The sequence below is a fragment of the Mesorhizobium sp. P3_A10 genome (assembly GCF_056403175.1).
The window spans coordinates 109,504-156,941 of the sequence record NZ_JBFUFZ010000011.1 but is presented as its reverse complement, the minus strand read 5'-3'; the positions used below and the strand labels follow the sequence as shown (position 1 = coordinate 156,941).

The 47,438-nt window shown below is 60.9% G+C and carries 51 protein-coding genes, 1 tRNA gene and 1 pseudogene (1 of these 53 running past the window's edge); 23 read left to right on the top strand and 30 right to left on the bottom strand.

Annotated features, from left to right (window positions below; all coding sequences use genetic code 11):
* The 4 genes from hemA to AC1DXU_RS29435 all read right to left on the bottom strand — a co-directional run.
* On the bottom strand, positions 1-749 hold a 749-nt coding region (hemA, locus tag AC1DXU_RS29450; protein ID WP_477374605.1), incomplete at its 3' end, for a 5-aminolevulinate synthase.
* A gap of 134 nt (positions 750-883) precedes the next feature.
* Positions 884-1,708 (bottom strand): universal stress protein, encoded by an 825-nt coding sequence (locus AC1DXU_RS29445; protein ID WP_477374603.1) that lies wholly within the window; start codon positions 1,706-1,708, stop codon positions 884-886.
* A gap of 445 nt (positions 1,709-2,153) precedes the next feature.
* Positions 2,154-2,768 carry a response regulator FixJ gene (gene fixJ, locus AC1DXU_RS29440; protein ID WP_477374601.1) on the bottom strand — a complete coding sequence of 205 codons (615 nt, stop codon included), beginning with the start codon at positions 2,766-2,768 and terminating at the stop codon, positions 2,154-2,156.
* A complete protein-coding gene (locus tag AC1DXU_RS29435; RefSeq protein ID WP_477374610.1) occupies positions 2,758-4,245 on the bottom strand; it encodes a PAS domain S-box protein in 1,488 nt (495 codons plus the stop codon). The genes fixJ and AC1DXU_RS29435 overlap by 11 nt, the downstream gene beginning before the upstream one ends.
* 258 nt (positions 4,246-4,503) lie before the next feature.
* Here AC1DXU_RS29435 and AC1DXU_RS29430 point away from each other — a divergent pair, with 258 nt between their 5' ends.
* The 5 genes from AC1DXU_RS29430 to AC1DXU_RS29410 all read left to right on the top strand — a co-directional run bounded on the left by AC1DXU_RS29430 (position 4,504) and on the right by AC1DXU_RS29410 (position 9,436).
* The gene (locus AC1DXU_RS29430; RefSeq protein ID WP_477374608.1) at positions 4,504-5,316 is read left to right on the top strand and encodes a universal stress protein; all 813 of its coding nucleotides are present in this window, start codon (positions 4,504-4,506) and stop codon (positions 5,314-5,316) included.
* Positions 5,316-7,943 carry a magnesium-translocating P-type ATPase gene (gene mgtA / locus AC1DXU_RS29425; protein WP_477374599.1) on the top strand — a complete coding sequence of 876 codons (2,628 nt, stop codon included), beginning with the start codon at positions 5,316-5,318 and terminating at the stop codon, positions 7,941-7,943. The genes AC1DXU_RS29430 and mgtA overlap by 1 nt, the downstream gene beginning before the upstream one ends.
* Before the next feature lie 21 nt (positions 7,944-7,964).
* A complete protein-coding gene (locus tag AC1DXU_RS29420) occupies positions 7,965-8,438 on the top strand; it encodes an NUDIX hydrolase (protein ID WP_477374597.1) in 474 nt (157 codons plus the stop codon).
* Between the two features lie 63 nt (positions 8,439-8,501).
* Positions 8,502-8,771: a DUF6455 family protein gene (locus AC1DXU_RS29415; RefSeq protein ID WP_477374595.1), complete on the top strand. Its 270-nt coding sequence runs from the start codon at positions 8,502-8,504 to the stop codon at positions 8,769-8,771.
* A 56-nt stretch (positions 8,772-8,827) separates the two neighbouring features.
* Positions 8,828-9,436, top strand: a complete 609-nt coding sequence (locus tag AC1DXU_RS29410) for a LysE family transporter (protein ID WP_477374593.1) — start codon at positions 8,828-8,830, stop codon at positions 9,434-9,436.
* A gap of 156 nt (positions 9,437-9,592) precedes the next feature.
* On the opposite strand, the gene AC1DXU_RS29405 is transcribed toward AC1DXU_RS29410, so the two are convergent.
* The 3 genes from AC1DXU_RS29405 to AC1DXU_RS29395 all read right to left on the bottom strand — a co-directional run bounded on the left by AC1DXU_RS29405 (position 9,593) and on the right by AC1DXU_RS29395 (position 11,240).
* Positions 9,593-10,291, bottom strand: a complete 699-nt coding sequence (locus AC1DXU_RS29405) for a CBS domain-containing protein (RefSeq protein WP_477374591.1) — start codon at positions 10,289-10,291, stop codon at positions 9,593-9,595.
* A gap of 131 nt (positions 10,292-10,422) precedes the next feature.
* Positions 10,423-10,890, bottom strand: coding sequence for a DUF2231 domain-containing protein (locus AC1DXU_RS29400; protein WP_477374589.1), 468 nt, complete (start codon positions 10,888-10,890; stop codon positions 10,423-10,425).
* Between the two features lie 116 nt (positions 10,891-11,006).
* On the bottom strand, positions 11,007-11,240 hold the full coding sequence (locus AC1DXU_RS29395; protein WP_477374587.1) for a hypothetical protein: 234 nt from the start codon (positions 11,238-11,240) through the stop codon (positions 11,007-11,009).
* A 140-nt stretch (positions 11,241-11,380) separates the two neighbouring features.
* Here AC1DXU_RS29395 and AC1DXU_RS29390 point away from each other — a divergent pair, with 140 nt between their 5' ends.
* Genes AC1DXU_RS29390 through AC1DXU_RS29380 form a run of 3 tightly spaced genes read left to right on the top strand, consistent with a single transcriptional unit; the run spans position 11,381 to position 13,703 of the window.
* Positions 11,381-11,695, top strand: coding sequence for a PepSY domain-containing protein (locus tag AC1DXU_RS29390; protein WP_477374585.1), 315 nt, complete (start codon positions 11,381-11,383; stop codon positions 11,693-11,695).
* Positions 11,695-12,360 carry a response regulator transcription factor gene (locus AC1DXU_RS29385; RefSeq protein ID WP_477374583.1) on the top strand — a complete coding sequence of 222 codons (666 nt, stop codon included), beginning with the start codon at positions 11,695-11,697 and terminating at the stop codon, positions 12,358-12,360. The genes AC1DXU_RS29390 and AC1DXU_RS29385 overlap by 1 nt, the downstream gene beginning before the upstream one ends.
* Positions 12,360-13,703 carry a sensor histidine kinase gene (locus AC1DXU_RS29380; protein ID WP_477374581.1) on the top strand — a complete coding sequence of 448 codons (1,344 nt, stop codon included), beginning with the start codon at positions 12,360-12,362 and terminating at the stop codon, positions 13,701-13,703. The genes AC1DXU_RS29385 and AC1DXU_RS29380 overlap by 1 nt, the downstream gene beginning before the upstream one ends.
* A gap of 7 nt (positions 13,704-13,710) precedes the next feature.
* On the opposite strand, the gene AC1DXU_RS29375 is transcribed toward AC1DXU_RS29380, so the two are convergent.
* From AC1DXU_RS29375 to AC1DXU_RS29365, 3 genes are read right to left on the bottom strand one after another with little or no spacing between them, the layout of a single operon-like run.
* Positions 13,711-15,222 carry an RnfABCDGE type electron transport complex subunit D gene (locus AC1DXU_RS29375; RefSeq protein ID WP_477374580.1) on the bottom strand — a complete coding sequence of 504 codons (1,512 nt, stop codon included), beginning with the start codon at positions 15,220-15,222 and terminating at the stop codon, positions 13,711-13,713.
* Entirely contained in the window at positions 15,219-15,941 is a 723-nt protein-coding gene (locus AC1DXU_RS29370) for an FAD:protein FMN transferase (RefSeq protein ID WP_477374578.1), read from the bottom strand. The genes AC1DXU_RS29375 and AC1DXU_RS29370 overlap by 4 nt, the downstream gene beginning before the upstream one ends.
* Before the next feature lie 25 nt (positions 15,942-15,966).
* Positions 15,967-16,710 (bottom strand): FMN-binding protein, encoded by a 744-nt coding sequence (locus tag AC1DXU_RS29365; protein WP_477374576.1) that lies wholly within the window; start codon positions 16,708-16,710, stop codon positions 15,967-15,969.
* Positions 16,711-16,920: 210 nt separating this feature from the next.
* Here AC1DXU_RS29365 and AC1DXU_RS29360 point away from each other — a divergent pair, with 210 nt between their 5' ends.
* From AC1DXU_RS29360 to AC1DXU_RS29350, 3 genes are all read left to right on the top strand, one after another.
* On the top strand, positions 16,921-17,439 hold the full coding sequence (locus tag AC1DXU_RS29360; RefSeq protein WP_477374574.1) for a cytochrome b: 519 nt from the start codon (positions 16,921-16,923) through the stop codon (positions 17,437-17,439).
* Positions 17,440-17,443: 4 nt separating this feature from the next.
* A complete protein-coding gene (locus tag AC1DXU_RS29355; protein ID WP_477374606.1) occupies positions 17,444-18,139 on the top strand; it encodes a VIT1/CCC1 transporter family protein in 696 nt (231 codons plus the stop codon).
* A 161-nt stretch (positions 18,140-18,300) separates the two neighbouring features.
* Positions 18,301-18,516: a DUF1858 domain-containing protein gene (locus AC1DXU_RS29350; protein ID WP_477374572.1), complete on the top strand. Its 216-nt coding sequence runs from the start codon at positions 18,301-18,303 to the stop codon at positions 18,514-18,516.
* Positions 18,517-18,519: 3 nt separating this feature from the next.
* Here the strand turns inward: AC1DXU_RS29350 and AC1DXU_RS29345 are convergent, their stop codons facing one another.
* Entirely contained in the window at positions 18,520-19,221 is a 702-nt protein-coding gene (locus AC1DXU_RS29345) for a Crp/Fnr family transcriptional regulator (protein WP_477374570.1), read from the bottom strand.
* A gap of 151 nt (positions 19,222-19,372) precedes the next feature.
* Between AC1DXU_RS29345 and AC1DXU_RS29340 the strand changes: the two genes are divergently transcribed.
* On the top strand, positions 19,373-19,810 hold the full coding sequence (locus AC1DXU_RS29340; protein WP_477314723.1) for a pseudoazurin: 438 nt from the start codon (positions 19,373-19,375) through the stop codon (positions 19,808-19,810).
* 104 nt (positions 19,811-19,914) lie between these two features.
* A complete protein-coding gene (locus AC1DXU_RS29335) occupies positions 19,915-21,090 on the top strand; it encodes an NnrS family protein (RefSeq protein WP_477374568.1) in 1,176 nt (391 codons plus the stop codon).
* A gap of 55 nt (positions 21,091-21,145) precedes the next feature.
* Here the strand turns inward: AC1DXU_RS29335 and AC1DXU_RS29330 are convergent, their stop codons facing one another.
* From AC1DXU_RS29330 to ccoN, 10 genes are all read right to left on the bottom strand, one after another.
* Positions 21,146-22,009 (bottom strand): SUMF1/EgtB/PvdO family nonheme iron enzyme, encoded by an 864-nt coding sequence (locus AC1DXU_RS29330; protein WP_477374566.1) that lies wholly within the window; start codon positions 22,007-22,009, stop codon positions 21,146-21,148.
* 54 nt (positions 22,010-22,063) lie between these two features.
* Positions 22,064-23,170: a copper-containing nitrite reductase gene (gene nirK, locus AC1DXU_RS29325; RefSeq protein ID WP_477374564.1), complete on the bottom strand. Its 1,107-nt coding sequence runs from the start codon at positions 23,168-23,170 to the stop codon at positions 22,064-22,066.
* A 197-nt stretch (positions 23,171-23,367) separates the two neighbouring features.
* Positions 23,368-23,523, bottom strand: coding sequence for a cbb3-type cytochrome oxidase assembly protein CcoS (gene ccoS / locus AC1DXU_RS29320; protein WP_477374562.1), 156 nt, complete (start codon positions 23,521-23,523; stop codon positions 23,368-23,370).
* The gene (locus AC1DXU_RS29315; RefSeq protein ID WP_477374560.1) at positions 23,520-25,808 is read right to left on the bottom strand and encodes a cation-translocating P-type ATPase; all 2,289 of its coding nucleotides are present in this window, start codon (positions 25,806-25,808) and stop codon (positions 23,520-23,522) included. Before AC1DXU_RS29315 ends, ccoS begins: the two co-directional genes overlap by 4 nt.
* Entirely contained in the window at positions 25,805-26,302 is a 498-nt protein-coding gene (locus AC1DXU_RS29310) for a FixH family protein (RefSeq protein WP_477374558.1), read from the bottom strand. Before AC1DXU_RS29310 ends, AC1DXU_RS29315 begins: the two co-directional genes overlap by 4 nt.
* Positions 26,299-27,864, bottom strand: coding sequence for a cytochrome c oxidase accessory protein CcoG (gene ccoG, locus AC1DXU_RS29305; RefSeq protein ID WP_477374557.1), 1,566 nt, complete (start codon positions 27,862-27,864; stop codon positions 26,299-26,301). The genes AC1DXU_RS29310 and ccoG overlap by 4 nt, the downstream gene beginning before the upstream one ends.
* A 211-nt stretch (positions 27,865-28,075) precedes the next feature.
* Positions 28,076-28,939 (bottom strand): cytochrome-c oxidase, cbb3-type subunit III, encoded by an 864-nt coding sequence (gene ccoP, locus AC1DXU_RS29300; RefSeq protein WP_477374555.1) that lies wholly within the window; start codon positions 28,937-28,939, stop codon positions 28,076-28,078.
* A gap of 2 nt (positions 28,940-28,941) precedes the next feature.
* Entirely contained in the window at positions 28,942-29,091 is a 150-nt protein-coding gene (locus AC1DXU_RS29295) for a cbb3-type cytochrome c oxidase subunit 3 (protein WP_477374553.1), read from the bottom strand.
* A gap of 12 nt (positions 29,092-29,103) precedes the next feature.
* On the bottom strand, positions 29,104-29,835 hold the full coding sequence (gene ccoO, locus AC1DXU_RS29290; protein WP_477374551.1) for a cytochrome-c oxidase, cbb3-type subunit II: 732 nt from the start codon (positions 29,833-29,835) through the stop codon (positions 29,104-29,106).
* Between the two features lie 11 nt (positions 29,836-29,846).
* Complete coding sequence (gene ccoN, locus AC1DXU_RS29285; RefSeq protein ID WP_477374549.1) at positions 29,847-31,457, bottom strand: cytochrome-c oxidase, cbb3-type subunit I; 1,611 nt, start codon at positions 31,455-31,457, stop codon at positions 29,847-29,849.
* 253 nt (positions 31,458-31,710) lie between these two features.
* Between ccoN and AC1DXU_RS29280 the strand changes: the two genes are divergently transcribed.
* Entirely contained in the window at positions 31,711-32,118 is a 408-nt protein-coding gene (locus tag AC1DXU_RS29280; RefSeq protein WP_477315123.1) for a hemerythrin domain-containing protein, read from the top strand.
* Between the two features lies 1 nt (position 32,119).
* Here AC1DXU_RS29280 and AC1DXU_RS29275 read toward each other — a convergent pair whose 3' ends face one another.
* Complete coding sequence (locus AC1DXU_RS29275) at positions 32,120-32,848, bottom strand: Crp/Fnr family transcriptional regulator (RefSeq protein WP_477315121.1); 729 nt, start codon at positions 32,846-32,848, stop codon at positions 32,120-32,122.
* Positions 32,849-33,003: 155 nt separating this feature from the next.
* On the opposite strand from AC1DXU_RS29275, the gene hemN reads away from it, so the two are divergent.
* Positions 33,004-34,353 (top strand): oxygen-independent coproporphyrinogen III oxidase, encoded by a 1,350-nt coding sequence (gene hemN, locus AC1DXU_RS29270; protein WP_477374547.1) that lies wholly within the window; start codon positions 33,004-33,006, stop codon positions 34,351-34,353.
* A gap of 11 nt (positions 34,354-34,364) precedes the next feature.
* Here the strand turns inward: hemN and AC1DXU_RS29265 are convergent, their stop codons facing one another.
* The 3 genes from AC1DXU_RS29265 to AC1DXU_RS29255 form a co-directional block, all read right to left on the bottom strand.
* Positions 34,365-34,796 (bottom strand): potassium channel family protein, encoded by a 432-nt coding sequence (locus AC1DXU_RS29265; RefSeq protein ID WP_477314699.1) that lies wholly within the window; start codon positions 34,794-34,796, stop codon positions 34,365-34,367.
* Positions 34,797-35,104: 308 nt separating this feature from the next.
* Positions 35,105-35,194: transfer RNA gene (locus AC1DXU_RS29260), tRNA-Ser, on the bottom strand.
* 516 nt (positions 35,195-35,710) lie between these two features.
* On the bottom strand, positions 35,711-35,965 hold the full coding sequence (locus AC1DXU_RS29255) for a phage baseplate assembly protein V (protein ID WP_477315119.1): 255 nt from the start codon (positions 35,963-35,965) through the stop codon (positions 35,711-35,713).
* Between the two features lie 257 nt (positions 35,966-36,222).
* Between AC1DXU_RS29255 and AC1DXU_RS29250 the strand changes: the two genes are divergently transcribed.
* The 7 genes from AC1DXU_RS29250 (at position 36,223) to AC1DXU_RS29220 (ending at position 43,760) form a co-directional block, all read left to right on the top strand.
* Positions 36,223-37,452 carry a septal ring lytic transglycosylase RlpA family protein gene (locus AC1DXU_RS29250; RefSeq protein WP_477374545.1) on the top strand — a complete coding sequence of 410 codons (1,230 nt, stop codon included), beginning with the start codon at positions 36,223-36,225 and terminating at the stop codon, positions 37,450-37,452.
* 102 nt (positions 37,453-37,554) lie between these two features.
* Positions 37,555-38,721: a D-alanyl-D-alanine carboxypeptidase family protein gene (locus AC1DXU_RS29245; RefSeq protein ID WP_477374543.1), complete on the top strand. Its 1,167-nt coding sequence runs from the start codon at positions 37,555-37,557 to the stop codon at positions 38,719-38,721.
* A gap of 71 nt (positions 38,722-38,792) precedes the next feature.
* Positions 38,793-39,467, top strand: a complete 675-nt coding sequence (tmk, locus tag AC1DXU_RS29240; protein WP_477315117.1) for a dTMP kinase — start codon at positions 38,793-38,795, stop codon at positions 39,465-39,467.
* Complete coding sequence (locus AC1DXU_RS29235; RefSeq protein WP_477314691.1) at positions 39,464-40,519, top strand: DNA polymerase III subunit delta'; 1,056 nt, start codon at positions 39,464-39,466, stop codon at positions 40,517-40,519. Before tmk ends, AC1DXU_RS29235 begins: the two co-directional genes overlap by 4 nt.
* Before the next feature lie 80 nt (positions 40,520-40,599).
* Entirely contained in the window at positions 40,600-42,150 is a 1,551-nt protein-coding gene (metG, locus tag AC1DXU_RS29230; RefSeq protein WP_477374541.1) for a methionine--tRNA ligase, read from the top strand.
* The gene (locus tag AC1DXU_RS29225) at positions 42,150-42,938 is read left to right on the top strand and encodes a TatD family hydrolase (RefSeq protein ID WP_477314687.1); all 789 of its coding nucleotides are present in this window, start codon (positions 42,150-42,152) and stop codon (positions 42,936-42,938) included. The genes metG and AC1DXU_RS29225 overlap by 1 nt, the downstream gene beginning before the upstream one ends.
* Before the next feature lie 3 nt (positions 42,939-42,941).
* Complete coding sequence (locus AC1DXU_RS29220) at positions 42,942-43,760, top strand: MBL fold metallo-hydrolase (RefSeq protein WP_477374539.1); 819 nt, start codon at positions 42,942-42,944, stop codon at positions 43,758-43,760.
* Between the two features lie 13 nt (positions 43,761-43,773).
* Here AC1DXU_RS29220 and AC1DXU_RS29215 read toward each other — a convergent pair whose 3' ends face one another.
* From AC1DXU_RS29215 to AC1DXU_RS29200, 4 genes are all read right to left on the bottom strand, one after another.
* Positions 43,774-44,535 (bottom strand): GNAT family N-acetyltransferase, encoded by a 762-nt coding sequence (locus AC1DXU_RS29215; protein ID WP_477374537.1) that lies wholly within the window; start codon positions 44,533-44,535, stop codon positions 43,774-43,776.
* Between the two features lie 295 nt (positions 44,536-44,830).
* Positions 44,831-45,388, bottom strand: coding sequence for a dihydrofolate reductase family protein (locus tag AC1DXU_RS29210; RefSeq protein ID WP_477374535.1), 558 nt, complete (start codon positions 45,386-45,388; stop codon positions 44,831-44,833).
* 18 nt (positions 45,389-45,406) lie between these two features.
* Positions 45,407-45,895 (bottom strand): SRPBCC domain-containing protein, encoded by a 489-nt coding sequence (locus AC1DXU_RS29205; RefSeq protein WP_477314677.1) that lies wholly within the window; start codon positions 45,893-45,895, stop codon positions 45,407-45,409.
* Positions 45,892-46,257 carry an ArsR/SmtB family transcription factor gene (locus tag AC1DXU_RS29200; protein WP_477314676.1) on the bottom strand — a complete coding sequence of 122 codons (366 nt, stop codon included), beginning with the start codon at positions 46,255-46,257 and terminating at the stop codon, positions 45,892-45,894. The genes AC1DXU_RS29205 and AC1DXU_RS29200 overlap by 4 nt, the downstream gene beginning before the upstream one ends.
* Before the next feature lie 280 nt (positions 46,258-46,537).
* On the opposite strand from AC1DXU_RS29200, the pseudogene AC1DXU_RS29195 reads away from it, so the two are divergent.
* Positions 46,538-46,929, top strand: a pseudogene (locus AC1DXU_RS29195) (GFA family protein).
* Between the two features lie 34 nt (positions 46,930-46,963).
* Here the strand turns inward: AC1DXU_RS29195 and AC1DXU_RS29190 are convergent.
* On the bottom strand, positions 46,964-47,438 hold the final stretch of the coding sequence (locus AC1DXU_RS29190; RefSeq protein WP_477374533.1) for a winged helix-turn-helix domain-containing tetratricopeptide repeat protein. 1,040 nt of this gene lie beyond the right edge of the window; only the last 475 of its 1,515 coding nucleotides appear in the window; its start codon lies off the right edge, out of view — the gene reads right to left on this strand; its stop codon occupies positions 46,964-46,966.

The window sequence follows — 47,438 nt, the reverse complement described above, 5'->3', positions numbered from 1 at the left end:
CCGAACGCCTTGGCCAGCGTGCCTTCGATGATGTCGATGCGGTCGGCCAGGCCTTCGCGCTCGGTGATGCCGCCGCCGCGCGGTCCGTACATGCCGACGGCGTGAACCTCGTCGATATAGGTCATGGCGTTGTAGCGCTCGGCCAGCTCGACGATCTGCCGGATCGGCGCGATGTCGCCATCCATCGAATAGACGCTCTCGAAGACGATCAGCTTGGCGCGTTCGCGGCCGGCCGCCTGCAGCAGGCTTTCGAGATGGGCGACGTCGTTGTGGCGGAAAATCTTCTTCTCGGCGCCCGAGCGCCGCACGCCTTCGATCATCGAAGCGTGGTTCAGCTCGTCCGAGATGATCAGGCAGTTCGGCAAAAGCCGCGCAATGGTCGAGATCGAGGCTTCGTTGGAGACGAAGCCCGAGGTGAAGACCAGGGCGGCTTCCTTGTCGTGCAGGTCGGCCAGTTCCAGCTCGAGCTCGACCAGCGGGTTGCTGGTGCCCGAAATGTTGCGGGTGCCGCCGGCGCCGGAGCCCATCTTGCCGGCTGCGGCCTGGAACGCGGCGATGACGTCAGGGTGCTGGCCCATGCCGAGATAGTCGTTGGAGCACCAGACGGTGATTTCCTCGGCGCGGCCGTTGGAGCGCCAGATGGCACGGGGAAATTTTCCGACGATCCGCTCGAGGTCGGCGAAGACGCGGTAGCGACGCTCTGCATGGAGCTGGTCGATCGCTTCTTCGAAGAACCGCTGATAATTCATGTCGACTTACCTTTGCCTATTGAGCATTCACTGATACCGCCGCGCCGCCCCCGCTGCCTGGACTGTGTAGCGGTTTGCGCGAAAAGCCGACCTTGATTCATATCAATATCAGGGGGCCTGAGATGTCTTTTGGCTCAGTTCGATATGAACCGATGCAGTGATCCGCTGCGCAGGACAGAACGCGTCACGCCGCCAAAGGTCATTTCCCGCACGCGGCTGTGGCCATAGCCACCCAGAACAATCAGATCGGCCGAAATCTCCTGGCCGATCCGGAGGAGCAGGTCCGCCGGTTCGGAGCGCCGTGCATCCAAGACTTCCGATCGCGCCTTTACGCCGTGTCGTGTCAGGAAGAGCTCGACGTCCGCAAGATCTTCGGCAGGTGTGGTGTCCCCGTTGTTCACGGTGGCGAGAACGACATCCGTGGCGGCGATCAGGAAGGGCAAGGCGTCGGCGACGGCGCGTCGCGCTTCCCGCGTGTCGTTCCATGCAATCAAGATGCTATCGGCCTTGATCGAGGCACGGGTCTCCGACGCCACAAGTATCGGGCGGCCGGCTGCCAGGATGAGACTTGCCGTGTCCAGGGTGCGGCGATGGTCGCTCACCAGGTCGATCGAAGGCGAGCCGGTTATGATCAGGTCGGCGGCACGTGCGTTGAGCGCAAGCTGGGCCGTCGGGTTCCCAATTTCGCCACGCCACGAGGCACGATTGCTGCCGCTGACGGTAGTAAGAAATTCTTCTTTCAAGCAGTCGAGGCGGCCTTCAATCTGCTCCACTTGAGCCCACATCGCCCTAGCCGAGGCCTGATTGTCGACGCCAGTTGGGATGACGAAATGAGGCTCGGCCGCACAGAAGCCGATCAGATCGGCATCATGCCGTTGAGCAAGATTCCACGCCATCGCGATACATGGCGCGGCGATGCCGTCCACGTCCAGCTGAACCATGATCGTTTTGAAAGCCATCGCGGCAACCCTTTTGCGTCGAAGCGAGCTAGCCACAACGGAAGGGCAAGGACCTTGATGCGTGTCAAACGCGGAGATGTCGTCCGACGGCGCCCAACTGATACGAAACGACGATCCGGCCGGTGCCGCAATGACTGACATCCGTCTTGCAGAAAATCGTATCGCGCAATTTCGGAAATGATCCAGATCAAAGCGCCCACCTTCGCTTTTGAGATCATTGCCCGATGTGGAACCCAATCCTAAGCGCACCGTCTGGTCGCGACCTCGAACTGGCCGTCTTCGACGAAGAGGGGGAGCACGCGCTCGTATTTCCTTGCATAAAGGATCGCGAAGGGTGGAGGAATGCCACCACCGGCGCTCGTGTTGACATTCGGCCGACCCACTGGCGCGACTGGGAGCCGGAACAGGCGAAGGCCCGATTTGACAAACCTCTCGAAGGCTCTCCCTAGGATCTGGATTCCACGATCAGCGCCATGCGCACAAGGTGTGACAGGCTGCCCGCGCCCATCTTGCTCATGACGTTGGCACGATGGATCTCGACGGTGCGCGGGCTGATTCCGAGGTCATAAGCGATCGTCTTGTTTGGCAGACCCGACACCAGCCCGTCTAGCACCTGCCGCTCGCGCTCTGACAAGGTCGACAGACGCCCGCTAATTTCCGCAGACTGCGGGTGCGCAGCATTGACCTGGTTGCGGTTGGCCAGCGCGGAGCGAATCGCGCCAATGAGCACCTCGTCGTCGAACGGTTTTTCGATGAAGTCGGAAGCGCCTTCCTTCATCGCCTGTACGGCAAGCGCCACATCGGCATGGCCCGTCATGACAATCACCGGAATTGTATGTCCACTTGTTCTGAGCTGGCGCAGGAACTCGATGCCGTCTATGCCCGGCATGCGCACGTCGGTGACAATGCAGCCGTCGAGATTGCTCTGTGCCGTCGAGAGAAAAGCTGTGGCCGATTCGTGCAAGCGCACAGCGAAGTCTGCTGTGGCCAGGAGAAAACCGAGCGACTTGCGAACATCGACGTCGTCGTCGACCACATGTACCAGATCGCTATCGGCCATTGGAGACCTCTTCTTTTCCCACGATGCGCAAGGTGAACCGAAAGGCGGTGCCCCCAGCCGGCACTGCCTCGGCCCATATGTGACCACCGTGCGATTCAACGATCGTGCGGCAAATGGAAAGGCCAACTCCCATGCCTTGCTTCTTGGTGGTTACAAACGGCTGGAAAAGTTGCGCCGCAACCTCCGGGGCGAGGCCTGGGCCGGTATCGATCACGCTCACCTCGGCCATCCCATCATCCCGGGCAACGGTTGTGACTTTCAATTCGCGGCGCGGCTCGCCCTGCATGGCCTCCACCGCGTTGCGCATCAGGTTGAGCAGAACCTGCTGAATCTGGATGCGATCGGTCAAGACCAGTTCGGCGGCGGGGTCAAGCTTGTAGCTGACGAGGACATTTATCTCCCTTGCGCCGACCAGCGCGAGCGACGAGGCTTCCTCGATCAGAGCCGGCAGTCGTTCAACCTGACGTTCACTTTCGCCCCTTGCAACAAAATCTCTCAGATGACGGATGACGTCGCCTGCGCGTAGCGCCTGCTCAGCTGCCTTGTCGACGGCATCCCGCAGCATGGGCGCGTTCTCTTCCGTGCTCTTCTCGAGCAGCCGACGGCTGCCCTTGAGGTAATTCGTGATCGCCGTCAGTGGCTGGTTGATCTCGTGAGCAAGCGTCGAAGCCATTTCGCCAAGCGCGGTAAACCGCGCCATGTGAAGGAGCTCCTGCTGCTGCTCCTGGATTCTCGCTTCTGCCCGGTGGCGTTCGGTCAGGTCGCGGCAAAAGCCGGTAAAGAAGCGGCCCGTTCCAGGATGCATCTCACCGACGGAAAGCTCCATCGGAAAAGTGGTACCATCCTTGCGCGCCCCGGTAACAGTGCGGCCGAGCCCGATGATCCGGCGTTCTCCCGTCGTCAGGTAGCGCAGCAGATAGGCATCATGCTCGTCGCGATAGGGCGAAGGCATTAGCATGTTGACGTTTTTACCAATGACCTCGCTTGACTGATATCCGAACAGCGTTTCGGCAGCCGTGCTGAAGGACTGGATCCGGCCTTGTTCGTCGATAACCACCATAGCGTCCGGCACTGTGGCCAGGATCGATCGCAAATGGTCCTCACGCAACCGAAGTGCGGCGTTTGCAAAGGACAGGTCGCTGACATCTGTGCCTTCAACAAAGATCGCGGTGATACGGCCATCGTCGGCCTTGATCGGCTGATAGACGAAATCCAGGATGCGTTCTTCGACCGGCTCGTCGACTTTGTTGCGAAGGCCGACCTTTACGCCCTGGCCCCTGTATGGCTCGCCGGTCGTGTACACGTGGTCCAGATGTTCGAAAAACTCATGTCCTTCGAGCTCGGGAAAGGCCTCCCGCACCGACTTTCCAATCACTTGCCTGTTGCCGATCAATCGCTGGTAGGCTGCATTGGTCAGGTCGAAAATGTGACCTGGCTCGCGGATGAGCGCAATAAAGCCCGGAGCCTGATCGAACATTCGTGACAAAAGTGATTTCAGCGTCGTCCCGCCGGGCGACAGACTGAGCTCTTCGTCTTTGATCACCTGAAGTTCCTAGGTTCGAGACGGTGCTACCAGGGCTAACTATCACTTCTCGCCGCACACGCAAAACGGATCGAAACCGGCGCTTTTTCAAACACAGATGCAATTGGCGGGTCCTTGATACGCATCAAGGCATCGGGCGCCGGCGAATGCGATTCATCATGCACTGCACCGTTTCAGCGAAAGGCACCCGCAATGTCCTACAAGTCAATCATCGTGAACCTCGCCATCGATGCGACTCCCGCACCCGTTGTGCGGGTAGGGGTCGAACTTGCCGAACGATTTGGAGCCCATCTTATTGGCTTGGCGGCAGCTGATGTCCCGCCGCTGGTCGCGACGGGCGATGGCATGGTCTACGAAGGCGAGGTCATGCAGATCCAGCGAACGGAAATCGAAATGCGGCTTGCGGAATTGCGTGCCGAGTTCGAGGATCTGGTGCCAGCTTCGATTACCAGTGAATGGGGGCAAGCGGTCTGCAGTCCGACCCGGTTCCTCAGCGTTTCGGCCAGAGCGGCCGACCTCATCGTCACCGGCGGCGTGGATGGAGACAACGTCTTTCGCGCCGTGGATATCGGCAGCCTCGCGCTCGGTGCAGGACGGCCAGTCCTGGTCACCGCGGGCAATATCGAGCATATCCGTGCAAAAACCGTACTGGTTGCCTGGAAGGACACCAGGGAGGCGCGGCGTGCCGTAACAGATGCACTGCCATTTCTGGCCAAGGCCAACGAAGTTGTCGTCGCCACGATAGACACCAACCGCGGCGAGGCCAGTCGTGACAGCCTCGACGACGTCACCACGTTTCTTGAACATCATGGTATCAAGGCGCGAACCGAACTGATCGCCGGCGAGGCCGACGGCGACCGGCTGCTGACATTCGCCCGCTCGATCCACGCGGACCTGATCGTCTCTGGCGCCTATGGCCATAGCCGCTTGCGGGAATGGGCGTTTGGCGGCGTCACCCGCACGCTGATCGAAGAGAGCAGCATCAATCGCTTCATGTCGTATTGATGATAGGCGAAGCTGACCAGCTATCCGTCCCGCCAGACGGTGCCTATTGGTCGATCGAGACCAATGAGCTCCTGCGCCGCCTCGAGGCATCTGCCTCGGGCCTGGCTGGTTCCGAGGCGGCATCGAGGCTCGCAAAATTCGGCCGAAACACACCGGTGTCGAGGTCAAGCACGTCGGCCCTGATCGTGTTTGCCCGCCAGTTCCGTAGCCCGCTGGTCCTGATCCTCATTTTCGCGGCCAGCGTGTCAGCCTTCGTTGGAGAGGGCCAGGAGGCTACGATCATCGGTGCGATCGTGCTGGCAAGCTGCATCCTGAGTTTCACTCAGGAGTATGGTGCGTCCCGGGCAACCGAAGCACTGAAACAGCGCATCTCGCGCAGGGCAATAGTGTTGCGTGATAGTGCCGAGTGTTCGATTGCTGCCGAAGATATCGTGCCGGGCGACTTGATCCGCCTCTCTGCCGGAAACCTCATTCCTGCGGACGGTATTATTCTGGATGCGCGCGATTTCAATGTCAGCGAGGCCGTGCTGACCGGCGAAACCTTTCCCGTTGTGAAGGCACCGGGACGGTCGGCGCCCGACGCCTCCGTCGCACAGCGTAGCAATGCCGTTTTCACCGGCACTTCGGTCCGCAGCGGCACTGCAACCGTGCTTGCGGCAGCGACCGGCGCCAGCACTGAATTCGCATCGATCGCTGCGGCCCTGGAGCGCCAAATCCCCGAAACCGGGTTTGCCCGGGGCATAAGACATTTCGGCTATCTGATGACCGAGATCATGCTGGCGATTGTCATCCTGGTGTTCTTCGCCAACCTGATGCTGCATCGACCGCTGATGGAATCGCTGCTGTTTTCGCTCGCACTTGCGGTTGGTCTTACGCCGGAACTCCTGCCGGCCATCATCAGTGTGACCCTGGCTAGAGGGGCTCGCGCGATGGCTGCCAACGGCGTCATCGTGCGCCGTCTCGACGCCATCGAGAATCTGGGCAGCATGGATGTGCTGTGCACCGACAAGACTGGCACGCTGACGGAAGGCGTGATCCACCTCGACCGGTGGCTTGATGTCGACGGCAATCCGTCAACCGACGTCCTGCTTTGGGCACGTCTCAACGCGACCCTGCAGACCGGGCTGAAGAACCCGCTGGACGAAGCGATCGCCGGCGCGCCGGGCGAGGGCGCATCCTCGGCCGCTTTCACCAAGGTCGACGAGATCCCCTATGATTTCATTCGCAAGCGCCTATCCGTTGTTGTGCGGACCCGGGATGCGGAAGATCTCCTGATCACCAAAGGCGCCGTACTGAATGTCCTCGCGACGTGCGGCTTCGTCAGCACGGCGAAAGGGCTGGAACCCCTCGATGAGAGTCAGCGTGCGGCGATCGATGAAAAATTCCGGCGCTGGAGCGCGGACGGCTACCGCGTTCTGGGCCTGGCGATCCGTCGATTTGAGAGCCGGAAAACGTTCAGCAGGAAAGACGAAATCGATCTCGTCTTCGCGGGCTTCCTGCTTTTCCTCGACCCACCAAAGGAAGGCGTCAAGGAGACACTTGCCGAACTCGCCCATCGCGGCATCGCGGTGAAGGTCATTTCGGGCGACAACCGCTACGTTGCCGCACATCTTGCCCAGGCGGTCGGCCTGCACGCCAACAGGATCATGACCGGCGAGGAGCTTTCGAAATTGACCAAGAGCGCGCTCTTTGCGGGCGTGCAGCACACCGATCTCTTCGTTGAGATCGACCCCAACCAGAAGGAGCGCATCGTCCAGGCCTTGCGCAGCAGGGGCAATGTCGTCGGTTACCTCGGCGACGGCATCAATGATGCGCCCGCCCTTCATGAGGCAGACATAGGCATATCGGTCGACACCGCTGTCGATGTCGCGCGCGAAGCGGCCGATATCATCCTTCTCAAGCAAGACCTGGGCGTGCTCGTGCGCGGCGTCGACGATGGCCGCAAGACATTCGCCAATACGATGAAATACATATCAATCACCACCAGCGCCAATTTCGGCAACATGATCAGCATGGCTGTAGCCTCGTTGTTCCTGCCTTTCCTTCCGCTTCTGGCAAAGCAAATCCTGCTCAACAATTTCCTTTCAGACGTTCCTTCGCTCGCCATCGCAAGCGACAACGTCGATACCGACCAATTGCGCCGTCCTCGCCACTGGGACATCCAATTTGTGCGACGGTTCATGATCAGCTTTGGCCTGGTCAGTTCGTTGTTCGACTTCGCGACCTTCGCGTTCCTTCTGTTTTTCGCGCATGTCACGGAGGCGGCATTCCAGACCGCCTGGTTTGTCGAGTCGCTGCTGACGGAGCTTGCCATCGTGCTCATTGTGCGCACGCACAGGGTTTTCTGGGCGAGCCGTCCAAGCCCGTTGCTTGCCTGGCTTACATTGGGTGTCGGGGTTGTCGCGATCATGATCCCCTATCTGCCGTTTGCAGCCTGGTTCGGCTTCGTACCCTTGGCGCTGCCGGTGCTTGCCGGGCTTGTCGCAATCACCGCGCTCTATCTGCTGGCCTCCGAGGCGACCAAGCGCTGGTTTTTCAGCCAAGAGAGCCGCCAGTCGCACCGGAAGAGGGCGGGGCACCTGATCGACCGAGGGCCCAAGCCTCATGCGGCCTGTCCGAGATCGTAGGCGCTTGGGGAGGCTTGAGCGATGATGAAAAGGAGCGCGGGCATTCTGCCCTATCGTAGATCGACCAAGGCGCTGCAGGTGCTGCTCGTCCATCCTGGCGGCCCATTCTGGCAAAGCCGCGATCTTGGCGCCTGGTCCATCGCCAAGGGCGAGTACGACGAGGGCGAGCTGCCGGAAGCCGCGGCGCGGCGCGAATTCGCGGAAGAGACAGGCTGGGAGCCCAACGGGACCCTGCTCAATCTGGGTGAGTTGCGCCAGCGAAAGAGCAAGGTCATCACTGCTTTTGCGCTGGAAGGCGATTTCGATACCACGACGTTGCGCAGCAACATGTTTGAGATGGAATGGCCTCGACGCAGCGGCCGCAAGCAGTCTTTTTCCGAGGTGGATCGCGGTGAATGGCTGGATCTAGACCTGGCCCGGCAAAAACTGCTTGCCGGTCAGCGGCCCTTTCTCGACCGCCTTGTCGCTTCGGTTTTGCGCCACACAGCCTGTTGATCGAGATCAACGCCATCGGCCACCAACAGTGGCAAGGATGGCCAGCAGGCAGGAGTGATCAACATGACCTTTCTCGATTACCTGATTTCGGTTGACGCCAGAACCGCTTTGATGGGTCGCATGATGCAGAAGCTCGGCGTCGACAAACAATTGAAATCGGTGGCGGATCACGCGGGCGTCACCAATCGGGCTGTGGACCGCTGTCGTTCCTGCGGGCACCAGGATGAATGTTCGACCTGGCTTGACGAACATCAGCATGCCGATGTTCCGCCAGACTACTGCCGTAACAGCGACCTGATCGCACGACTGCAGCACGCAGCCGGTCAAAGGTAGTACATCGAGCAGATCAGCCTTGAGGATTTCGTGCCGTCCGTGTCTTGACGGAGCCAATGCAAACCGACTTTTTGCAGTTGATGGGTTTTCATCCCACAGGATCAGGCAGTTTGGACACTCTATTTATTCTAGAAGCATCTCTGCTCTTTGTCGCGCCAGGGCCAACCAACGCCCTTTTGATGGCGGGGGCAGTCAAACGAGCGAATGCGATCAAGCTTTTGGTCGCTCAGGCATGCGGATACGGGATCGCATCCGCATGCTGGTTTTCGCTGCGTCCCGTTGTGTCGCCGGATGCCATTCAAATCCTTAGGCTGGTTGCAGCCGCGTGGCTCGTGTTTCTTGGCCTACGTCTGACGGCGGGCGCTCGGATCAACGCGTCCCAAAACGGCGACGCCATATCTGTTGCGGCGACCAGTGCCCTGAACCCGAAGGCCTTTGTTTATTGCCTGGCTATCGTGCCGATCAACATCAACATTGAACCGCGCGCTCTGGGGATCTTCTGGGTTGCGCTCCTGGTGATGACAGCCGCCACCGGATCGGTGTGGCTTTTGCTAGGTCGGCGCTTCAGCGAAGGCAAAAGAATGGCAGAGAGAGTCACGGGCGCAGCGCTTGTCGCATTCGCCCTGATGCTTCTTCGGCCATTGATACTTCTAGCCGCGATCTGAGTGCGGCGAAGCCTGCGCGAACTGTCGGCTGGCAATGAAAACCGACCGCAGGTGGAGGCGCGACCTGTTTTGCCGCTGGGCCGATCCTCGAATGCGACGTTATAACCCGGTGGCACGGCGGCTCGCGATATCAACTCGGTGTTGGTCCTGCCACCGCTACGAAACAAGGATGGCGGACACGGGATCGGCGCAAAAGAGATGGTCCTCGACCGCTTTGACGCCGGCGACGTTTTCGGCCGCAACAATGGCCGCCTGGCGCTCACGTTCGTCGAAGATGGCGCCGGTCAGTTTCACCACGCCATTGTTCACCGTCACGTTGATCAAGTCCTTGCCGGCCCATTTCTGCGCCGCTAGTTCGGTCGTGATATTCTGCCGAATCTGTTCGTCATCGATGGCTGCAGGGGCGGCATCGGGAAGGACGCTGAGCAGTGCCCGCAGAAGATCAGAGCGGGTGATGATACCCACGACTTTCCCATCGTCAACCACCGGAATGCGTTTGATGTGGTGACGCGTCATGAGCTCGACGATCTCGGCCAGCGATGCGGTGGGGGAAGCCGTGACGACATCTTGCGACATCACCTCGTCGATCCGTCGCCCATTGGCGTGGACATATTCATCGGCGGCTTTTCCGGGGCTGACGAGAAACTCCAGCCAGCGCGAGCGCTTGCGCTGCGTGCCCAGTTCCCCGCGACGCAGGAAATCGCCCTCGCTGACCATCCCCACCAGGGTGCCGTCGCCGCGAATGACGGGAAAGCCGCTGATCTTTCTGAAGAGCATCAACCCGGCCGCCTCGGCGATCGATGCGGACGGGTCTATGCCGACGACCGGCTTGCTCATTATGGCTTCGGCTTGCATGTTCGCTCTCCGGAGTTTGCCAAACCTCCGGCTTCTTAGAATTCCCATGCATCAAGCGCCTTGATCTGAATCATTTTGCCATCAAGGCAAATGGTCCAAATGTGGGGTTGCGAATGACGGGCGCCTGCCGGTCAACCAGCGATCGCGGTCTTGGAGACATTCACGCCAAGTTCGTAGACAAGCAGTCCACCATAGTAGGCCGTCGCAGTGACCAGCACCGCTCCGCAAACTTCAATCAGAGGAATGGCGATCGATACCGTTCGAAACTCGCGATTCCGGATCCAGAGTGCGAGCCTTACAAGTCCCCAGGTCAGGAAGGCAAAGGCGGTAATACCCCCCAGGCTTTCGTGGACTTCCGCGATGTCGCTGCTGAAGCCGGCCGCTTCGGCGTGATCCAGGGCAAGACCACCGAAGAACCAGGTCCCAATGGCGAACACTCCGGCAGCCAGGGCCACAAAAGTTGAAATCGTGCCGGCGCCCGATTTCCTGGTGACGGCGTTGCCGCCAGCCAAAGCCACAAGGTCGATAGCCGCAAGCGTGTAGATCAGAACAATTGGGAAATGAACAAGAACGGGGTGGATGTGTTGAATGGGGATCACGAAAACGCTCCAGAAATTGGTAGGTACTTTGGATAATTGCTAGCCGTGCAGCGAGCCTTGGCCAACGACATCTGCGGGGCTAGGTGCTGTGGCGGGCGGCGTTGCGAGCGAGAGAGCTAATCATTTTCGTCGGCCTCATCGCCCTGCCGGTCATCGCACGCATCGTCATCCCCCTTGATGGCTTTCGGGGTGGTTGCGTCCTGCATCGGGATGGCCTGCAGGTCGATCGGGCCGGAAGGGGCAACGGACGATGGCGCCCCACATGATCCCTCATCCGATTCGGCTGCCGCCGGCAGGGCAAAGATCGTGAGGCCTGCAAGTGCTGCAAGGACAAACATGGAATTGCGCATGGTCTGGTATCCTTCTCGGCGCGGCCATGATTGGACGCGATAATGCCTTGATATGGCCCCTCTGCTTGCTGCGGGCTGAGGATGACTGACAGCAAATTGAAAGCTTCAACGTGCGACATGCCTTGCCGATGAAAAGCCGATTGAAGCGTTTGGCGGTGCTGGGTCTCGCTGGACTTGTCCTGGCCATGCCTCTCGTTGCACGTGCCGATGAGGACGATGACGGCGACCATGACCGGGCGCGGGATTTGTACGAGCACGGCGAAATCAAGGGCCTTGCCGATATACTGGACGTTGTCCGCGCCAAAGCTCCCGGCGATGTTGTTGCGGTCGATCTCTTCCGCAAGGCCGACAAATGGATCTACCGGTTCCAGGTCGTCGGTGCAGATGGCCGGCGAAAGACCGTCGACGTCGACGCCGGCGCCGGTGTCATCATGCGCGATGGGGAGGGTGACTGATGAAGATACTCCTCGCAGAAGACGAACCCCGTATCGCTGCCGATATCGCGACCGTCCTCAAGGCGTCAGGAATGGCGGTCGATGTCATAAAGGATGGCGAAGCTGCGTGGTTCGCAGGCGATGTCGAGAACTATGATGCCGCGATTCTGGATCTCGGATTGCCCAAGCTCGATGGCCTAACGATCTTGAAACGGTGGCGAGCCAACGCCCGCCGTTTTCCGGTTCTCATCCTCACCGCAAGGGGGATGTGGACTGAGCGTGTCGAGGGCATCGACTCCGGTGCGGACGACTATCTTCCCAAGCCTTTTGAAATGGAGGAGCTGCTCGCCCGGTTGCGCGCCATCCTGCGTCGCTCGGCAGGGCAGGCGGCACCCGTTTTGAGGTCCGGCCCGCTGCTTCTGGACACGCGCCAGATGCGCATTTCGCTTCGCGGCATTCCCGTTTCCCTGTCGCCGTTGGAGTACCGGCTCCTGGCGTTTCTGATGCATCATGCCGGGCGGGTGGTGGCGCCGACCGAACTGGCTGAGCATCTTTACGATTCAGGCAACGACCGCGATCCGAACGCGATCGAGGTTATTGTAGCGCGACTGCGACGCAAGCTCGGCAGCGATGTCATCGAAACACGACGCGGGTTCGGGTATCTGATGCCCGATGATGCCACCTGATGGGCAACTCGATCCGCTTCCGATTGTGGTTGGCGGCAACCATCTCGATTCTTGTCGCACTCGGCATCGCCGGCGCCGGCTTGCGCTATCTGTTCGAACTTCACGTCGAGCGGCGCGTGGTGGGCGAGCTGACGGTCGACCTCAACGAACTGATCGGTGCAACGACCTTTACAAGCGATGGCCGGCTTGTCGTAACTCCAGTGCTGACCGACCCGCGGTTTGCCATTCCCCTCTCCGGTTACTACTGGCAGGTGGAGGACATCGCCACCGGCAGCCTCGAGCGTTCGCGATCCTTGTGGGACGCCAAGCTGCTCCTGCCTGCCCGAAGCGCAAGTGGTGGGCTGCGAAAGGTCGAGGAGTTCACGGGCCCGGGCGGCGAACTCAGTATAGCTGTCGAGCGTACGATCCTCGATGCCGAAGGCCGGTCCTTTCGCGCCATCGTTGCGGAAGATCATCGAACCGTTGAGGCGTCTGTAAGCGAATATGTTCGCGACCTTGCTCCGGCTCTCCTGATGCTCGCTGCAGTCCTCATGGCTGCGTTTTTCATCCAGATCACCATCGGCCTTGCGCCGCTGGTGACGTTGCGGATCGCGGTCGGAAGCGTGATTGCGCGGCGAGCGGCACGGCTCGATGTGGTGGCACCAAGCGAGGTGCAGCCGCTCGCGGACGAAATCAATCGTCTTCTCGATGCGCAGGAGAAGGCTCTGGCGCGGGCGCGATCGCGCGCTACCGATCTGGCGCACGGCCTCAAGACGCCGCTGCAAGTGCTGTCGGCCGACATCCGTGCCTTGCGCAAGAAAGGTGAGACGGATCTGGCCGATGAGATCGAGAAGAGCGCGGGAGCGATCCGGCGCCATGTCGAGCGGGAGCTCGCACGCGCCCGCCTCGCGCCCGGTGTCTCGGGCAAGGCATCCTGCCTGGTGTCTGACGTAGCTGCTGGCGTCGTTGCCGTCGTCAAACGGACGCCAAGCGGCAAGCAGCTTTCATTCAAGATGGAGGTCGCGGAAGATCTGATGGCGCCTATCGATGAAGGCGACCTGTCGGAAATCCTGGGCAATCTGGTCGAGAACGCCGCGCGCTATGCAAAGTCGACAGTCCGTGTCGATGCATCCGCCACCGCTGGCGAGGTGATCGTCACTGTCGCCGATGATGGCCCCGGCATACCGGATGCCGATCGGGAGTCCGCCTTGTCGCGTGGCGTCCAGCTCGACAGCAAGGGCGGCAGCGGCGGCCTTGGCCTGGCCATCGTTTCCGACATCGTCGAAGCTTATGGCGGACGCCTTGCCATGGCCAACGCCGATCCGGGTCTGGTCGTGACCATTTCCTTGCCGCGACACAGTTGAGCGTGCTTCAGGCAAAACCCGGGAAGTAGTCGACCTTTATCTTCGAGCGGCGAACACCCATGGCCAGAAGTTTCCGGCGCAGCGCCTTGACCATCGCCTGCGGGCCGGAAATGTAGAAAGTGCGCTCGAGGTAGTCGGGTATGGCCAGACGTATCAGGCGCTCGTCGATGTATCCGGAATACTGCCCGCGCTCGCCACCGCGCGCCACAGCGTGGACCGTCTTGATACCAAGTTCCTGCCTGGCCGCGCCAAGCACGTCGCGATACGCGATGTCCTGCTGTCCCTCTGTTCCGTAGAGGACAACGATAGGTCGCCGCTCCTTGCGGTCGAGGAGATATTGCAGCATCGAGCGGAACGGCGTGATCCCGATGCCTCCGGCCAGGAAGGCGATCTTGGTGTCACGCCGGGCGGGCAGCGTGAAGTTGCCCGCCAGTTGTGCGGCGTGGATCGTGCCGCCGGGCTTCATGGTCATCAATTCGCGCTTGAAGGCGCTTGATTGCGGGTAGAACTTGACGCCGAGGCGTACCGTTTCCTCCGTGGGCGCCGAGGCCACTGTGAAATAGCGGCGGTTGCCGCGATTGTCGGCACGCTCGAGGCCAAGCGTCCATTCGAGATACTGGCCGGCCTCAAAGGCGAGCTTGCGCGGCGACCGGAAGATGAAGTCAAAGCTGTCTACGGCCGATTGCTCGATGCGTTCGAGCGTCAGCACGAAGCGTCCCTTGGGTCCTGCCGCATAAGCAAACAGGTTGCCGGCGAGCAGCGCCAGTTCCGGCGTGAAATAGAACGAGCCGATATGGATGTTGGGAGCGAACAGAAAGCCGACGATGGCGGCAAAGGCGATCCGCGGCCATCGCATCGTCGGTGCCGTCAGCGGCTCGGTCAGCATTACAAAGGCAAAGAACAGCAAAGGCGACGAACCCAGTGTTTCCGTAAGCGCGGTCCAGTACTGTGACGGATCGCTGGTTGCCAGAATGGTCGCCAACGCCACGACAACGAACGTGGAGACAAGATCAAGCCGGCGCAGTTTGCGGACTATGAGCATGCCGCCGAAGAGCACGGGTGGAAGCAGCGTCAGATTGCCGCCAACCCACCAGCTGGCTGGCTGGTCGAGCAGCAGCGCGGACAGCGCCACGCCCAGCGCAGCCGGATTGAAAAGGTGCTTCCGGCCGATGGCGAGAATGAATTTGGATGAAATCGCCCAGACGGACGCAAATGCCACCGCCGCGATTCCCTTGATGTCGGTGGTGGCTACCGGATCGAGGATGAGCGCCAAGATGAGTGCTGTGATGTAGACGGACTCGTTGTTGGCCGGGACCGCGAAGACATGCGCAAAGACCTTGTTGGTGAGCCAGCAGGCGGCCAGCGCCAGAGCCGTCGTGAAGGCGAGCGCAATCGGATCATGTGGCACGAGCTTGGCGAAGCCGAGCACGAGCGCTGCGCCGACCAGCGCCATCAGATAGTAGAGGACCAGCCGGTACATGGTCAGGTGATCGAGAATTCGATCGATGGTTTTGATCATGGCAGGCAAAGGGCTCCGAACCCGGTTGTCGGCGTGGCGCGGCCATGGGTGTCTATGACATAGCCCTCCAAGCCAGGCGTCTGCTCGATGAAGAGAATGCCGTCCCGGCCCATGGCGAAGGCAGCAGTGGCGAAACGATCGGCTTCGAGCACATCGGCGCCGATGACGGTCAGGCTGACGATGTCCTGGATCGGACTGCCAATTCCATGTGGGTTGTAGATGTGTTGACCGCGGACATAGGTTCCGGAGGTCGCCACACCGCGGCCACGGGGATAGACGATTTTTACGATCTCTTGGGTGTTGAAGGGATTGCGGATGCCGACGCTCCAGTGCTGGCCCGAGGCATTCCTGCCGCAGGACTGCACGTCACCTCCCGCCTCGATGAAGAAATCGCTGACGCCGGCTCGCTGAACGATGGCTGCCGCGTTGCGGATGGCCCAGCCCTTGACGATGCCGGAAGGATCGAGCGACCCGTCGGGCTTGCGAATGTCGAAGTATCCGTCCGTCTCGTCTTTCGTCTGCCGCGCGAGAGCAAACACTTCCGCCATCTCACCGCTCCACTCGGCGACCGGAACGTCGCCGCGGTTGATGGCCATGATTTCGCTGTCGGCCCGGTATGTGCTGAAGCGGCGGTCGATATGCTCGAAATAGCCGAAGACCGTCTCGATCAGCTCCCCGTTCGACGCGCCGCCGACGTCGACCGTAACGGGCATTCCCATCAAAATGCGCGTTTCACGCATGGACCTAGGACGACGCTTTCTTCAGCGCGCCGCGCAATGACTGAATGAAGGCCCTGCTGGTCAGCGTCGCACCCGAAATAATGTCGACATTGGCGCTTTGGGCGCGGATCGCTTCGTCGCGCAGCATGGGCAACGCCTGCCTGTTGATGTTGATGGAGGTACGGCGGTCGGATGGGTATTTCAGAACCTTCAGCGCCGTAAGCTGCCCACCTTGGACGAGGGCTTGAATCTGGATGATGCCGTAATAGGCATCGGCGGGCGGGCCGGTGTAGACACCGTCGGCATAGCCCTGTGTGGCGACCTTCATACCCACCGGGACAAGACGTGCGGCCGCATCCGGATAAGTCGGCCTCGGCTGCGGGACTGGTATGTAGACGGCTGGAGTCACGGCGAATGAGAGGGTCGATGACGCCGGATCTGTGACAGTCGGCGCCACTGGCTGGTCCGGTGTGGCCGGCGATGGTTGTGGTGCCACCGGAACCGCTGCCTGCTTGACGGGATCATTTGGCCGTTTGGCGCGAACTGCGATGCCCGCCGTCGTCTCCCTTGCAATCGGGAACCTTGTTCTGAGCTGGGGTGAGGGCGCCGGCAAGGTCCGGAACATCGGCGCCGGCGCGGCGGGCACCTCTGTCGCGTCGGCTGGCAGTACCGAACCAAGCACATCGTCGGCTGACTGTTTGCCGGCCTGATCCCAGACATAGGCGCCGGAGGCGGCGATCACCAAAAGTGACAGGGCAATCTGTTTCATCGGAATTGTGTTTCCACTTTGAAGCTTGCTGAGGCGACCCATCCGATTCGCTTCGGATGCAATATTTCACGACCAAGCTGACAACTGGCTGTCAGCCGAGGTCGAACAGCAACGGGCCGTGAAAGCTCTAGGGGAAATTGACTTGTCCTAGATCAAGATCGTCGCATAAGCAGCGAGGTAGGAAGGTTCTCCCAAACGAGGTGGCTGCTTATGACTGTTGCCAACGAACCGACCGGATACTCCGGAACCCAGATAGTGCTGCATTGGACAATCGCGGTGCTGATCGTCCTGCAGCTTGTAATCGGTGAGGACATCAAGCCGGCTTACCGGGCGTTCTCGCGCGGCACCGAGCCGGCAGTTGGCGACATCTTCAACGCGAACATTCATGTCTATGTCGGTTTGGCCGTTCTGGTGCTGGCGATCTGGCGGATTGCAGTCCGTCTATGGGACGGTGTGCCGGCGGCGCCGCCCGAAGAAAGCGTGCTGCTGAAACGGATTGCCGCGGCCGCCCATTTCCTGCTGTATCTTTTCATTTTCGGGATGCCGATCACCGGGGCGCTGGCATGGTACTTCAGCTTTCGAGCGATGGGGGAGATTCATGAACTCGCCAAGCCGGTGATCATCATTGTCGTCGGCCTCCATGCGGCAGCGGCGCTATGGCAACATTTCTATGGGAAATCGGATGTTCTGGTCAGGATGCTGCGACCTGCCGGACGGCGCACGCGGTGATGTCATGAGCCGGCTGCACAACGAAAACCATCTCGTATCGCGCGTCGGCTGGCTGCGCGCCGCCGTGCTCGGCGCCAATGACGGCATCGTCTCGACGGCCAGCCTGATCGTTGGCGTGGCGGCAGCCAATGCCGCGACCTCCAATGTTCTGGTGGCCGGCGTCGCCGGACTGGTCGCCGGCGCGATGTCGATGGCGGCCGGCGAATATGTCTCGGTCAGCTCGCAGTCCGATACCGAGCAAGCCGACCTTGCGCGTGAGAGAGGGGAGTTGGCGACGCAGCCAGATTTCGAGCGACAGGAACTTGCGGAGATCTATGTCAAACGTGGCCTTGAGCCAACTTTGGCCTTGCAGGTTGCCGACCAATTGATGGCGAAGGACGCGCTTGGCTCCCACGCTCGTGACGAACTCGGTATTTCGGAGGTGACGACGGCCCGACCGATCCAGGCCGCGCTGACCTCAGCGGCCGCATTTTCGGTTGGCGCGGCCATGCCATTGGCGATGGTGTTTGTTTCGCCGTCCGCCTTGCTTGCCGCAACGGTGTCTGTTGCCTCGCTCCTGTTCCTGGCGGTTCTGGGCGCCATTGGTGCCAAGGCCGGCGGCGCCAACGTGTTGAGGGCAACTGTTCGCGTCACCTTCTGGGGCGCGCTGGCGATGGCGCTGACCGCCGGTATCGGTGCCGTCGTTGGTACTGCCATCTGACAGTCTTGCGACCTTGATCCCGGCCATTGCCATGGGCGCTTGTCCTCCTGCAAGATAGTCCCGAGAGGGCTCGGCGCCAGTTCTACGAAGTTGCGAAAGCGCAACGAAGGCGGCGCACGCGGTATATATCACGGGGCTTCGCAAATCGCGGAGACACTATCGTGAAGGAATTCAATTCGATCGATCGGGACATGGTCGTCGATGAGATCATGCGGAAATGGCCGGCAACGGTAACGGTGATGCTGAGCTACAGGATGCTTTGCGTTGGCTGCCCGATCGGCACTTTCCATACCGTGGCCGAAGCATGCCACGAACATCGGATCGATGAGACACGCTTCATTCTGGACCTGGAATCGGCTGTTCGAGGCGAACGGTGAGGATCACCCCTTGTTCCGGTTCTCGGCCAGAACCACAAGGCGATGCGCATCCTTCACGGTGACTTTCTGGCGCCCGCTGACAATTATTCCATTGTCTTCCCACTTGCTAAGCAGGCGGCTGACGGTATGCAGCGTCGTTCCCGTCATCTCGGCAATGTCCTGCCTCGAAATCGGGAAATCGATTTCGATGCCGCTTTCTGTCTTTCGGCCGGTCTGGTTTGCCAATCGCAACAAGGCGTGCGCGACCCGCTGCTCCACCTGCTCGGTGGACATCTCCACCACTCGCGTCTGGGCCTCTTGCAGCCTGTTTCCGACTGTCCTGTAGGTGCTTGCTCCAAACACCGGAAACCGTCGCACCAGTTCCGGCCAAAGTGCGTTGGGCCAGGCCAGCACCACGCAGTCGACCGCCGCGACAGCACTGGCGGGATAGGTCGTCCGGCCAAGTGCTGCGGCGACACCAAAAATTTCGCCTTCGCTGATGTATCTGGCGATGACCTGCTGCCCATCCGGTGTGGTGCGGACGACACGTATGTGGCCAGAGATCAGCACGAAAAACGAATGGGCCTCGGTTTCCTGCTCGAAGATCGCCGAGTCCTTGGCGTAGCGTGACGATCGAGCGCCTTTGAGAATCTCGGTTTGCTCCTCGGGCGCGATCCCCTGGAAGAGCGGCAGCTGCGATATCAGCGATCGGTCCAGTGCAACCAAGCGGATTTCCCCACAGCCCTACAGTCCGCACCAATCGTGCGGCAAACCTTTCTTATCCCGAGTTTGCGCCAGCGCAAATTGTCCCCGGCCACATCAGGCTAGATGGCATGGAACGGCGCAACGCCGCGAAGACGAAACAAAGGATAAATCGATGAAACTCTCCATCCTCGCCGCCGCAGTCTCCATCCTCGCGCTCGCCAGCGGCGCAAGTGCCGCAGAGCATGTGGTGCAAATGCTCAACAAGGGTGAAAAAGGCGCAATGGTTTTCCAGCCTGCCTTCGTTCAGGCGGCTCCTGGCGACACCGTGAAGTTCGTGCCAACCGACAAGAGCCATGACGCGGAGTCGATCAAGGGCATGCTCCCGGACGGCGCTGAAGCTTTCAAGGGAAAGCCCAACGAGGAGATCACCGTCACACTGACCCAGGAAGGTGTGTACGGCGTCAAATGCGCGCCTCACTACGGCATGGGCATGGTCGCACTCATCGTTGTGGGCAAGCCGGTCAACCTCGATGCCGCCAAGGCGGTCAAGCACGCAGGCAAGGCAAAGACAGTGTTCGCGGATTTGTTCACCCAGATTCCCGCTAACTGACCAGCAATCGACACAACCATTCCTGCCCCATGAAAAGGCAGGCGCGGGCCGGATGGACCGAGGACGGCGGTTCATCCGGCCCTGTTCGTTTGAGGATGCAAATCATGGGAATTCCCCGCCTTCGGGCCTACACCGGGCCTGCATTTCTTTCTTACGGGTTCAGGCCCTTCTTCTTCCTCGGGTCGCTTTATGCCGCGCTCTCAATCCTGCTTTGGCTGCCGATGTATGCGGGCGAACTCGATGCTCATAGTGTCTTTGTTCCCGTCGACTGGCACATCCACGAGATGCTGTTCGGCTATCTGCCCGCGATCGTCACCGGGTTCCTGCTGACCGCCATTCCGAACTGGACCGGCCGGCTGCCGGTGCAAGGCCTGCCGCTGCTGGCACTGGTTGCCCTGTGGCTTGCCGGCCGCATCGTTGTCTTCTTCTCGGCGGATATCGGCTGGCAGACAGCCGCTATGATCGATGGCTCTTTTCTGCTTGCGGTCGCTGCGGCGGCGGCGCGCGAGATCGTCGCCGGACGCAACTGGCGCAATCTCAAGGTGCTGCTGCCGCTTGCCGTTCTGGCTTGCGCCAACGGCGCGTTCCATGTCGAGGCGCACCTTGAAGGAACATCCGATATCAGCCGCAGGCTCGGCATGGCCTCAGCGATCATGCTCATCTCGCTGATCGGAGGGCGCATCATTCCGAGCTTCACCCGCAACTGGCTCGTTCGCGAAAATCCTGGCAGGCTTCCCGCGCCGTTCGATCGTTTCGACATCGCGTCGCTTGTCATCTCAGCCATGGCGTTGGCAGCGTGGACGCTCGCTCCCGACCACGGCCCGTCAGGAACGCTCATGGCCGTCGCGGCAGTTTGCCAGGCATGGCGTCTGTCACGCTGGGCTGGCGAGCGTACATTGCGGGATCCGTTGGTGCTCGTTCTGCATCTTGCCTATGCCTTCGTGCCGATCGGTTTTGCCCTGGTTTCGGCGTCGATATTCTTTCCCGATGCTGTGCCGGCGGCGGCGGGTCTGCACGGGCTCGGAACTGGTGCTGTCGGCTCAATGACGCTTGCCGTGATGACCCGCGCGACGCTCGGCCACACCGGACAAAAGCTCGAGGCTGGGAGAGGCGCCTTGTTCATCTTCGCCACCATCCTTCTGGCGGGAACGTTGCGAATTCTGGCTGCCTTCACCCCCTATGACGTGGTGATCGACATGGCCGGCGCCGCATGGGTGGCAGCATTTGCCAGCTTCCTGCTGATCCACGGAACCGCGTTGATGACGCCAAAGGCACGGTGAAGCGGGGAGGCAACAGGGGGCTAGCGCCGGTCGAAACGCCGTCGGTCGTTCTTTTTCAGATGGCACCCAGCCGGCCGAGGATCCGGTTCGCCCACCCTCGATGGTCCCGTACCAGCCTGAAACCCAGATTGTCGGGAGGCGTGCCAACGGCACAGCCGCCGCTCTTTCCGTCGTTGACGAAGTTCGACATGTAGGCCCTGTGAAGCCCTTCGAGGACGTGGACGCCGCAATTGTCGACTGAACTCGTGACGCCGGTGCCACCCGCAGCCAACGTGGTGCGAACATAGCAGGTCGATGTCCACTCCCAGACGTTGCCGGAAAAATCGGCGAGGCCTAGGGAATTCACACCAAAGGAGCCACGGCTCCTGGGCAAGGGGTCCGGTTTGCGATTGAGGTCCACCTCGGCCTTGTAGCTGGTGAGCCATCGCCTGGCGGGATTCTTGGCATCGATCTCGACACCCTCGAATTCCCCTGCGAACCGCTCGGCCGCGGCAAACGCCCACTCCTCGTCGGATGGCAGCCGCCAGTCGTCGCCAGTCGCCTTCGAGTACCATTGGGCGTAGCCTTGGGCGTCGAGATAGCTCACCCCGGTCACGGGAGCATCGGGCGGGATCGCGCGCGTCTCCTGTGCCGGCTGACAACCGCCAGCGGTGACACAGGCAGCATAGTCCGACACGCTGACCTGATAGGTCATGATTACGATGGGTTCGTTGAGCTGTCGGCTGAGCAGGGGATTTGCTTGCGGGCGTCCATTCCTCAGGAACTCGCCCGGCAGGGGATATGTGATCGAACCGGGGACCAGGGTAACTGTCGTGGCGGCTGGGTGGGGCTGCCCGTTCTGGCCGATGGCAAGCAAACCCATCGGAACCGTTGCGGCTGCCATGGCGACCGAGACAACCTTGAGGATCAAAGGAGACATGGCTTTTGTCCGTGCCCGGACAGCGCGTCGCTGCCCGGGCAAATTGGAGTGCCGTCAGTTGGTGGTGATCGGTTTAGGCGCCTCTACCTGTGTCATCAGGTCGTCGTTCCACTCGCCCTCGACCATGAAGTGCGCGGTCGCGCCGAGTTCCACGGCTTCGATCAGATTGTGGTTCACGTAGGCGTAGATGCCCGGCTGCAGGAACGTATAGAGCGCCGAGCCTGCCGAACCGCCGCGGATGAACCAGGTTTCCAGATCTTTGGCCGGCGGGTTGGCGAATTTTCCCTGCTCCCAGACGTAGTCGCCATGGCCACCGATGAGATGTGGCCGCGTATCGCGATTGGCCTGTGAATGCACGATCAGCACGGTTTCGCCGACCTTGGCTTTCATGGCGTTATCACCGGTCAGGGATCCGACCTTGCCGTTGAACACGACATGCGTCGGGACAAGCCCGCGCATCACCTTGACGATGTCGTCATAGCCGTCGCCGGCCGATTCGTAGCTCTTGAAGTTACCCTTCTCGTCGCGCGGAATGTAGAAGTCGCTCTCACCGATGTAGAAAATCTTGTCGTATGTGACCGGTTCGCCCTTGTCGTTCCTGAGCCCATCGCGCGGCAGCACCATGATTGCGCCATTCATGCCGGAGACGACATGCCACGGGATCATCGGACCGCCGGGCGCGCAGTGATAGACGAACGTTCCGGTTCGCGTTGCCTTGAACCGCAACGTCACCTGTTCGCCGGGATTGATCAAGGTGAGGGCGCCGCCGCCCAGCGCACCAGTCGCGGCATGGAAGTCGATGTTATGGGCAAGCGTGTTGGTGTCGGGATTGATGAGCGTCAGTTCGACATAGTCGTCCTGGTGCACGACCATCAGCGGGCCAGGGATTGAGCCGTTGTAGGTCATCGCGTTGAGCTGTGTGCCATCGGCATCGATGACGACAGGCTTTTCCTCGATCGTCATGGTGAACTCGACGATTTTCGGTCCACCCTTGGCGACCTGATCATGCGGATGCACGAAGGGCGGTGCCACGAGCTTGATCTTCTCTCGGGCGAGCCCCTTAATGTCTGCCTTTGTCACTGTTGCCGAAAATGCCGGCAGTGCCGCCACGGCGGCAGCGCCAATGGCTGCTCCGAAAAGGGCCTCGCGTCGCGTGATCATGTCAATCTCCTGTCTGTCGACCGTTTCTGATGAGCAGAAGATAACTGACGTGACGCAGCGTTTCTTTGCGCTAGAGCAAACTGGCGGAGTTCAGATTATCAGGTCGCCGCCTCAGACACTGCAATCTTGCGTGTCACGCTCTGGCGAGGAAAGGTAAGTGTTTGGGAACCAGCGCTCTGATTCCATTTCGTTCTAGATCAGCGGTCGCTCTTGTCTTCCGGATCGATGAGGATCCGCTCCGCAGCTCCATCAAGATCTTCGTACTGGCCACTTTTCAAAGCCCAAAGGAAGCCGCCCAGGCCAAGCGCGCCAAGGAAGAGGGCGACGGGTATCAGGTAAGCGAGGGTGGTCATGACGAGCGGGCCAGTTCGTTGAAGTCGGATTGCCTGTTTCGGCGAACATTTTTCGCCGGTGAATTAGGCATAGAAGCCTGCAATCGCAGCGCATTTCCAATGACAAGCAGCGATGAGGCGGACATGGCGATGGCTGCTATCAATGGCGTGACATGTCCCAAAATGGCGATCGGCACGGCGACAGCGTTGTAGACGATCGCGATCGCGATATTTTGGCGGATCAGGCTTCCTGCCTTGCGTGAGACGTCCAGCGCCAGCGGCACAGCCAGAAGGCTTTCGCGCAGAAAGACGAAGTCTGCTGCGTTGCGGCCGATGTCGGCGGCGGTGGCCGGCGCGATCGAGACATGCGCCGCTCTCAGCGCCGGCGTGTCGTTGAGGCCATCGCCAACCATCAGAACCTTGTGTCCGTCTTTCGCCATGGTCCCAATGCGCTCGACCTTGCCGGAGGGCAGGAGGCACGGAACGAAGTCGCCGACGCCCAGCATTTTTGCAACTTCGCCACAGGCGCCGGCGGTATCACCCGACAGCATTTCCACCGACACTCCGGCGTCATTCAATCGCTCGATCGTCATCCTGGCATCGGCACGCAGCGCGTCCTCGAAATCGAAGGTCGCCACAATGAACCCGTCCTTTGAGAGGACCGTTCCGCCGTAGCCATGCTTGCCTTCGCCACCGGTCCGGGCCTTCCATCCAGCCCATCCGCGTCGACCCAGCCGCCAGGTGCTTCCAGCGTCTGTGGCTTCGATCCCGAACCCCGGGTGCTCGGTGACGGCATCGAATTTGTTTTGCCCCCCAGGAGCAGCAAAGCCGGCTATGGCCTTTGAAAACGGATGGCGGGAATGCGAGGCCATGTCTGCGGCGATTGCCAGCATGCCCGGATCGATCGAGGCCGCATTGACCAGACGAGGCTGTCCGAGCGTTAGCGTTCCAGTCTTGTCGAACACCGCAGTATCGATCGTCGCCAGGCGCTCCATGGCCGAGCCGTCCTTGACCATGATGCCATTCTCGAACAGGCGCCGCGCGGCGACCACCTGAACAATCGGCACGGCGAGGCCGAGCGCGCACGGGCACGTGATGATCAGAACTGCAATGGCAATGGTTATCGCCCGGTGCCAATCACCGGTTGCCGCCATCCAGCCAAGGAATGTCGCGAAGGCGGTGAGATGGACCACCGGAGCATAAAGCGCTGAAACGCGATCGGCGATCCGGCGATAATGCGCGCGACCACCTTCCGCCGCCTCCATCAAGCGAACCATTTCCGCCAGGAACGAATCCTTCGCGGCGGCTGTCGCCTCGATCGTCAGCGGGCCGGTAAGATTGAGGACACCGGCTTGCACGGTTTCGCCCGGCGCCACGTTTCGGGGCGTGCTCTCGCCGGAGGCCAGTGAGCAGTCCAGATCCGACGCCCCCAGAATAATCCTGCCATCGACGGGTATCCTTTCGCCGGCCGCTATCAGGAGTTGCATTCCCGGCTCGATCTCGCCAACCGGCAGATAGTCGCGAACGCCGTCGCCGCGCAGGACCATGGCGCCACGTGCGGCCAACTGCGACAGGCCTTTTACGGCGGTCCGCGCACGCTCCCGCATCACGTGATCCAGCGTGCGGCCGATCAGCAGGAAGAACAGCAGCGATACCGATGCGTCGAAATAGGCGTGATCGCCATGGTTGATCGTCTCATAGAGGCTCATGGCGTAGGCAAGCGACACCCCGACCGCGATCGGCACGTCCATGTTCATGCGACCGTGGCGCAGCGCATTCCAGGCCGAGCGGAAAAAGATGCCGCCGGCGAAGGCGAGGGCAGGGATGGCGATCAGTGCCGAGACCCAATGGAACAGGTCGCGGGTAGCACCCTCAGCGCCGGACCAGACCGAGACCGAAAGCAGCATGATGTTGCCCGCCGCAAAGCCGGAGACAGCGACAGCGCGGATCAGCTCCGAAAGTGTCTTGTCCTTGTCATCGACCTCCGGGTCGAAAAGATGCGCCTGGTAACCCAGTCGTCCCAGAACAGCGACGAAAGGCGGAACCTCATCGCCTCGCCACCTGACCGCGACCCGTTTCGTCGACAGGTTTACGCGAGCGCCCTCAACAGTGTCGAGCTTTCCCAGTGCTGCCTCGATCGCCTGGATGCAGCCCGCGCAATGAACCGTCGGCACTGAAAGGTCGGTCTGGCGAAGATCGTCGCCAAGCGATCGACTGGCCAGCCTGATCTCCTGGCTGGACGGAAGCACCGATGTGGTGCTGGCCAGACCCAGCGCCATCTCAGCGCCCGGCGCACAACAGCTCATTTCAGCGCTCCCTGGGAAATCATGATCCTGCGGACATCGCGGTATGGCTCTGCCAGGCCGGCGTCGGCGTCGACCTCGACGATCCAGACGCCGTCCTTCGGCATGTGCTGCGCGGCAAACTCCTGGTCCGAGGCGAGGGCGAGCGTAACCGCCTTGTCCTCCTTCTCGTAGGCGGGATGACGAAACAGCACCTTGACGCCATGCAAGGGAACCGGCTTGCCGGCGGCATCGGTAAGGCTATAGCGGACTTCGCCCCATGCGATGGTCAGTTTGCCGGTCCAGCCAAGGGCTGTTTGCGCCCGCCCTTCCTCGGCCTTCTTGTTGAACTGCTGGCTCGCCACATAGGTGTTTTCGACGACAAGGCCGGTCCAGCTCGTGTTGGCGAGCGTCGCCATCGTCAGGTTGACCGCGATGACCACCCCGAAGAAGGCAAGGATGATGGCCAACATGTGCCGACCGGTGAATTCCCGGGCTTGTTTTGCATTGGCGGTCATTTGGAGATCTCCGGCGCGTTGAAGGTGGCCGTGTATTCGTCGGCCTCGAAGCTCGCCTTGTCCTCGACACGGAACGTGAAGGTTTGCGCTGTGACATGGATTTGATCGGCGGGCTGGCGCACGAAGACCTTCAGCATTTTCAGGCGGTCGGGTTCGACCGCAATGGCGAAGGAGCGGCCAGCCGGGATGTCATCGCCGATCACGCTCATTTCAGCCCCTTGCAAGCCTTGCATCGTGACGACGATCGTCCGCGGCTCGGGGATCATGTTGAGAAGCTTGACGGTGTAGCCATTGCGGATCGAACCGTCGGACAGCGTGACGAATTGCGGATTGCGGTCATGCAGCACGTTGACTTCGAGCCGGTCGCGCGTCAGCAGAGAATAGAGCAGGCCAAGGCCGATCAGCGTCCACAAAGCCATGTAGACATAAGTGCGTGGCCGAAAGATCTTGCGAATATGGAAATGGGCGACGCCGTCGGAAAACAGGCCATCGGCCGTCCTGACTAGCGACGGACTAATTGCGCTGGAGCCGCCGGCGGTCGCCAGCATCATGTTGGCGTTGTAGTCGGACAGCGTCGCGTAGGAGATCAGCCCGCGCTCCCGGCCGAGCTTGTCCATGACGCCGTCACAGGCGTCGATGCAAAGCGCGCAGGTGATGCATTCGAGTTGCTGACCGTCGCGAATGTCGATCCCCATCGGGCAGACCGCGACACAGGCATTGCAGTCGACGCAGTCGCCGACGGGCTGCCCGGCGGCAAGAACCTTCTTGGCGTGACGTGAGCGCGGTTCGCCGCGCCAGTCATTGTAGGTGACGGTGAGCGAATTTTCGTCGAGCATGGCCGCCTGGATGCGCGGCCATGGGCACATGTAGGTGCAGACCTGCTCACGCATCAGCCCGCCGAACGTATAGGTCGTCGCCGTCAGCACGGCGACGGTGATGTAGGCGACAGGTGCCGCGGTGCCGGTGAAGAGCTCGCCAACCAGCGTCGGCGCATCTGCGAAATAGAAGATCCAGGCGCCGCCGGTCGCCGCGCCTATGACCAACCAGATGGCGTGCTTCGATACCCGCAGCACGAGCTTGCGGGTGGTCCAGGGACCGGCATCGAGCTTCATGCGCGCGTTGCGATCGCCTTCGATGGCGCGCTCGACGACAAGGAAAAGATCGACCCACACGGTCTGCGGGCATGTATAGCCGCACCAGGCACGGCCGACAGTCGACGTGATCAGGAAAAGACCGACGCCGGCCATCACCAGGAGGCCGGCCACATAGTAGAATTCCTGCGGCCAGATCTCGATGAGGAAGAAGTAGAAGCGCCGATTGGCGAGATCGAGCAGTACCGCTTGGTCCGGGGCAAACGGACCCCGATCCCATCGCAGCCACGGCGTCAGATAGTAGATGCCCAGCGTGATCGCCATCACGATCCATTTGAACTGACGAAAGCTTCCCGAGGCTCGCTTTGGGAAGATTTTCTTGCGCGCCGCATATATTGGCTGGCGCACTCGGGCGGAGTTGACCGCCTCGGCCTCAAGCCGTTCTACCTGGGTATCGTCTAGCACCGGCATCTCCAGTTGCGCAGCTTCTCATGTCGCCGGACAATCGGCCTGATTGCTCTCAGGCAGATGTGCGATATGCAGCATTGCGTGGACTTTGCCGCGGACTGGATTGCGCCGCGTTGATGCAGGTCAATCGCGGTGGCCGCAATGCAAGACGAGGCCCGGCAGAACCAGGCCTCGTCGCCTTGGCGGTCGAGGGCAGGAAATAGGCCTCCCGTTCCTATTCCCCACCGCCAAGCGAATGGATGTAGACTGCCAGTTCCTTGACCTTGGTCTCGCCCAGGCGCGCGCCCCAGGCCGGCATCACGCCCTGTTTCGGCGCGCGGACCTGTGCGGCGATGGCTGTTTCGCCGGAGCCATAGAGCCAGATCGCATCGGTCAGGTCGGGGGCCCCGAGTTCCTTGTTGCCTTTTGCATTGTCGCCATGACAGGCCACGCAATTTTCGGCAAAGACCTTGGCGCCAGGCGCGATCAGACTGGCGTCCTGGACCTTGCCGGAAAGGCTGGCGATGTAGGTGCTGACCTGAGCGATCTGGTCAGCGGTGATGATGTCACCGAAGGCCGGCATTTCCGACAGGCGCGTGTCAGGGTCGGACGCGAAGCGGATGCCGTGCGTGATTGTCTGCTGGATCTGCTCAGCCTTGCCGCCCCAAAGCCAGTCGTCGTCATTAAGGTTGGGAAAGCCCTTGGAGCCCTGGGCGCCGGAGCCATGGCATTGGACGCAATTGACCTTGAAAGCGGCGCCGCCAGCAGCGACCGCGAATTCGCGCAAGGCATCGTCGGCAGCAATCTCCGAGACGGTTTTCGATTCCACCGCAGTGACATACTTGCCCTTCGCAACTTCGGCCGCTGCGAGCTCGTTCCCGACATCGTTGCGGCTGGAATAGCCGAGCACACCCCTGGTTGCCGAGTGCAGCAGCGGCCATGCCGGGTAGGCGATGGTGTAGCCGATCGCCCAGACTATGGTGATGTAGAACGTCCATATCCACCAGCGCGGAAGCGGGTTGTTGAGTTCCCGAATACCGTCCCATTCGTGCCCGGTGGTCGAGACGCCAGAGATTTCATCGATATGCTCGTCGCTCATGATCACTCGTCCTCAAGGGGAATCCGGGCAGCTTCGTCGGCCAGCTTGCGGCTGCCGGGGCGAAGCGCGAAGGCGATTGCGCAGACAAAGAAAAGCGCCATGGCGACTAAACCCCAGCTGTCGGCAAACTCTCGCATTAGATTGTAATCCATGGATAAAACTCCTCAGCGGTAGCCGGCGGCTTCGTCGTAATTCTTGAAATCCACCAGCGTGCCAAGCATCTGCAGATAGGCGACAAGGGCATCCATTTCGGTGACCTGTTGCGGATTGCCGTCGAAGTCGCCAATCTTGGCTTTGGGGTAGCGGGCCTCAAGGCCGGATGTGTCGGCGTTGGGGTCAGCCTGCGCCATCAGGTCGGCATTGGCGTGCGCGATCATGTCGTCAGTGTAAGGCACGCCAACGCGCGCATTGGCAACCAGATGCGTCGAGAAGTCCTTCACGTTGATGGGCGCGTCTTTGAGGAACGCGTAGCTCGGCATGATCGATTCCGGCACGACCGAACGTGGGTCGGAGAGGTGATCGACGTGCCAGACATTCGAGTAGCGGTCGCCAACCCGGGCGAGGTCCGGTCCGGTGCGTTTCGATCCCCACTGGAAAGGATGATCGTACATGGACTCCGCGGCCAGGCTGTAATGGCCGTAGCGTTCAACCTCGTCACGGAAAGGCCTGATCATCTGGCTGTGGCAGAGGTAGCAGCCCTCGCGCACATAGATATTGCGCCCGGCAAGTTCGAGCGGCGAATAAGGCCGCATGCCTTCGACCTTCTCGATCGTGTTATCGAGATAGAAGAGCGGCGCGATCTCGACGATGCCGCCGACAGTGACCACCAGGAGGGAGCCGACGAGAAGAAGCGTGGCGTTCTTCTCGATCAGTGCGTGTCTGTCCATCAAGCCCATTTTCTGGCTCCTTATTCGGCAGGCTGAAGGGCGGGAACGGAGCCGGGCATCGGCTCCTCCTCGCGCTGGTATCCAAGGATCGTCATGGTGATGTTCCAGGCCATGATCAGGGCACCGGAGAGGTACATGGCTCCGCCAATGGCGCGCATGACGTAGTAGGGGTGCATGGCGGCCACGGTTTCGGCGAAGGAGTAGACCAGGAAGCCCTGCTCGTCGTATTCACGCCACATCAGGCCCTGCATGATGCCGGATACCCACATGACCGCCGCGTAGACAACAATGCCGAGCGTCGCCAGCCAGAAGTGCCAGGTGACGAGCCGCAGCGAGTAGAGACGATCACGGTTCCACAGCTTCGGCACCATGAAGTAGATTGCGCCGAACGAGATCAAGCCGACCCAGCCGAGCGCGCCGGAGTGCACGTGGCCAATGGTCCAGTCGGTATAGTGCGACAACGAATTGACCGTCTTGATCGACATCATCGGACCTTCGAAGGTCGACATGCCGTAGAAGGCGATTGCCACCACCATCATGCGGATGATGGGATCGGTGCGCAGCTTGTCCCAGGCGCCCGACAGCGTCATCAGGCCGTTGATCATCCCGCCCCAGGACGGCATCCACAGCATGATCGAAAACACCATGCCGAGCGTCTGCGCCCAGTCGGGCAGGGCGGTGTAGTGCAGGTGATGCGGCCCGGCCCAGATGTAGAGAAAGATGATCGCCCAGAAATGGATGATCGACAGCCGGTAGGAATAGACCGGTCGGTTAGCTTGCTTGGGCACGAAGTAATACATCATGCCGAGGAAGCCAGCGGTGAGGAAGAAGCCGACGGCATTGTGGCCGTACCACCATTGCGTCAGGGCGTCCTGGACCCCCGAAAATGCCGAGTAACTCTTGGAGCCGAGGAAGGAGGCCGGCATCGACAGGTTGTTGATCACATGCAGCATCGCGATGGTGACGATGAAGGAGAGGTAGAACCAGTTGGCGACGTAGATGTGCGGTTCCTTGCGCTTCAGGATCGTGCCAAGGAACAGGACGAGATAGGCGACCCAGACGATGGTCAGCCAGATGTCCACATACCATTCGGGTTCCGCATATTCGCGGCTCTCGGTGATGCCGAGCAGGTAGCCGGTCGCGGCCATGACGATGAAAAGCTGGTAGCCCCAGAACACGAACCAGGCGAGATCGCCGCCGAACAGTCGGGCGCGGCAGGTGCGTTGCACGACGTATAATGACGTGCAAAGCAACGCGTTGCCGCCGAAGGCGAAGACGACGCCCGAAGTATGCAGCGGCCGCAAGCGGCCGAAGTTGAACCAGGGCTGGATGTTGAGATCGGGATAGGCAAGCTGCAACGCGATGACCACGCCGACCAGCATGCCGACGACACCCCAGAACATGGTGGCAATGGCGCCGTAGCGGACTGGCCCGTCCATATAGGCTGAAGGGTCGATCGGTGCGGCGGCTTCGAAACTCGTGTTGCGGATGAGGATGGCAACAAAACCGAGCAGCACAAAAAACAGCACCCACATATGTTGCCGGAAAGGCTCGTCCACCCCGAAGCCAGCGGCCACGAGAGCTGCAAACGTGAACAGGCTCAAAGCGAAGATTTGAGTGCCGAACTTCATGAGATGTCCCCGACCTCGGATTGTGATGCGCGGACGCCAATCCGCGTCGACACCAATTCAGCAGTCGGCGCATCGACGCCTTGATCCATGTCAAGGCCACTTCTTTTTGGATTGGGCAGCTTCGGTCGCGCAAACGATCAGGAGGCTGCCGTTGCACAGGGAGAAGGGGCTGGGGTCGCTGCCGAGCGAAACAAGCCGCGAGAATTCAATACTGGCACCCCGATCTGGCAGGGAGGCGGTTCCGGCGGCGGTGATGAAACGTGCGCATCTGGAAAAGCTACGGCTCTGCGAGGCCCTCGAAACAATCGCGGATACCTTGCCGAAGGTTGACCGCTTGAAATGCCTGAGTACGGCAAACGCGATCGTCCCGCTGTTGCGCAACATCCACCAATATGAAGAGACGGTCATCTTTCCGGCCTACGAAGCCGCTTTGACCGGCGATGCCAACCTTGCCTCAACCCGGCGATTGCGTGCCGAACACGTCGAGGACGAATGCTTTGCCGGCGAGGTGACTGAAGTTCTGTTGGCGATCGGCCATGGCGAGACGGTCGAGAATGCCGAAGCAGTCGGCTTCATGCTACGCGGCTTCTTCGAAAGCTTGCGCCGGCATATCGCCTTTGAACGCGAGCACGTCTTGCCGATGATCGGGGTCGTCGATTGATTTAGACGCCAGAGCGTCGCTGCAGCCTGGTCAAGTCGTCGACGGTGACTTCCCGATTGTTCTCGATCCTGATCACGCCATCCGATCGCAACCTGGTCAGCTGACGGCTCACCGTCTCGATCGTCAGACCCAGGAAATCCGCGATGTCGGCGCGGGTCAGCGGCAGATCGAAACGTGTCGACTGGGCAGCTGGATCGAGCGTTGGGTCGATGTTCCTGGCGATCATCAGGAGAAAGCTCGCCACCTTTTCCGAAGCGTTCTTGCGCCCCAGCGTCACCATCCAGTCGCGGGCTTCGTCCAGTTCGTTCAGTGTCTGCTTGAGCAAACGATGCTCGAGTTCCGGTGATTCTTTCATCATCCGTTCGATGGCGGCCTTTGGAAACGAACACACGGAAACGGCGGTAGCGGCTTCGGCGTTGATTGCGCTTTCCACTTTGAAAGGCCGCCCCAGAAAATCGGGAGCGAACTGGAGGCCGACAATCTGCTGGCGTCCATCCGACAGGCTCTTGGTGAGCTTCACCACGCCCGAAAGCACGTTCGAATAACTATCGACGGTCTCGGTGTCGCCTATCAGTTCTGCGCCCGGTTCAACATTATGCTTCGATGAGGTCTTGGCGAGGCCCACCAGTTGATCGGGATCGAGCGCGCCGCAGACGCCATGGTGGCGCGCTTCGCATGATTGGCAAAGCACGGGAATGCCGGCGTTGTGAACATCCTGACGCATTGTCATCATGATCGTCCGAGGACCCAAAGTGCCGGCAAGATAGCATCGGCGGCAGGAAAATCCTTGCGGCAGTTTGTCCGTAGAAGGCTTTGACCGAAATCAAGGCTGATGGCGTCGAATGTAATCAATGTCGCGCCATGGAAAGTGGAGCGGATAGAGACATGCAGCCAGGATTCGTTGCCAGACTTGGTGAAAACGTGCCGCGCTATACGAGCTACCCGACAGCGCCGCATTTTCATTCAGGTGTCGATGCTGCCGTTTGTCGAGGGTGGCTGCAGGCGCTCGACGAGGGCGACGAGATCTCGCTCTATTTGCACATCCCGTACTGCGACAAGCTTTGCTGGTTCTGTGCCTGCCATACCAAGCAGACACGCCACTACGAGCCGGTGACCACCTATCTTCGCTCACTGCATGCCGAGATCGCCACCGTCGCCGGTCTTGTCGCGGGCAAGGGCCGCGTTGGTGCCGTCCATTTCGGCGGCGGTTCGCCGACGATGCTCAAACCTAGAGATATGGTGGCGATGGGAACCGCCCTGCGCAACAGCTTCGCCTTTCTGCCCGGCGCCAAGATCAGCGTTGAAATCGAACCCAACGACATGGACGATGCCCGTCTCGACGCGCTTGCCGAAATCGGCATGACAAGAGCGAGCCTCGGCGTCCAGGATTTCGATCCAAAGGTGCAGAAGGCAATCAACCGCGAGCAGAGCTTCCTGCAGACCAAGACGGTTGTTGACGGCGTTCGTTCGCGCGGCGTCGAATCCGTCAATCTCGATCTGCTCTACGGCCTGCCGCACCAGACCAGGCAGAGCGTCGCTTCCACGGTCGCGCAGGCACTGACCCTGGAACCGGATCGGATCGCGCTTTTTGGTTATGCGCATGTGCCTTGGTTCAAGAAACATCAGACGATGATCGACGAGGCATGGCTGCCCGGTCCCGCGGAACGGTTTGCCCAATCGCAACTGGCCGCGCAGGCGATCGTGGACAATGGATACGAAGCAATCGGGCTCGACCATTTCGCCAAACCGGGTGATGCGTTAGCGATTGCGGCACGCGCCGGGACTTTGCACCGGAACTTTCAAGGCTACACCGAGGATCGCTGCGAAACTTTGATTGGCCTCGGCCCATCGTCAATCAGCCAGTTTCGGCAAGGCTTTGCCCAGAACATGCCTTCGACCACCGAATATGGGCGCATGGTCGCAGACGGCGGACTGGCTGCTGTCCGTGGGATTGCGTTTTCCGATGACGATCGCGTTCGCGGCTGGATCATAGAGCGCCTGATGTGCGATTTCGGGTTTTCGGCGATCGAGCTGGTGGAACGCTTTGGCGAAGCCGGGCAAAGACTCCTCGCTAAAGCGAGTTCCACGGCGCTTCACGATCCTGCGCGCTTGCTCGAGCTTGACGCCGACCGTTTCGTCGTGCCGGCGGAAAGCCGGCCCTTTGTCAGGAGCATCGCGGCGAAATTCGACAAATATTTTGAAACCGGCAAAGCCAGGCATTCGGTAGCGGTCTGAAATTGGCCAGTTCAGAAATGCTCGCCGGCCTTGAACGGGCCGATGCGGGTGCCCGCCGCAATCAGATAGGCGGTCGACCAGCCAATGAGCAGGAACCCGTTCACACCCTCTAGCGCCGCCAGGACACGCCACGCATGGGCGGGCACGATGTCGCCGTAGCCAACAGTCGAGAAGGTGATGGTAGAAAAGTAAAGGGCGGTTTCGAAATCTGCGAAGATATCAAGCAGCCGGTATAGTCCTGCCCAGAGCCACACCTCCGCGGTCATGACAGCAAATAGCCCCATCACCACGCTGATCATCGCGACGATACGGCTGCGGCGCCCGTGCATGCGAAACCGGGCGACCAAGTGTCTCATCGCGTGTGTGACGGCGATCAGACCAAAGGTATGGATCAACACCGTGAGGCTTATGATGATGGTGCCGATGAGCAGATTGAGGATCATCCGCGGACCGTACCCGATGGTTATCGGTGCTTACATTGTGCAGGATCAAGTTCAATAAACTGATCTATGGATTTTTCTGACATACACTGGCGAGGGGAAGCGTGTGATCGTCAATTAACAGGCACACCCAAGCGAGCACCAGGCACGCACCTGAGCTACTCAATCGAGCTCGATCAGCTCCAAAACCGGACGCCAAAAGTGCTATTGAGAAACCAATACGCAACTGCTGAATTTATGGTGGGTCCAATGGTTGGTCCCAGATAAAGCATGAATTAAGTTACTGTTTTTAATAGATAATATTATAGAAATGGCGGAGGGAGTGGGATTCGAACCCACGGTGAGCTTGCACCCACGCCGGTTTTCAAGACCGGTGCCTTAAACCGCTCGGCCATCCCTCCAACGTGACTTTTCAATCACGTCAAGCGCTCGTCTCGACCTCCGCTCTTGCCTTTCGGCGCAGCGGCATCTGGAGATCATCCGCTTGTCATTGCTCTAGTGTGCCCGGCAAAGCCCTGTCAACCGGCACGGGGCGCCTTCTGCCAGCGGCAACGCGCCAGGCCGATTTCGGCCTTGGCGAGATTTTCAGCGTTTCGCAGTGAATCCCCTGTTGGTCGTGGCAAGCTACTGCCCGGATCAATTCAAGCCGGCGAATTGACAATGAGGCACAAGGCTGGCCAACTTGCGGCGTGTTTTCAAACTTTCGGAGGGCTCCGTGAAGAAGACTTACGAAAAGCCGATTTTGACAAGGCGCGGAAAGCTGTCGGAGATGACGGCGCAGCAAGTGGTGTCGCAGACAGACTGAGCGATGTCAGGCGCCCCCATCTTGAGGGCCATGCTGATTGCCGGGCAGACATAGACCTTCAGGCCAAGCCTGATCCGCTCGGCAGCGACAGCCGACGTGCCGCGCGCTCAGCCTATCGCCGGTCGAGCGCCGAAAATCCGCATCCGATCCAGACTGGTCGCATTGGGTCGCCGGCGGCGTACATTATCCAGACCTGCGATTGCTTGGGAGGAAGCGCGACTGCTTGGGTGGCGAGCTCCGCGACCGATAGGCACGCGGCAGCCCAACTGCCCTGGTCTGCGCCTATATCGGGCCTGCGGACCTTTATGCGGAACAACGCGTCGGGATCACGGTCGTCAACGACGATGGCTGGGTAGAGCCCGTACATTCTTTGCGGCGGCATTGGCGCGTCTCCGTCGTGTCGCACATCAACACATCGCGAAGTGGAAAGCCACCGGCAGGCCGAGGCGAGGGCGCCACAATCTTGCCCGGTTCCGGACATAATCGGTTAATACGCTGATAAACAATTCCTGCGCACAAAGGGATTGGGGATCAGGGCGTTACGGCATTTGTCGGATAAGTGCTCTGGCGTCTTCCGACGCTTAAATGCGGCCTGTGTCGAGACTGTAGGGGACTTCAGAAAAAATGCAGACCACGGCGCGCCCGCGTCTTCGTCGCGCTTCCACTTTCGTGCTGTTCGCGGCGTCGGCTGCCTTGCTGGCCGCTTGCGCTTCGCAGCCACAGCCGAAAGCCATGGTCGACAGGAAACCCCGCTCCAAGGAATATTTTGCCGAGACCGAGTACGGCGTGAAAGCCAGTCCGCGCGTTCAATACATGCGGCGCGGCGGCGGCCGCGACCAGCTCGGCAAGCCCTATCAGGTGCGCGGCAAGTGGTATTATCCCAAGGAGGACAAGCACTACGCCAAGGTTGGTTTGGCCTCCTGGTATGGTGACGCCTTCCATGGCCGGCTGACCGCCAATGGCGAAGTCTACGACATGACGCATCTGACGGCGGCGCATCCGACCATGCCGCTGCCGAGCTATGCCCGCGTCACCAACACCGAGACCGGAAGTTCGGTCATCGTGCGCGTCAACGACCGCGGCCCCTACCATGAGGGGCGCATTATCGATGTCTCGGAACGCGCCGCCGAAATGCTTGACTATGCCAAGGTCGGCACGGCCAAGGTCAAAGTGGAATATATTGGCCGCGCGCCACTCGATGGCAATGACGACCAGTATCTTATGGCCTCCTATCACCCCGGCAACAGGGTGCCGGATCCGTCGGACGGCCTGCCGACCGGCGTCATGGTCGCCATGAACGGCCCGTCGCCAAGCCTGCCCGTAGCTGCCACGGCCGTGGCGTTTCCCGGCCAGTTGACGAACACCGGAGAGGCATTCGAGGCGCAGCCGGCCTTGTCGGGTGAGACGCCGGCGTTCAGTGATGTGACGCTGCCTGATTTCGGCCCGATCGTGCCCGAGCGTCCTGACGTCAACATGCCGCGCCAATCGCCGTTTGCCGTGGCGTCATTGGGGTATGCCGACGAGCGCGTGCATCGCGCCGCCGACGTCTTTGCCTCGCTCGATGGCGACGGCATGTCGCCCGCCGACGTGCTGCAGTCGTGGAAGCGGCAAGCCCCGCCAACCGCTTCGGCGACGGACTATGTCGCTGCCGGTTCGTTCGAGGATGCCGCGGAGGCAAAGCGCGTGGCGGCAGAGCTTGCCGGCTTCGGCAAGACCGAAATCCAGCGCTCCGAGCTCGACGGCAAGGACTGGTATTCGGTCAATCTTTACCCCGACGGTCACCGCAGCCTGGACGAGATGCTGCAGGCGGCATGGTCGCATGGTGCGCCTGACGCGCTTGTGGTGCGCAACTGATGCGAAAGCCCGCCGGTTTCCCGATCGGCGGTTGATCCGCCGGGAAAAAGCCTGATAGCCTTGCCAAGCTGGCGCCACGCCGGCTAACGGGTCGAACCTCTCATGCGATTTCGCTTTTTTGAGCCTTTCGCCGGGCTTCTGGGTCTTGGTCTTCTGCTGCTTTCGCTGGCCCCGGCCGACGCGCAGCTCTTCGAGACCAAGGCGACGCAAGCGTTCATGATCGATGCCGAAACCGGCACGGTGCTGTTTGCCAAGGATGCCGACAAATTGATGCCGCCGGCGTCGATGGCCAAGCTGATGACCATGGAAGTGGTTTTCAATGCCATCAAAGCCGGGCGCATGAAGCTCGACGACACCTTCGTGGTCTCGGAGAATGCCTGGCGCAAGGGTGGCGCACCGTCCGGAACATCGACGATGTTTGCAAAGCTCAAATCCTCGATCCGGGTCGAGGACCTGATCCAGGGCATCGCCGTCCAGGCCGCCAATGATGGCTGCATGGTGCTGGCCGAAGGCATGGCCGGATCGGAAGAGAATTTTGCGGCGCAGATGACCGAGCGCGCCCGTGAGATCGGCCTGCAGAAATCGACCTTCGTCAATTCGACCGGCCTGCCGGCCGATGGCCAGCAGACGACCGTGCGCGAGCTTGCGCAGCTCGCCTTGCATCTCTGGCGCGATTATCCGGACCTCTACCGCTACTATGGCCAGGCGGATTTCACCTGGAACAAGATCGCGCAGAGGAATCGCAATCCGCTGCTGGCGATGGACATCGGCGCCGACGGTCTGGCTGTCGGCATGAGCGAGGCCGGCGGCTTCGGCATCGTCGGCTCGGTCAGCCACAATGGCACGCGGGTGATCGCGGCATTGAGCGGACTGGCCAGCGACCGCGAGCGCTCCGAGGAAGCGCGGAAGCTGCTCGACTGGGGCGTTCGCTCCTTTGAGAAGACCGAAATCTTCGCCAAGGACGAAGTGGTCGGCGAGGCCCAGGTTTTCGGCGGCGCCAAGTCCGGCGTGGCGCTGAAGGCCAAGGGACCGGTCGACATCTTCCTGCCGATCACCAACCGCGACAAGCTGACGGCGAAGATCGTCTATGACGGGCCGGTCGCCGCGCCGATAGAGGAGGGGCAACCGGTTGGCGCGCTGCGCGTCTGGATCGGCGACACGCTGAGCCAGGAGACGCCGCTTTTTGCCGCCGAGTCGGTCGGCGTTGGCACCCTGCCGCAAAGGGCGTTGGATGCCGCCAAGGAATTGGCCGTCGGCTGGCTGCGATAGCAGCCTTCCGGTAGACCTTCCTTCCAACCGGGACTAATACGGTTGCCGCAAGCATGGACAAAGGTTTTCGATTGGCGCGCGGATTTTTCATTACCTTCGAAGGCGGCGAAGGAGCAGGCAAGTCGACGCAGATCGAGCGGCTGGCCAAAAAAATGCGCGCCAAGAAATACGATGTCCTCGTCACCCGCGAACCGGGCGGATCGCCGGGCGCCGAGGCGGTCAGGCATGTCCTGCTTTCCGGTGCTGCCGAACCGTTCGGGCCCAAGATGGAGGCGCTGCTTTTCGCCGCCGCCCGCTCCGACCATGTCGAACAGGTCATCCGGCCGGCGGTCGAGCGCGGCTCGGTCGTGCTTTGCGATCGCTTCCTGGACTCCTCGCGGGTCTACCAGGGCGTCACCGGCGATCTCGATCCGGCATTCATGAAGGCACTGGAAGAGGTCGCCATCAACGGCATGGTGCCCGACATGACGCTGATCTTCGACATCGATCCGACCGAGGGCCTGCGGCGCGCCACCGCGCGGCGTGGCGCGGACGCCGGCCCGGACCGTTTCGAAAAGGAAACGCTCGCGATCCACCAGCGCCGCCGCGAAGCCTTCCTGGCCATCGCCGCGGCGGAACCGGAGCGCTGCATCGTCGTCGATGCGTCCGCCGATCCCGATACGGTGGAGCATGTGGTCACCGCCGCCGTGTTCGCGGCGCTCGAGACAATAACGCCGGCGCACAAGAGACAGGCGGCACCGGCATGATCTTCGAACGCATCGCCCCTGAACAGCACGACACGCTGGACGGCGTGCCGGAGCCGTCGGAAACGCCGCGCCTGGTCGGCCATCTGCAGGTGGCCAACATGCTCGCCGCCGCCTATCGCTCCGGAAAACTGCCGCATGCGCTGATCTTTGCCGGGCCGGTTGGCATCGGCAAAGCGACGCTCGCCTTTCACCTGGCGCATCATCTGTTGAAGCATCCGGCGTTCGAGCACGCGCCTGACGTCCTTGCCGTTCCCGACCCCACGTCGTCGCTGTTTCGCCAGATCGCCATTGGCGCGCATCCTTCGGTGCTGCATCTGACACGGCCGGCGAACGACAAGACCAAGAGCTTCAAGACCGTCGTCACCGTCGACGAGATCCGCAAGGTCAGCCGCTTCCTGTCGCTGACCTCGCATGACGGCAGCTACCGCGTCGTGATCGTCGACCCAGCCGACGACATGAACACCAATGCCGCCAATGCCTTGCTGAAGAATCTTGAGGAGCCGCCGGCGCGCACGCTGTTCATCCTCATCGTCCATGCGCCGGGCAGTCTGCTGCCGACAATCCGGTCGCGCTGCCAGATGGTGCGGCTGACGCCGCTTGGCGCCGAGGATCTGATGACCGTTCTGGAAGGTGTCGAACCACCGCCGCCTAGGGATTCGGCGGCGCGCGCTGCACTGGCCGAGCGGGCAGGGGGCAGCGCCCGCAACGCCATCCTGTTGACGCAGTATGGTGGGCTGGAGATCGCCGGCACCCTCGACGCCCTGGTGTCGGCGAGAAAGAGCGATGTCGCCGGCGCCTATCGCCTTGCCGAGGCGGTCGCCGGCCGCGACCAGGCGATCCAGTTCGACATCTTCAACCGCCGGGCGCTCGATCTGCTTTCGACCAGCGCCAGCGAGGCTGCACTTGCCGGCGATCTGGCGCGGGCAAAAACGCTGTCGGATACTTGGCACGAGGCGCTGAACGCTATATCTGAGACCGATACCTACAATCTCGACAAGAAGCAGCACGCCTTGACCATGATCGATCGCCTGAATTCTGCGATGCGAATGTGACGGTTTCCCGGGATGGCAATCGCCGTCTCGATGCGATATCCACCGCCACACCTTCATTCAGACATTCATGACGGTCATTCATGTCACGCGAAAAATACTATCTGACGACACCGATTTTCTATCCCAACGGCAAGCCGCATATCGGCCACGCCTATACGGTCATTGCGACCGATGCGCTGGCTCGCTTCCAGCGCCTTGACGGCAAGGACGTGTTCTTCCTCACCGGCACCGACGAACACGGCCTGAAGATGCAGCAGACGGCCGAGAAGGAAGGCATCACGCCGCTCGCGCTGGCCGACCGCAATTCAGCGATCTTCCGTTCGATGACCGAGACAGTCGGCGGCTCGAACGACGAGTACATCCGCACGACCGAACCGCGCCACTACGCATCCTGCCAGGCGATCTGGAAGGCGATGGCCGCCAATGGCGACATCTATCTCGACCGCTATAGCGGCTGGTATTCGGTGCGCCAGGAAGCCTACTTCGAAGAGGCCGAAACCACGCTCGGCGATGACGGCGTGCGCCGCGAGCCGCTCGGCTCGCCGGTCGAATGGAACGAGGAGGAAAGCTATTTCTTCAGGCTTTCCGCCTATCAGGACAAACTGCTGGCCCTGTATGAAAACCAGCCCGACTTCGTCGGTCCAGCCGAGCGCCGGAACGAGGTGGCGAGCTTCGTCAAGTCCGGCCTCAAGGATATCTCGATCTCGCGCACCACTTTCGACTGGGGCGTGCCCGTGCCGGGCGACGACAAGCATGTGATGTATGTCTGGGTCGACGCCTTGACCAACTACATCACCGCCGCCGGCTATCCCGACACCAAGTCCGAACAATGGAACTATTGGCCGGCCATGCACATCATCGGCAAGGACATCGTCCGCTTCCACGCGGTGTACTGGCCAGCCTTCCTGATGTCAGCCGGCATCGAGCTGCCGAAGCGGGTCTTCGCCCACGGCTTCCTGTTTAACCGCGGCGAGAAAATGTCGAAGTCGGTCGGCAACGTCGTCGATCCGTTCACCATGGTCGAGCACTACGGCCTCGACCAGGTGCGCTATTTCTTCCTGCGCGAGGTGCCGTTCGGCCAGGACGGCAGCTATAGCCATGATGCGATCGTCAACCGCACCAATGCCGACCTCGCCAATGGTCTCGGCAATCTGGCGCAGCGTTCGCTGTCGATGATCGCCAAGAACTGCGGCGGCGTGGTGCCGCAGCGTGGCGAACTGACCGATGCCGACAGCGCCATCCTCGATCAGGCGGTGGAAGCGCTCGGCACAGCGCGCAAGACGATGGCGGAGCAGGGCATCCATTTGGCGCTGGCGGCGATCTTCAACGTGGTGGCGGAAGCCGATCGCTACTTCGCCTCGCAGGCACCCTGGGCGCTGAAGAAGACCGACCCGGCGCGTATGGAAACGGTGCTGTGGACGACCGCGGAGCTCGTGCGGCGCGTGGCGTTGCTGTGCCAGCCCTACATTCCGGGGTCGGCGGCGAAGCTGCTCGACCTGCTGGCAGTGCCGGCCGACACGCGCCAGTTCGCGCATGTCCATGCCGACTATGCGCTGGTGCCCGGCACGGCATTGCCCGCGCCGGAAGGCGTCTTTCCGCGCTATGTCGAAAAGCCGGACGCGAACGCCTGATGCTGGTCGACAGTCACTGCCATCTGGACTTTCCCGACTTCGCCGAGGAGCGGGCGGCCATCGTCGCCCGCGCCTTGGCCGCCGGTGTAGGCCGCATGGTCACCATCTCGACGCGCGTGAAGCGGTTTCAGCAAGTGCTTGAGATCGCTGAAACTTTTGACGAAGTTTTTTGTTCTGTCGGCACCCACCCGCACAATGCCGCCGAAGAGTTGGATGTGACGGTCGAGGAGCTTGTGCGGCTGTCCGCGCATCCGAAAGTGGTGGCCATCGGCGAGGCCGGGCTGGATTACTTCTACGACAAAGCGCCGCGCGATGCGCAGGCGCAGGGCTTTCGCACCCACATCGCCGCCGCGCGCCAGACCGGCCTGCCGCTGGTCATCCATTCGCGCGATGCCGATGATGACATGGCCTCGATCCTCGAGGATGAAACAGGGAAGGGCGCCTTCCCCTTCATTCTGCATTGTTTTTCCTCCGGGCGCCGGTTGGCGGAAGTCGGTGTGGCGCTGGGCGGCTATGTCTCCTTCTCCGGCATCCTGACCTTCAAGAACTCGGCCGAGCTGCGTGCCATCGCCGCCGATGTGCCACATGACCGGCTGCTGGTCGAAACCGACGCGCCATATCTGGCGCCGATGCCGTTTCGCGGCAAGCGCAACGAGCCTGCCTATGTCGCCAACACCGCCAAGGTGCTGGCAGAAACGATCGGTGTCACCGAGGCCGAGATCGCCACCATCACCACCGACAATGTCTTCCGCCTGTTCAAAAAAATGCCGGATGTGCGGAGCGCCTGACGCATGAGCGACCGGCTGCGCCTCACCATTCTCGGCTGCGGCTCGTCGCCCGGCACGCCGCGCATCACCGGCGACTGGGGCAATTGCGATCCGGCCAATCCACGCAACCGCCGCATGCGCACGGCGGCACTGGTCGAGCGCATCGCCACGAACGGCGCCAAGACCACGGTCGTCATCGACACCGGACCGGATTTCCGCGAGCAGATGTTGCTGACGTCGGTCAAGCGCATCGACGCGGTCATCTACACGCATCCGCATGCCGACCACATCCATGGCATCGACGATTTGCGCGGCTACGTGCTCGAGCAGCGCCACCTGATCGACGTCCACGCCGACCAGCCGACGATGCAGCGCCTGCGGCAGGCCTTCGGTTATTGCTTCGAAACGCCGCCAGGCAGCTCCTATCCGCCGATCGTGCGGGCGCATCTCATCGACCACGCCAGGCCGGTGGTGATCGAAGGCGAGGGCGGTGCCCTCACCCTCGAGCCGCTGCCGCAGATCCATGGTGATATCATATCGCTGGGTTTTCGCATTGGCGGGCTGGCCTATTGCCCTGACATCAGCGACTTCCCGGATGCCACCGTCGAGCGTCTGCGCGGGCTGGACATGCTTGTCATCGACGCGCTGCAATACAATACCCATCCGAGCCATCTGTCGCTCGGCCAGGCGCTCGGCTGGATCGAAAAACTGGCGCCGAAGAATGCCGTGCTGACGCATATGCACGTGCCGCTCGACTACGCCACGGTGATGGCCGAAACGCCCGGCAATGTCGAGCCGGCCTATGATGGAATGGTGATCGAAATCCCTTATGAATCAGCGTGATACAAATATATCTTCATAATGACATTCGGCTCTTCGGTCCGAATATCAGCAGCGTTCCAATCCGTTCATAGCCCATGCGGGGATAAAGCAGCGCCCCCGCATGCGTCGCCGTCAGCACTGAGCACCGCGATCCACCGGCGCGGTCGTCATGCAGCATTTTAGCCATCAGCGCCTGGCCGATACCGCGACGCCGCTGCGAAGGCTCGACATACATGTCCGCGCACCAGGTGGCGCCGACGGCATCCACGCTGCGCACACGTCCAACGATAGCGTCGCCGTCGACTGCCACATATTGGCGGAACGGCGCACCGTCGCCGAGCAGATCGTCCGCGATCGGCCGTCTGCGCATGGTCTGTCCCAACTGCGCCGCCCGTTCGACTGTCTGCACGCGCTCAATCGAGACCACCGCCGGAGGGTCCGGGATCTGGCGCAGTCGCTGGACGAAGAAGCCTTCCGTCCGCAGAAGCCGGTAGCCGAGAGCCTTGTAGGCGGTTCGCACCGGCTGATCCGGCTCGTCGTTTGCAATAACGACTGAAACGGCGAAGCCTGGCCGCGCATGCTGCCGCACGATCGCATCGGCTTCCTGGGCAGCGACATCATGCGCGACCCATTCCTCGCTGCGGTAGTCGCGCGCATTCTTGCGCGGCGCATCGCGCATCAGCCACAATGGCCCGACGCGGTTGGCCTCGTATGGAAAGATGCGGCTCCTGCCGATGCTGTAGCCGTGCACGAACACTTCGATCGCCGCTTCGATCTCACGCTTTGCTGTCGTCATTCATGCAGCGTAGCGTTGGCCATCCGTTCAAGGCAACATGGATCGATCGTGCCAAGCCTATGAAAATCCGCCGCAATTCCCAACCGCAGGCCAATGCATGAGTTCCATAATCTATCTTATGCGACTTTCTGTCGTAGCAGCAATTTGGCGATGCGACGACATTTGTCGTGGCTGGTTCCCTTTCAAAGCGCGGATGCAAGGCGGGCAAACGGACGGCAGTTCTTCTTTCATGATCGCATTCAACGCGACGAACCAAGTCTCTGCAATGGTTTGTGCGAAGCGGGTGATACGTCTTTCAGGCGGGCTCGTAGCAGAGATAGACGTTCCCGTTTTCGAAGGTGCGCGCCAACGTGCGCTTAAGTGTCGGCTTACCGCTGACGCCTTCGAACAATGTACGACCGCTGCCGAGAACCACTGGCACGACCGCGATCTTGTATTCGTCGATCAGTTTGGCTTCGGTCAGTTGGGATACGATGGTGCCACTTCCGATAATGACGATACCCTCCCCTGGCTCCTTCTTAAGTTGCCGTACATGTCCAACCAGGTCGTCCTTGATAAGGCGAGTGTTATTCCAGGTTGCTTCGTCGAGCGTCCGTGAGAATACAATCTTTGAGAGATTGTTCATCCGTTCCGCAACGGCCGCGTTGTTCCTGGAAGCGGCAGGGGTCGGCCAATATTGAATCATCAGGTCATAGGTGACCCTACCGAAGATCATTGTACCGCCACCCTGCGCATTGCTGCGGGTGAATTCCATCCATTCCGGGTCAAATCTGTGAGCCCAGATCATGTCACCTTGCGCGTCGGTGAAATACCCGTCCAGCGACACATTGTTGAAGACGCTCAGTTTACGCATTGCACAGTTTTCCTTGTTTCATACGTCATTGAGAAAGCCCGAAAGCCGCTCAGCGAGGCGCTCAGTGCTGGCCGCGATCGGCTTTGTGAAGCCCATGCCGACCGCGAAATCGCGCGCGGTAATCGATTTGAAGCGCGTGACCATCTCCCATCCGGTCTGAGCGCCTAAATCTCTAAGTGTCACAGTTGTCACGGAGACCGGCGGCCCTCCCTGACGAAAGCCGTGATCAGCATGCTGCCAAACGAGCCGATGGGGTGGGTCGACCTCGACAAACACGAAATCCATTTCGAGCTCATTGCCGTCGGGAAAGCGCATTACGTGATGCCAGAGCCCTGAAGGTCGTACATCCATCTCACAGACTGGGTTGGTGAAGCCGGGGCCGCCCCACCATTTGGAGACGTGCTCGGCTTCGGTCATCATCTTCCATACGAGCGGCCGCGGCGCGTCGAAGGTCCGGCGCATTACGACGACCGCATCGCCAACAGGGATGTCCGTTACAATATTCATGTTCGATCCCCTGGAAGCTCAATCTGGCCATCGCGATCCTTTTGCTGAAATGCTTTCAAGTAGTCCGCGAGGCTGTCTAGGTTGCGGTCCCAGTAGCGCCGATAGTCATCTAGCCATTCGCTCACCGCCTGCAGAGGCGCGCCTTCAAGATGACAGGGACGCCACTGCGATTGGCGGCCGCGGGAGACGAGACCAGCAGCCTCCAAGACCTTCAGATGCTTGGAGATTGCGGCGAGGCTCATTTCATAGGGCTCGGCCAATTCCGTCACCATCGCATCTCCGGCCGCCAAACGAGCCAGGAGACCCCGACGAGTCGGATCTGCCAGGGCGAAAAGAGTAGCACTTAGGGCGTCGGAAGGCATTGTATTTAACCGATCAGTTGACAACTGATTGGTTAAATACCCCCGTTGAGTTCGACCTGTCAACTCCCGGCTGTTGAAGTGCGCCCGGCGGTCCATCGTTGATCAAGGGCGCGCGGTTACTAAGCTCCGCAAGTGCACCGCAGATCCAAAACAGGGTAATCAGGATGAGCCTCTGCCCCTCATGCGGAGCGAGAAGGATCTCCGCCGCAGCGGTCAATTGCAATGACAGTGCTCTTCGTCGTAGCCATTCCAACCGCTTGATTTCAGAGGAGACGCAAGCATGGAGCGATTCACCGGCGGTTGCCTGTGCGGCAACGTCCGCTTTGTGGCGTCGGGCGCCCCATACCGGGTCGGCATTTGTCACTGTCTCGACTGCCGCAAGCATCATGGCGCGCTTTTTATGCTGCGGCGGTATTCCCTCAGGATGCGGTGACGATCGAGGGCGAAACACGCGACTATCTCGGGCGGTTTTTCTGCCCCCGTTGCGGCTCGTCCGTTTTCGCACGCAGCGCTGACGAAATCGAAGTGCACCTGGGATCCCTGGATGCGCCTGACCAACTGGTGCCAACCTACGAAAGCTGGACCGTCCGTCGCGAGTCCTGGTTGCCGCCGTTTCCGCTTGCCAAACGATACGAGCGCGGTCGTGACGCCACGGGTCGCTCTGAGGAATAGCTCGTGCGGGCAGCGCCTTCCTACCGCCGGCGCGTCACTCCGGAAGGCCAGCCTTGCGGAAGCCGTCGACGAAATGCTCGAGCATAGCGGCGTCGCGGAACGGCTCAGTCATGACCCAGTGGCGGGTCGTGAAGTGCGGGTTGCTGATCAGGAACATTTCAACCTCGGCGCGCGCCTCGTCGAGCCGCCCCAACTGGGCAAGGCTCGCCGCCAGGAAACGGCGTGAGCTTGTTCGATAGGTCTCGTCCCGGCGCAATGTCTCGATAGCGGCTTCGTAGTCGCGCGCCGCATATTGCGCCTGGCCGAGCGTCAGATAGTACCAACTCGCCGGAAACGGGTTCAGCCGGAACGCCTTGCGGATTTGCTCGAGCCCCTCCTCCACCTGCCCACCCAAGGTCGTGATGTCGGATAGCGTCGCCCAGGCGTCGGCCTCGTTGGGGTCGAGTTCGAACGCCTTGGCGAACTCGACATTCGCCTCGGCGAAGCTGCGCTCGTAGGCAAGCAGGTTG

What these genes read in the sequence shown, in the direction of transcription:
- AC1DXU_RS29340 (WP_477314723.1), top strand. Translation starts at nt 19,373, where the DNA reads ATGAAACTCTCCATCCTCGCCGCCGCAGTCTCCATCCTCGCGCTCGCC.
- AC1DXU_RS29245 (WP_477374543.1), top strand. Translation starts at nt 37,555, where the DNA reads ATGCGATTTCGCTTTTTTGAGCCTTTCGCCGGGCTTCTGGGTCTTGGT.
- AC1DXU_RS29280 (WP_477315123.1), top strand. Translation starts at nt 31,711, where the DNA reads ATGAAACGTGCGCATCTGGAAAAGCTACGGCTCTGCGAGGCCCTCGAA.
- AC1DXU_RS29205 (WP_477314677.1), bottom strand. Translation starts at nt 45,895, where the DNA reads ATGAATATTGTAACGGACATCCCTGTTGGCGATGCGGTCGTCGTAATG.
- ccoS (WP_477374562.1), bottom strand. Translation starts at nt 23,523, where the DNA reads ATGACCACCCTCGCTTACCTGATACCCGTCGCCCTCTTCCTTGGCGCG.
- AC1DXU_RS29445 (WP_477374603.1), bottom strand. Translation starts at nt 1,708, where the DNA reads ATGGCTTTCAAAACGATCATGGTTCAGCTGGACGTGGACGGCATCGCC.
- ccoG (WP_477374557.1), bottom strand. Translation starts at nt 27,864, where the DNA reads ATGCCGGTGCTAGACGATACCCAGGTAGAACGGCTTGAGGCCGAGGCG.
- AC1DXU_RS29375 (WP_477374580.1), bottom strand. Translation starts at nt 15,222, where the DNA reads ATGATCAAAACCATCGATCGAATTCTCGATCACCTGACCATGTACCGG.
- AC1DXU_RS29365 (WP_477374576.1), bottom strand. Translation starts at nt 16,710, where the DNA reads ATGAAACAGATTGCCCTGTCACTTTTGGTGATCGCCGCCTCCGGCGCC.
- AC1DXU_RS29360 (WP_477374574.1), top strand. Translation starts at nt 16,921, where the DNA reads ATGACTGTTGCCAACGAACCGACCGGATACTCCGGAACCCAGATAGTG.
- AC1DXU_RS29380 (WP_477374581.1), top strand. Translation starts at nt 12,360, where the DNA reads ATGGGCAACTCGATCCGCTTCCGATTGTGGTTGGCGGCAACCATCTCG.
- AC1DXU_RS29235 (WP_477314691.1), top strand. Translation starts at nt 39,464, where the DNA reads ATGATCTTCGAACGCATCGCCCCTGAACAGCACGACACGCTGGACGGC.
- AC1DXU_RS29405 (WP_477374591.1), bottom strand. Translation starts at nt 10,291, where the DNA reads ATGCAAGCCGAAGCCATAATGAGCAAGCCGGTCGTCGGCATAGACCCG.
- AC1DXU_RS29220 (WP_477374539.1), top strand. Translation starts at nt 42,942, where the DNA reads ATGAGCGACCGGCTGCGCCTCACCATTCTCGGCTGCGGCTCGTCGCCC.
- AC1DXU_RS29395 (WP_477374587.1), bottom strand. Translation starts at nt 11,240, where the DNA reads ATGCGCAATTCCATGTTTGTCCTTGCAGCACTTGCAGGCCTCACGATC.
- ccoO (WP_477374551.1), bottom strand. Translation starts at nt 29,835, where the DNA reads ATGGGCTTGATGGACAGACACGCACTGATCGAGAAGAACGCCACGCTT.
- ccoN (WP_477374549.1), bottom strand. Translation starts at nt 31,457, where the DNA reads ATGAAGTTCGGCACTCAAATCTTCGCTTTGAGCCTGTTCACGTTTGCA.
- AC1DXU_RS29210 (WP_477374535.1), bottom strand. Translation starts at nt 45,388, where the DNA reads ATGCGTAAACTGAGCGTCTTCAACAATGTGTCGCTGGACGGGTATTTC.
- AC1DXU_RS29255 (WP_477315119.1), bottom strand. Translation starts at nt 35,965, where the DNA reads ATGTACGGGCTCTACCCAGCCATCGTCGTTGACGACCGTGATCCCGAC.
- AC1DXU_RS29250 (WP_477374545.1), top strand. Translation starts at nt 36,223, where the DNA reads ATGCAGACCACGGCGCGCCCGCGTCTTCGTCGCGCTTCCACTTTCGTG.
- AC1DXU_RS29200 (WP_477314676.1), bottom strand. Translation starts at nt 46,257, where the DNA reads ATGCCTTCCGACGCCCTAAGTGCTACTCTTTTCGCCCTGGCAGATCCG.
- AC1DXU_RS29275 (WP_477315121.1), bottom strand. Translation starts at nt 32,848, where the DNA reads ATGACAATGCGTCAGGATGTTCACAACGCCGGCATTCCCGTGCTTTGC.
- AC1DXU_RS29410 (WP_477374593.1), top strand. Translation starts at nt 8,828, where the DNA reads ATGCAAACCGACTTTTTGCAGTTGATGGGTTTTCATCCCACAGGATCA.
- AC1DXU_RS29295 (WP_477374553.1), bottom strand. Translation starts at nt 29,091, where the DNA reads ATGGATTACAATCTAATGCGAGAGTTTGCCGACAGCTGGGGTTTAGTC.
- AC1DXU_RS29370 (WP_477374578.1), bottom strand. Translation starts at nt 15,941, where the DNA reads ATGGGAATGCCCGTTACGGTCGACGTCGGCGGCGCGTCGAACGGGGAG.
- AC1DXU_RS29225 (WP_477314687.1), top strand. Translation starts at nt 42,150, where the DNA reads ATGCTGGTCGACAGTCACTGCCATCTGGACTTTCCCGACTTCGCCGAG.
- AC1DXU_RS29415 (WP_477374595.1), top strand. Translation starts at nt 8,502, where the DNA reads ATGACCTTTCTCGATTACCTGATTTCGGTTGACGCCAGAACCGCTTTG.
- ccoP (WP_477374555.1), bottom strand. Translation starts at nt 28,939, where the DNA reads ATGAGCGACGAGCATATCGATGAAATCTCTGGCGTCTCGACCACCGGG.
- AC1DXU_RS29355 (WP_477374606.1), top strand. Translation starts at nt 17,444, where the DNA reads ATGAGCCGGCTGCACAACGAAAACCATCTCGTATCGCGCGTCGGCTGG.
- nirK (WP_477374564.1), bottom strand. Translation starts at nt 23,170, where the DNA reads ATGATCACGCGACGCGAGGCCCTTTTCGGAGCAGCCATTGGCGCTGCC.
- AC1DXU_RS29385 (WP_477374583.1), top strand. Translation starts at nt 11,695, where the DNA reads ATGAAGATACTCCTCGCAGAAGACGAACCCCGTATCGCTGCCGATATC.
- AC1DXU_RS29430 (WP_477374608.1), top strand. Translation starts at nt 4,504, where the DNA reads ATGTCCTACAAGTCAATCATCGTGAACCTCGCCATCGATGCGACTCCC.
- AC1DXU_RS29215 (WP_477374537.1), bottom strand. Translation starts at nt 44,535, where the DNA reads ATGACGACAGCAAAGCGTGAGATCGAAGCGGCGATCGAAGTGTTCGTG.
- AC1DXU_RS29335 (WP_477374568.1), top strand. Translation starts at nt 19,915, where the DNA reads ATGGGAATTCCCCGCCTTCGGGCCTACACCGGGCCTGCATTTCTTTCT.
- AC1DXU_RS29265 (WP_477314699.1), bottom strand. Translation starts at nt 34,796, where the DNA reads ATGATCCTCAATCTGCTCATCGGCACCATCATCATAAGCCTCACGGTG.
- AC1DXU_RS29435 (WP_477374610.1), bottom strand. Translation starts at nt 4,245, where the DNA reads ATGTTCGATCAGGCTCCGGGCTTTATTGCGCTCATCCGCGAGCCAGGT.
- hemN (WP_477374547.1), top strand. Translation starts at nt 33,004, where the DNA reads ATGCAGCCAGGATTCGTTGCCAGACTTGGTGAAAACGTGCCGCGCTAT.
- AC1DXU_RS29315 (WP_477374560.1), bottom strand. Translation starts at nt 25,808, where the DNA reads ATGAGCTGTTGTGCGCCGGGCGCTGAGATGGCGCTGGGTCTGGCCAGC.
- metG (WP_477374541.1), top strand. Translation starts at nt 40,600, where the DNA reads ATGTCACGCGAAAAATACTATCTGACGACACCGATTTTCTATCCCAAC.
- AC1DXU_RS29420 (WP_477374597.1), top strand. Translation starts at nt 7,965, where the DNA reads ATGATGAAAAGGAGCGCGGGCATTCTGCCCTATCGTAGATCGACCAAG.
- AC1DXU_RS29330 (WP_477374566.1), bottom strand. Translation starts at nt 22,009, where the DNA reads ATGTCTCCTTTGATCCTCAAGGTTGTCTCGGTCGCCATGGCAGCCGCA.
- fixJ (WP_477374601.1), bottom strand. Translation starts at nt 2,768, where the DNA reads ATGGCCGATAGCGATCTGGTACATGTGGTCGACGACGACGTCGATGTT.
- AC1DXU_RS29310 (WP_477374558.1), bottom strand. Translation starts at nt 26,302, where the DNA reads ATGACCGCCAATGCAAAACAAGCCCGGGAATTCACCGGTCGGCACATG.
- mgtA (WP_477374599.1), top strand. Translation starts at nt 5,316, where the DNA reads ATGATAGGCGAAGCTGACCAGCTATCCGTCCCGCCAGACGGTGCCTAT.